Below are 42,737 nucleotides of genomic sequence, written 5' to 3' on the forward strand. Positions count from 1 at the left end.
GTGCTCGCGGCCACCGCGAGCACGATCAGGCACATATAAGGGCAGCGAGCGTTTCCCACGAGAAGAGCCGGTCGTGACCGCCCGATGTGCGGGTACGGCTAGCGGACGACGATGAAGTCCGATGCCCGGCGGGGGGCGCGGTCGCGGGGTGGGGCCGCGGGGTGGCCGATGGCGACGGCCCCCATCGGGTCCCAGTCGGCGGGCAGGTCGAGGACCTCGCGGACGACGTCGCGGCAGAACATGGTGGAGGAGACCCACGCGGAGCCCAGCCCCTCCACCGCGAGCTGGACGAGGAGGTTCTGCACCCCCGCGCCGGCCGCGACCACGAACATCTCCCGCTCGGCGGTGTTGCGCCGGTCGTCGCGGTAGGTGTGCGAGCCGTCCATGACCAGGCAGGGCACCGCCAGGTACGGGGCCGCGCGCAGCACGTCGCCCCGCCTGACCCGCCTGGCGATCGACTCCGCAGAGAAGCCGTCGCCGCGCAGGTCGGCGATCCAGGCCTCGCGCATGGCGTCGAGCAGCTTCTCCCGGGCCCCCGCCGACTCCAGCAGGACGAACCGCCACGGGGTCGTGTGGTGCGGGGCGGGCGCGGCGATCGCGGCGTCGACGGCCCTGCGGACCTTGGCGCCGTCCACGGGTTCCGCGGAGAACTCCCGGATGGTTCTGCGGGCGAAGACCACGTCGCGCGAGCCGTACCGGAACATGTCGTCGGCGGACGGGCGGACCAGCTCGCGGATGCCCGGCCCGTCGTCCTCGGTGGTGTACTCGGGCAGGCCCCTGATCACCGCCACCGGGGTCTGCGCGACCTTCCCCTTGACCAGGTCTCCGGCCGCGGCGAACTCGTCGGCGACGGCGGTCAGGGTGACCTCTAGCGCGTTGCCGTAGTCGTCGGACATGCCCCGGTAGTCGAGAGAGGGAGTCACCCCGGCGACGCCGACGGCCATGTCGGTCTGGCCGTTGCGCCACGGGCGGCCGAAGGTGTCGGAGATGATCACACCGACCGACACGCCGAGCAGTTCCGCGACGCGCGCCCTGATGGCCGAGGCGGAGGCGTCCGGGTCGACGGGCAGCAGGACCACCGTGTCCGGCCGGGTGTTGGAGGCGTCGACCCCGGCGGCGGCCATGACGAACCCGTGCCTCGTCTCGGCGATCACGGTCTCACCCCTGCGGGCGACCACCCGCCTCGTCTCCGCGCCGACCGCCTCGGCACGGGGCATACCGTGCAGGACCCGGCCTTCGGCCTTGCTTGAGATCTTGGAGGTGACCACGAGGATGTCGCCGTCACGCAGGTCGGGCAGAGCCGTGGCGATCAGCTCCCCGACGTCGTCGCCCTCGTGGACCTCGGGTATGCCGGGAACGGCGAAGATCTCCACCCTGACGTCGGCGGGATTCCGCTGCCCACGCCTGATCCGGCTCATCGCGAGCCCTCCTCGCGAGTGGCGGAGGACGCGAGCCGGGTGGCCATGTCCAGGGCCGCGCGGGCGATGGCGGCGGCGGCCTCGACGTCGTGCATGATCAGCGGGCGGGCCTCGACGTCGACGCCGGCGAGGGCCACTCCGGCGTCCTCCTCCGCGACCAGCCAGCCGTTCACCAGCGGCGACCCGTACAGCTCCAGGACCGCCTGCGCGGTGGTCTGCACGCCGATCGCGGTCAGGCAGGCGTCGGCCATGCCGCGGACCGGGGCGCCGCCGACGATGGGGGAGACGCCGATGACCGTCTTGCTCTCCAGGGCCTCTCGGATGCCCTTGATCTGCAGGATCGTGCCGATGCTGACGACCGGGTTGGACGGCGGGAGGATGACGACGTCGGCGGCGGCGATGGCCTCCAGCACGCCGGGGGCGGGGGAGGCCTGGTCGGCGCCGACCAGGATGATCTGCTCGGCGGGAACCGAGGCGCGCAGCCGCACCCACCACTCCTGGAAGTGGATGGCGCGGCGGCCCTGCTCGTCGGTGATGACCACGTGGGTCTCGGTCCGGTCGTCGCTCATCGGGATCAGGCGCACGCCCGGCTGCCAGCGCTGGCACAGTGCCTCGGTGACCGCCGACAGCGGGTATCCGGCGTCGAGCATCTGGGTGCGCACGATGTGGGTGGCGAAGTCGCGGTCGCCGAGGCCGAACCACTGCGGCTCGACGCCGTAGGCGGCCAGTTCCTCCTTGACGACGTGCGACTCCTGCCGTCGTCCCCAGCCCTGTTCCTCGTCGATGCCGCCGCCCAGGGTGTACATCACGGTATCGAGGTCGGGGCAGACCCGCAGGCCGTAGAGACTGATGTCGTCACCGGTGTTGCCGATGACGGTGATCTCGGAGTCGGGGGCGGCGGTGAGAAGACCCCGCAGGAAGCGGGCACCACCGATTCCGCCGGCGAGGGACACGATGCGCATGCCGTCCAGTGTTCCACTAGGTCGTTACGGATGTCGGCGGGGTGCCGGAGAGGGGGGACGCAGTCTTTTCATGATCGTTATGAGGGCTGTCCGTGCTGGCAGAATCGCCTAACCTGATGCCCGAATTATGGACATATAAGGTGCAATGGAGCACTTACGAGGTTGGTGGGCTTCCTGGGACTACCAACAGCAAAGTCAGCCATGTGCAAAACTGGCCCGGGTTTACCTAAAGACCCTATGGGGGTAGTTGTGATCAATGTCGAGGCGGGCCGGCTCCGGGAACCGGCGGCGTGGCTCATGGTAGCCGTCGCGTCCGCGAGCGTTCTCGTCGGCATCGAACGCCTGCTGTTCGGTGGATCGTCCTTCGCCGTGCGCGCGACGGGCTACCTGGGTCAGCTCACCTCGCCGACAACCGCCGCGCTGCTCGTCGGCGCCGTGCTGCTGGCCACCCACCTCGGTCCGGTGATCGAGCGGTTGAAGCCGATGGCCCTCGTGGCGGCCGGCGTGCTCGGGCTCTCCGTGCTCTTCGGCGCGGTCAGCCTGCTCACCGCGCTGTTCGGCGGTGCGACGGACCTCCAGGAGAAGATCGAAATCCTCCTCGTCCACCTGCCCGCCCTCGCGCTGACCGCGGTCGCACTGCTCTACGTGCTGCCGAAGGCGGTCCCCGCCGGTTCGCGCGCCGGGGCCCTCCGCGCCGAGGGCGGCTTCGGCCGCCCCGCCGAGCGCCCCCGGGAGCAGGGGTACGCCTACCCCCAGCAGCCCGTTCCCGCGCAGGGGCCGGTTCCCTTCCAGGACCACCCGCAGGGGCAGGGCGGGTACCCCCAGGGCCAGATGGCGCAGCAGGGTGTCCACCACCCGCAGGATCAGGCTCCGCTGGGCGGCCACGGTTACCCGCAGGAGGCGCCGCCCGCCCAGGTCCCGCAGCCCCCGCAGAACCTCCCCGCGCTTCCGCCCGCGCCCGCGCACGTCTCCGAGGGGTACGGGCAGCAGGCGGCCTCCTACGCGCCGTCCGCGCCGCAGGCGGGCGACGGGCACCCCCAGCCTCCCTACCCGTCGCTCGTCGAGAGCCAGCCGTACGCTCCCCCGTCCGGCGCCTACCCGCAGCCCCCCCAGCAGCCGGAGCCGCAGGGGCAGGGGTACGCGCAGTCCGTGCCGCAGCCGCCGCAGTCGCCACAGCCCGTCTCCCAGCCCGTCGCGCAGACCGGGGGCTACACCCCGAGCCCGTACGTCGCGGCCGACGTCCAGCCCCCGGCCCCGGCCAAGCCGTACGAGCCGCCGGCCGCCGCCTATGACCCGCCGGCCGCCGCCTATGACCCGCCGGCCGCCGCCTATGACCCGCCGGTCTACGCCGCTCCGGTGGATCAGCAGCCCCAGACGGAACCCCGGCTGCCGAGCTATCCGCAGTTCCCCGACTCCGCGGCGTACGGGCAGCCCGAGCCGCAGGGCTTCGGCCAGCAGCCGGACTCTCCGGCGTACGGTCAGGAGTCGCAGCCGGTGAGTTCCGGGCGGCACTCCAGCCCGAGGCTGCCGAGCTATCCGCAGTTCCCCGACTCCCCGGCGTACGGGCAGCCGGAACCGCAGGGCTTCGGCCAGCAGGCCGACTCCTCGGCGTACGGCCTCCGCTCGGAGCAGCGGCAGCCGGACTACGGGCAGACCGGTCCTCCCGGGTACGGGCAGCCCGAGCCGCAGGGCTTCGGCCAGCAGCCGGACTCTCCGGCGTACGGTCAGGAGTCGCAGCCCGCGGGCTCCGGCTGGCGCTCGGAGTCGCAGGCGCCGGGCTACCCGCAGTCCGAGCCGCAGGGCTTCGGGCAGCAGGACTCGCAGCCGTCCGGCTACGGTCACCAGCCCGAGCAGCAGGCCCCCGCGCCCTACCCGCCGGTCGACGGCCGCCAGGGCCAGGCGTTCGACGGCCAGGCGCAGTCCTTCCCGCAGCCTCCGGAGAACTACGGCCAGCCGTTCAGCGGTTACTCGGGCGCGGAGTTCGCCCGGCCGGCCGAGCCGGGCCCGCAGTATTCCGCGCCCGACCCGGTGGACCTCAGGTCACAGCAGATGGCCCAGGCGTACCAGCAGGCGGAGAGCTACCAGCAGCAGGCCCAGGGCACCGAGCCGCAGCTTCGCGTCCCCGAGTACGGCTCCTCCGGCTACGACGGCCCGTTCGGGCATCCGCAGCAGGCGTCCCAGGCCCCTCAGGTTCCGCAGAACCCCCCGGCCCCGCAGGCCCCGTACCAGCCTCAGGGCGGCGGTCACCAGTGGGACCCGCGCTCGGAGGCGACGCTCAGGTTCGACCCGAGCACCTACTCCGGAGACCCGCTGAGCGACCCCGCGCTCGCCGTCAGGACGTGGGACTCGCAGCCGATAGACCCCACCGCGATCTACAAGCCCGAACAACGCCCAGGTCAGGGCATGGATTAGGAAAGCCCGGCTAGAGAGAGGGTGGGCCCCGGTCAGGATCAGAACATGTCCTGGTACGGTTCCGACCGCCGAGAGCACTGAGCCCCTGGCGATCGCGGCGATCACCTGGTGCAATTGCCGTCGTGGCAGGCACACGACCCACAACCGGGGAGAGCAGGTCTTTCCCCGGATACCAGCATGCCGCTTGACGCCACACCGGGCACGCGCGTGTAATTACACACGTGTTGTTACGCCTTTCTCTGGGTGGGTAAGGGGGAGGCGTTCATAGGGGGGCTCCATTTGCGGGCGTGCGGCAGGGAGGTGTGCAGTGGCCGACCTGGTCATCGCACAGGAGAGCATCGCTGAAGAGCAGCTTGGCTGGCAGGAGCGCGCCTTGTGCGCGCAGACCGACCCGGAGGCGTTCTTCCCGGAGAAGGGAGGCTCCACCCGCGAGGCCAAGAAGGTTTGCCGCTCCTGCGAGGTGCGTGCCGAGTGTCTTGAGTACGCGCTGGAACACGACGAGCGGTTTGGAATCTGGGGTGGACTGTCGGAGCGGGAGCGACGGCGGATCAAGCGTGAGGCGGTCTGAGCCGTCCGGGAAGCGGACGGCTGGAAGGCTTGGGCACGCCGAGGTCCGGACGGTCTGGAAATCCAACCACTGAAGAAACGCCGAAGAAGTTCGAGTGGTCTGACAGGAAGCATGTGACGCCCCTCGGGGCGCTTGATGAATATGTCCATGGGGTCACGTGACCGTCGGTCACGTGACCCTTTTCTCATGCGCGCGCCCAGGTGTACGACATAGTCAGACATAGGGTGCCGTATCGTTGTCGCGCCGATCACCAACACCTCCTGAACACGGGACGTATGTCCATCACCGACTCCCAGCGCCCCCATCGCCCCCACCACACGGTCACCGCGATCGTCGTCTCCCACGACGGCTCCCGCTGGCTGGGGGAGACCCTGGAAGCCCTGCTCCGGCAGACCCGTCCCGTGGACCGGGTCGTCGGGGTCGACAACGGCAGCAGGGACGGCAGCGCCGCGCTGCTGACCGGAGCCCTCGGCTCCAGAGCTGTGCTCACCCTGCCGCGCTCGACCGGTTTCGGCGAGGCCGTCGCCGAGGTACTCGACAGGCTCGGCCCCGGCGGGGGGCAGGAGTGGATCTGGCTGCTGCACGACGACTGCGCGCCGGACGTCGATGCCCTGCGGATCCTGCTGGAGGCCGCCGAGGCGGATTCCAAGACGGCGGTGCTCGGCCCCAAGCTCCGGGACTGGCTGGACCGGCGGATCCTGCTGGAGGTCGGCGTCACCGTCGACCGCACCGGCCGCAGGAACACCGGGCTGGAGGCCCGTGAGTTCGACCAGGGGCAGTACGACGGGATCAGGGACGTGCTCTCGGTCTCGACCGCGGGCATGCTGATCCGCAGGGATGTCTGGGACGAGGTCGGCGGTCTCGATCCGGCCCTGCCGCTCTTCCGTGACGACCTCGACCTGTGCTGGCGGGTCAGGGCCGTCGGATACCGCGTGCAGAACGTCACCCGGGCGGTCGCCTGGCACGCCGAGGCCGCCGCCAGGCGGCGTCGCCGGATCACCGCCAGCGGTGACCACCCCCGCCGCCTGGACCGGCGTAACGCCCTCTTCGTCGTCATGGCGAATCTGCCGCTGAGACCGCTGCTGTGGGCGCTGGTACGCAACGCGTTCGGCTCCATCTTCCGTACGGTGCTGTTCCTGGTGGCCAAGCAGCCCGCCAACGCGCTGGACGAGTTCCTCGCGTTCGGCTCGGTGTTCGGCCATCCCATTCGGATGATCAAGGCTCGGCGGGTGCGGGCCAAGGGGCGTAGGCAGGGGTACGCGGCGATCAGCCGCTTGCTCACCCCACCCGGTGCAGGCTACCGGCGGCTCGTCGACCGGGCCCAGAACTACCTGGCCGGGGGCGGGTTCGTGGAATCCGAGGGGCGCCACCACGCGATGACCGCCTCGCCGCATCCGCAGCAGGAGGACGGCGAGGAACTGCTCACCGACGCCGGCGTGATGCAGCGTGTCTTCGGCAACCCGGGTGTCCTGCTCTTCCTGGCGCTCGCCCTGGTCACGCTGATCGCCGAGCGTGCCCTGACCGGCGGCGCCAGGCTGGGCGGCGGCGCGCTCGTCCCGGTGATCGGCGGGGCCTCCGACCTGTGGGATCTCTACCGTGAGAGCCACCACCAGACGGGCCTGGGCACCGACGCGTGGGCTCCGCCGTACGTGGCGGTGCTGGCCGTGCTCTCCACGGTGCTGTTCGGCAAGACGTGGCTCGCGGTCTCGCTGCTGCTGCTCGGCTGCGTGCCGCTGGCGGGGATCTCCGCGTACGCGGCCACCCGGTCGATGATCCCGGGCCGCTGGACCCGGGTCTGGCTGGCCTCCTCCTACGCCCTCCTGCCGGTGGCCACCGGCGCGGTCGCCGCGGGCCGGCTCGGCACCGCGGTGGTCTTCGTGCTGCTTCCCGTCTACGCGGCGCTCGCCACCACGGTGCTCGCCGGGGAGCGGCGCCGTGCCCGCCGCGCCGCCTGGGGCCTGGGGCTCCTGCTGGCCGTCGGCACCGCCTTCGCCCCGCTGGTCTACCCGCTGACCGCTATCCTCGGCGCGCTGGCGGCGCTGGCCTTCCCGCGCCGGGGCGTCGCCGTCTCGATGCTCGTGGCGTTCGCCGTGCCCGTGGTCCTGCTGTTCCCCTGGCTGGCCCAGCTGGTCGCGGATCCCAAGCGGCTGCTGCTGGAGGCCGGGCTGCACCAGCCCGCGCTGGTCGACCCCGGACTGCCCGCGCAGTCGTTGCTGCTGCTCAGCCCGGGCGGGCCCGGCATGCCGCCACTCTGGGTGACCGGTGGTCTCATCGCCGCCTGCCTGCTCGCGCTGCTGATGCGCCGCAACCGGATGGTCATCGCGGTCGGCTGGGGCGTCGCCCTCTTCGGTGTGCTGGTGGCCATCCTGGTCAGCAGGACCTCCGTCACCTCGATCAACGGCGATGTCGAGGCCCCCGCGTGGCCTGGTGTGCCGCTGGCCTTCGCGGCCACCGGCATGCTCGTGGTGGCCGCGCTCACCGCCGACCGGGTCGTGGAGTTCCGGGCGGCCGGCGGGCTGCGCAGGCTCGCCGCGTTCGGGGTCGTGCTGGTCGCGTTCTCCACGCCGCTGCTCGCCGCGGGCATGTGGATCGTCGAGGGCGTGAACGGCCCGATCCGCGGAACCGTACGCGACGTCATGCCCGCCCTCGCGGCGGTCAACTCCGCCGGTGGCGAGCGGACCCTGCTGCTGCGCACCTCGCCGAACGGTCTGCTCTTCACGGTGCTGCGCGGGCGTACCCCGGTGATCGGCGAGGCCGACATCCCCGTGCCCGAGGGTCCCAGGGAGCGGGTCCGCGTCGCCACGGCCGGGCTGGTGTCCGGCAGGGGCGGCGACGACGCCCGGGTGCTGGCGGCGCACGGTGTCCGGTTCGTCGTGGTGACCGCGCCCGTCGACGCGGCGATCAGCGCCGCCCTCGACTCGCAGCCCTCGCTGGCGAGGATGAGCCTGTCCCGCTCGGTCGGCGTGTGGCGGCTGACCCAGCCGATCGCCGTTCCCGTCACCCCGCCCGGCGACCCCTGGCACAGCCGCTGGCTGTGGATTCAGGCCGCGCTGGTGCTGGTCGTCCTGGTGCTGGCCGCGCCCGGCTCGCGTACCGAGTCCGACCAGCCCGCCGCCCCACAGGACCTGCCCGAGTCCCGTAGAGAGCTGGCCCCCCGGTGAAATCCCTGATCGAGAACCGGTTCAGTCTGCTGGTGCTGGTCTTGGTGGCCCTGCTCGCCCTGTACGGGGTGGCCTCCGCCACCCAGCCGCAGGCGGTCGCCACCCCCGCGCCACAGGTTCAGAAGGTTCCCGTCGCTTCGGTGACGACGGTCTGCCCATCGCCCGGCGACACCTCCGTCGCCGTGGTGGCGCCGCCGGGCAGCCGGGCGCAGGGGGTCGCGGCACTGGTCACCGGCGACAAGACCCTCGCCACCCTCGACACTCCCGGCCGTCTCTGGCATGAGAAGGTCCCCGCCTCGTCGCCGCCCCTTGTCATCACGGCCACCGGGAGCATGGCGGCGGGCCTGGAGGTGGCGCAGACCCGCAAGGAGAAGTCGGGCAGGCAGCGAGGGCTGGCCGGGGTGCGCTGCACCGAGCCGGTGGCGAGCACCTGGCTGGTCGGCCCGGGACCGGCCGCGGCCGAGGTCACGCTCTACCTGACCAACGCCGACCTCGCCCCGGCCATCGCGGAGATCATGGTCTATTCGGGCGAGGGTCCCGTGGTCGCCGACAGCGGTGGTGTGTTCACCCTGAAACCCGGCGAGAACCGTTCGATCAAGGTCGGGGATCTCGCGCCCACGGCGCTCGTCCTGGCGATCCAGGTGCGCACCAGCTCCGGGCGGGTCACCGCCGCGGCCAGAGCGATCATGAACGGCGGGCGCGGCGTCGACTGGTTGCCCGTCTCCGCGGCCCCCGCCACCCGCGTCGTCGTGCCGGGCATCCCCGGCGGCGGCGGGAAACGCGAGCTGCTCGTCGCCTCCGACGCCGAGGTCGACACGCTGGTCGAGGTCAGGGCGCTCACCCCCGACGGGACGTACGCGCTCAAGGGCCGCGAGCTCGTCGAGGTGCCCGCCGGTTCCGTCGCCACCCTCGACCTGTCCACCGGGATCGGCGGCCAGCCGTCCGCGCTGGTGCTCACCTCGGAGACCCCGATCGTCGCGGGACTCGTCGCCACCGGCACCGGGGCGAAGGTCGACGTGGCCTTCACCGCCGGGGCGGACCCCGTCGACCTGGGAGGCGTCGTCGCCGACAACCGTACGGGAGGCAAGGTGACCTCCCGGCTGCTGCTGACCGCGCCGGACACCGCGGGCAAGGTGAGCGTGCAGGTGGTTCCGCGCAAGGGCGATCCGGGTGAGCCGTTCCAGGTGGACATCTCCGCCTCGCGTACCAAGCAGGTCAAACTGCCCAAGGTGGACGGAGCCTTCGCGGTGGTCGTGCAGCCGATGCCCGGCTCGGGGCCGGTCTACGGCGGGCGCGTCATGGACGAGCGGCTCAAGGGCGGGTTGGCGCTGACCGTGCAGCCACTGGCCGCGGCCCGGATGTGGGCGCTGATCCCGCCGATCGCGGAGTCCGCCGCGACGGTCCTGCCCTGAGAGGCGGTTTGGACGGGTCAGTCGTGGTCGTCGAAGCCGGGGTCGATCGATTCTGGAGAGAGCCCGAGCAGGCCCGCGACCTGCTCGACCACCGCCTCGTGCACCATCGCGCCGAGGTGGTCACGATCGCGGGACCGGCTCTCCAGGGGGCGACGGTAAATGATCACAACGGCCGGGCGGTTCCCGTCGGCGGGCTTGGCCCGCCCGAACGGGATCGGGTCGCCGGTCAGCAGCCCGGGGCCGTCGCCCAGCTCGCTGATCGGCGGGACCTCCTCGACCGCGAACTCCACGGCCGCCAGCTGCTTGGCCCACCGGGGCTTGAGCCGGTCGACGGCGTCCAGGACGAGATCGTCGAACCGCTCACTGCGGGACTTGGCGATCGGCACGTGCGAGGGCGCGAGCGGACCGCGCAGGCCGCGGCCGTGCCTGTCGCGCCTGCGGGGAGAACGAGGTCTGCCGGGTGCCGGGCTCACGGCCCCAGCTTAGACGTGACCCGAGCGGGGGCGGGAGTGCCGGTGACGGAAGGTGTCGTATCGAGTGCGTGGGGCGGGAGTGCCGATGACGGAGGGCGGTGTGCCGAATGTGGGACCGGGGAGGCCGTGTGGCGGGAGCGCGGAGGAGGGGCGTAAGCCATACAGGCGGGTGGAAGCCGGGACACGTGTCCGAATTGTGGCGACACGCTCGTTAAGAGCGCTCAGATAGTGGCGCCCCGGACGCTTACCGGATACGGTCCCACCGTGAGCCCCGTCCGCCGCTGTTCCCGTACCGCGTGCAGTCAGCCTGCCGTTTTCACGCTCACGTACGTCTACGCCGATTCGACCGCTGTTCTCGGGCCCTTGGCGACGTACGCCGAGCCGCACTGTTACGACCTGTGTGCCGAGCACGCCGAGCGGCTCACCGCCCCCCGCGGTTGGGAGGTGGTCCGCCTGCCGACCGACGGCGCCACACCGAGTACGGACGACCTGGAGGCCCTCGCCAACGCGGTCCGCGAGGCCGCGAGACCTGCCCCCAGCGGCGGCACCGAGCCGGTCGGCCAGGGCGTCGAGGTCGGGCGCCGGGGTCATCTGCGGGTGCTCCGCTCCGCTCAGCCCCAGCGCGACCGCTGACCCTACTAGGCTGGGGAGCAAGAGCTGCTCGGATATGAGTGTGCGCCGTTATGCTCTGGCATGCTTGGGAGAGTGGTACGGCCGGTTGGCCGTGGCCTCGCCGTAGCCGGCGAGGGTTTTGGTCTCCTGAAGCGTTGAGCGTGCTCACGGTCAGGTCGCCCAGGGTTGCGGGGAGACTTTAAACGCTCGTGGAGCCGGTGTAAGACCGGGCCGCAAGGTCAGGCGGTCGGCGGTGAAGCGAGAACTCCCGCGAGGGAGAACGTTCGCGTCGTAAGGCGCGGACTGCCCGACAATGCGCTGACCAGCGCTAACTGGAAGGCAACGGCAGCGGACACGACGCAGAGGGCGGAGCTGGAGTGGGCGACCTTGTCAAGATCTTCAAAGCGTACGACGTTCGTGGCGTCGTGCCGGACGAACTCGACGAGGAGACCGCCGAGGCGGTCGGCGCGGCCTTCGTGGAAGTGACCGGGGCCGCGACCGCCGTGGTGGCACACGACATGCGCGAGTCGTCGGCGCCTCTGGCGGCGGCCTTCACCAGGGGGGCCACCTCGCGGGGGGCCGACGTGATCCACGCCGGGCTGGGCTCCACGGACCTGCTCTACTACGCGAGTGGCAGCCTCGGCCTGCCCGGGGTGATGTTCACGGCCAGCCACAACCCGGCCCGCTACAACGGCATGAAGATGTGCAGGGCCGGCGCCGTGCCGATCGGCGGAGAGACCGGGCTCATCGAGATCCGTGACCGGGCCGCCGCGATCCTGGCGTCGGGCGGCCTCGGCGGCCAGGGGGGCGGGACGGTCTCCGAGCGGGACCTGCTGCGTGGCTACGCCGACCACCTGCGCGGCCTGGTCGACCTTTCCGGCATCCGGCCGCTGCGGGTCGTGGTCGACGCGGGGAACGGGATGGGCGGGCACACGGTCCCGACGGTCTTCGAGGGGCTGCCCATCGAGCTGACCGCCCTCTACTTCGAGCTCGACGGCACCTTCCCCAACCACGAGGCCAACCCCATCGAGCCGGACAACCTGCGCGACCTGCAGAAGGCGGTGCTCGATGTGGGCGCCGACATCGGACTGGCCTTCGACGGTGACGCCGACCGTTGCTGGGTGGTCGACGAGCGTGGCGAATCGGTCTCGCCGTCCACGATCACCGCACTGGTCGCCGCCCGCGAGCTGGTCAAGCACCCCGGCGCCGTGATCATCCACAACCTGATCACCTCCAGGGGCGTTCCGGAGATCGTCACCGAACTCGGCGGCCGGCCGGTCCGCACCCGCGTGGGTCACTCGTTCATCAAGGCCGAGATGGCCGAGACCGGCGCGGTCTTCGGCGGCGAGCACTCCGCCCACTACTACTTCAGGGACTTCTGGTTCGCCGACTCCGGCATGCTGGCCGCGCTGCACGTGCTGGCCGCGCTGGGCGAGCAGGCGAAGCCACTCTCGGAGATCCTGGCCGAATACACCCGCTACGCGGCCTCAGAGGAGATCAACAGTACGGTCGCCGACCAGGCCGCGGCGACGGAGCGGGTTCGCGAGACGTTCGCCGCCCGCGACGGCGTCACCTTCGACGAGCTGGACGGCCTGACCGTCTCCGGCCCAGGATGGTGGTTCAACCTCCGTCCGTCCAACACAGAGCCGCTGCTCAGGCTGAACGCCGAGGCGGCAGACGAGATTCAGATGGCAGCGATCAGGGACGAGGTCCTTGCTGTCGTGAGGAGCTGAACGAGTGAAGATCGACGACTGGTTGCTGGAGATCCTGGCCTGCCCCAACTGCAAGTCCCCGCTGCGAGCCGAGCCCGAGGTGGACGAGCTGTCCTGCACCTCCGCCTCCTGTGGCCTGGTCTACCCGGTCCGGGACGACATCCCGGTCCTGCTGGTCGACGAGGCCCGGAAGTCGTGAACTGGGAGCCCGATCGGCTCGACGACGGGAAACAGCTGGCCGACGGTGACCCGTCGGGCATGCTGCGGGCGGTGGCCGACTCGGCCGCGCAGGTCCGCACCTCCCACCGGGTCGCCATGGAGTCGGGTCTGTCCTCACTCGCCGAGGACGGCCGGCCCCGGGCGATCGTGGTCGCCGGTGTGGGCGGTTCCGGCATCGCCGGTGACGTCCTCAACGTGGTGTGCGGCCACGGTGCCCCGCTGCCGATCGTGACGGTCAGGTCCTACCGGCTGCCCGGCTGGATCGGCGCGACCGATCTGGTGATCGCGGTGTCGCGCTCCGGCAGAGCCGAGGAGACGCTCACGGTGGCCGCCGAGGCGGTCCGCCGCGGTTGCCGCCTGCTCGCCGTCGGCGCCCCCGAGTCGCCGCTCCACGCGATCGCCAGGCAGGCGGGAGCGCCGTTCGTGCCCGTCACGGACGGCGGCCGGCCGCGTGCCTCGCTGTGGGCGCTGTCGGTCCCGCTGGTCGCCGCCGCCGCCCGGCTCGGCCTGGTCGAGGCGGGCGAGCAGGTGTTCGAGGGGGTGGCCAAGCGCCTTGAGGACCTCGCGCACCGCTGCCGCCCGACGAGCGAATCGTTCATCAATCCCGGCAAGTCGCTCGCCATGGAGATCGCCGAGACCGTGCCGATGATCTGGGGGTCCTCCCCGGTGGCGGCCGTCGCGGCCCGTTGGTGGGCCTACCAGCTCAACATGAACGGTAAATATCCGGCGATGTGGGGAGAGCTCCCCGAGGTCGACCACAACCAGGTGGCCGCCCTCGACGGCCCGCTCGCCCACCGCGACATCTTCGCCGACGAGAGCGGCAGGTCGCTCCGGCTGTTCGTGCTGCGCGACGTGGAGGAGCACTCCCGGGTCGTACGGCACCGGGAGGCGTCGGTGCGTCTGGCGGAGGATCGCGGCGTTCCGGTCACGCAGATCGCCGCCGAGGGGGAGCACCCGCTGGAGCGGCTCGCCGCGCTGATCGCACTCGGAGACTTCGCGAGTACGTACCTCGCTCTCGGGTACGGGATCGACCCGACCACTGTGTCGGCGATCACAGAAGTCAGGGCGAGGATTTCACAATAGGATCCTGTCTCATCTCTTTACCAGAACAATGAGCTGAGCGGAGGCTGCCGTGAGCGCGGGCGGCGGTACCAAGGCAATCATCGCGGCGTTGGCCGCCAATCTGTCGATCGCGGTATTCAAATTCGTGGCGGCCTTCTTCACGGGGTCGTCATCCATGCTGGCCGAGGGGGTCCACTCGGTGGCCGACTCGGGCAATCAGGCGCTGCTGCTCCTCGGCGGCAAGCGCGCGCAGCGCGCGCGCACGCCCCAGCATCCCTTCGGATACGGCAGGGAGCGCTACTTCTACGCCTTCGTGGTGGCGGTCGTGCTGTTCACCATCGGCGCGGTGTTCTCGCTCTACGAGGGCTGGCACAAGATCTCCGCTCCGGAGGAGCTCAACTCCCCGATATGGGCCTTCGGCGTGCTGACCTTCGCGATCATCGCCGAGGCGTTCTCGTTCAGGACGGCGATCGTCGAGTCCAACGCGGTCCGGGGAGACCAGTCGTGGGTGCAGTTCATCCGCCGCTCCAAGTCGCCCGAGCTGCCGGTCATCGTGCTTGAGGACCTGGGCGCGCTGTGCGGCCTGATCTTCGCGCTCTTCGGCGTGACGATGGCCGTGGTGACCGGCAACCCCGTCTGGGACGGCATCGGCACCCTGATGATCGGTGTCCTGCTGGCCATCATCGCGGTCATCCTGGCGGTCGAGACCAAGTCGCTGCTGATCGGCGAGGGGGCGGGCCCCGAGGTCGAGACACGCATCGCGCAGGCCCTGGAGAGCACGCCCGAGGTGACCCGGGTCATCCACATGCGCACGCTCCACCTGGGCCCGGAGGAGATCCTGGTCGCCGCCAAGATCGCGGTGGAGCACGACGACACGGCCGCGGAGGTGGCCCGGGGCATCGACGAGGCCGAGCAGCGCGTCCGCACCGCCGTCCCCGAGGCCCGCGTCATCTACCTGGAGCCCGACCTGGACAGATCCAGGGTCAACGGCTCAGTCTGAATCCGGACGAGACGGCTGGGGGCGCTGGAGCAGCCGCAGCGCCTTCTCCTTCTCGAAGTCCAGGGCCCTGCGGGGTGCCTGGAGACGGCCGATCCGCAGGCCCAGGTCCCGTACGGCCTGGGCGACCGCGGGCTCGCTCAGCGTTCGCAGCGCGAAGGCCAGCTCGGCGGGGGATATGTCGAACCGTTTCTCCAGCTCGACGCTCTGGGCGACGGCGGAGAGCTCCTCGGGGCCGAACCGCCGGTGCGCGCCCTGGTTCCTGATCTCCGGGAGCAGGCCGAGTGCCTCGCGGTAGCGGAGCATCCGGGGGGACATACCGAGCCTCCTGGCGGCCTCGGTGATCCGCATCGCCGCCCCCTCTCCGCAGGTTTTCGGGAAAGCTTACATTCTTGTGTCAGGTTACCCGCTCAGAAGGTGCGCGAAGGCTCCCCGGCCGCCTAAACTCGCAACCGTCGACTTTTCCGGTGGAGTGGTGAGCCCGGCCCGAGAGCGAAGCGTGATCGCGAGACGAGCGCGATCGGCGAGGGTGTGAGGCAGACGCCGCCCATCAACCAGAGGGGTAACCACACATGGACTTCAAGGTCGCCGACCTTTCCCTTGCGGCCTTCGGGCGCAGGGAGATCCAGCTCGCCGAGCACGAGATGCCGGGTCTGATGGCCGTCCGCGAGGAGTACGCCAAGGCCCAGCCGCTGGCCGGGGCGAAGATCATGGGCTCGCTGCACATGACCATCCAGACCGCCGTGCTCATCGAGACCCTGGTCGCGCTCGGTGCGGAGGTTCGCTGGGTGAGCTGCAACATCTTCTCCACCCAGGACCACGCCGCCGCCGCCGTGGTCGTCGGCCCCGAGGGCACCCCCGAGGACCCCAAGGGCGTCCCGGTCTTCGCCTGGAAGGGCGAGACGCTGGAGGAGTACTGGTGGTGCACCGAGCAGGCCCTGGCGTGGCCCGGCGGTGACGGCCCCAACATGATCCTCGACGACGGCGGCGACGCCACCCTGCTCGTCCACAAGGGCGCCGAGTACGAGAAGGCCGGCGCCGTGCCCAGCACGGGAGAGGACGACCCGGAGGAGTGGGGCATCATCCTCGACCTGCTCCGCCGCACGGTCACCGACGAGGGCCGCTGGACCCAGGTCGCCTCGCGCATCAAGGGCGTCACCGAGGAGACCACCACCGGTGTGCACCGCCTGTACGAGATGTTCAAGGCCGGTACGCTGCTCTTCCCGGCGATCAACGTCAACGACTCGGTGACCAAGTCCAAGTTCGACAACAAGTACGGCTGCCGTCACTCGGTGCTCGACGGCCTCAACCGCGCCACCGACGTGCTGATCGGCGGCAAGGTGGCGGTCATCGCCGGCTACGGCGACGTCGGCAAGGGTTGCGCCGAGGCGCTCAAGGGCCAGGGGGCCCGGGTCATCATCACCGAGATCGACCCGATCTGCGCGCTTCAGGCCGCCATGGATGGCTTCCAGGTCACCACGCTGGACGAGGTCGTCGGCATCGCCGACATCTTCGTCACCACGACCGGCAACTTCAACATCATCACGGCCGACCACATGGCCCAGATGAAGCACAACGCGATCGTGTCCAACATCGGTCACTTCGACAACGAGATCGACATGGCCGGTTTGGCCAGGATTCCCGGTATCGAGAAGACCGAGGTCAAGCCGCAGGTCCACACCTGGCGCTTCCCCGACGGCAAGCAGATCATCGTGCTCGCCGAGGGCCGCCTGATGAACCTGGGCTGCGCCACCGGTCACCCCTCGTTCGTCATGTCCAACTCCTTCACCAACCAGGTGATCGCGCAGATCGAGCTGTTCACCAAGACCGACGACTACCCGATCGGCGTCTACGTGCTGCCCAAGCACCTGGACGAGAAGGTCGCCCGCCTCCACCTCGACGCCCTGGGAGTGAAGCTCACCAAGCTCACCAAGGCCCAGGCCGAGTACATCGGCGTGGACGTCGAGGGTCCCTACAAGCCCGAGCACTACCGTTACTGACACCTGCGGTTGAGTCTCATCGGCCCCCGCGGTTTCGCGGGGGCCTTCGGGCAATCTGGCGGGCGATCTGGGGAGAGACGTGGACAGCGCTCTGGTGGCCGCGGGTGAGCGGAGGATCGGGTGGGCGGCGCGGGCGATGCCGGTGCTCACCGCCCTCGGTGAGCGGTTCGCCGCCGAGCGGCCGCTGGAGGGGCTGCGGATCGCCGCGTGCCTGCACGTCACCGCCGAGACCGCCGTGCTCATGGGCACGCTCAGGGCGGGCGGGGCTGAGATCGCCCTGGCCGCGTCGAACCCCCTGTCCACCCAGGACGACGTCGCCGAGGCGCTCCGTGACTACGGCGTCGTCGTGCACGCGCGGGCGGGGGTCACCAGGGACGTCTACTACCAGCACATCCACCAGGCGCTCGACATCGTCCCCGACATCGTCCTGGACGACGGCTGCGACCTGGTCAACATCCTGCACACCGAGCGGACCGAGCTGCTGCGGACGGTGTCCGGGGGGTGCGAGGAGACCACCACCGGCATCATCCGGCTCCGCCAGATGGCCGCGGAGGGGGCCCTGAGGTTCCCCGTGGTGGCGGTCAACGACACGCGGACGAAGCGGATGTTCGACAACCGGTACGGCACCGGCCAGTCGACCATGGACGGCATCATGCGCGCCACGAACACGCTGCTCGCGGGTAAGACCGTGGTGGTCGCCGGTTTCGGCTACTGCGGCCGGGGCGTCGCCGAGCGGGCCAGGGGCCTGGGCGCGCGGGTGGTGGTGACCGAGATCGACCCGGTCAAGGCGCTGGACGCCCTGCTGCAGGGCTACGACGTACGGTCGATGGCGGCGGCCGCCCGCGCCGGGGACGTGTTCGTCACGGTCACCGGCAACCGCGACGTGATCAGGGGCGAGCACCTGGCGGAGATGAAGGACGGCGCGATCCTCGCCAATGCCGGACACTTCGACGTCGAGATCGACGTCCGCGCCCTGGACGGCCTGGCACAGGAGATCCACCGGGGGGTACGCCCCAACACCGACGAGTACGTTCTCGCGGACGGTCGCAGGATCCTGCTGCTCGCCGAGGGCCGCCTGGTGAACCTGACGGCCGCCGAGGGGCATCCCGCCGCGGTCATGGACATGTCCTTCTCCGCGCAGGCGCTCTCGGTGGCCTGGCTGGCCCGTGAGCGGGTGCGGCTGGAGCCGGGGGTCTACGACGTGCCGGGGGAGGTCGACGTGGAGGTGGCGCGGCTCAAGCTGGCCGCGGCCGGGATCGAGACGGACGAGCTCACCCCCGAGCAGGAGGAGTATCTCCACTCGTGGCGGCTCGGCTCGTAGTCACGCCCGCACCTCGGCCCGCGATCCACGCATCACCCTGAACGGGCGAGCGGGCCGCGCAGGGGAATCCCCCCGTCGGCGACTCCGCTCACCCTGGGCGTCCCGCGTCGGATGAACGACATCGGACACCGACCGATGGCGGTCGGCCAACGGAGTCGTTCGTGAAGGGGAGCGGTTCAGAGTTCGGCCTGCATCTCCCGCATCCTGCGGATCTCGGCACTCTGGGTGACCGAGACGTCGTTGGCCAGCTCCTCGATCCGCACGTGTGAGCCGGAGGTCAGGACCTGCTCGGACATCGTGATGGCGCCCTGGTGGTGCGCGGTCATGAGCTGGAGGAAGAGCCGGTCGAAATCCTTGCCCGAGGCGGCCTTGAGCGCCTCCATCTGCTCCGGCGTGGCCATGCCGGGCATGTCGCCGTGCCCGGCATGGTGTTCGGGAACCCGCTGACCCTGCTGCTGGAGCCAGGTGGTCATGAACTGGATCTCCGGCCCCTGCGCGTCCTTGATCCGGGAGGCCAGGCCCTTCAGCTTGGTGTGCTCGGACCGGGTCGGGGCCAGGGCGGACATGTCGAGGGCCTGACGGTGGTGAACGATCATGTCCTGGACGTACTTCACGTCGGCCGCGTTGGCGGTGGGCAGGGGCACGAGCGTGGCGGCCTCGCTCGGGTCGACGGTCCTGGCGACCTCACCCGGCCTGCCCGGGGCGATCACCGGCGCCGAGGCCTGGGCCTGGGGGGCCGCGGACGGTTCCGGCTCCGAGGTGCACGCGCTGAGAGACAGTGCGGCGATCACGGCGATGAGCGCGACGCGCACCCGGCCTCCTTGGTGAATGTCCATTGACGTCCTTCCACGGCCGGAAAGCCGGGGATCTCAGCTTCCGGCCTGCCGGTTGGATCTGTCGATCCGCAGGCCGGGAACGCCCGAAGCCCGCACGCGAACACGGCACACCCTGTCCCGTCTGGAACGCCATGTCCAACGTGGCTGCCACGGAACGCCCCAACCCTAACCGGTCGGGCCGATATGACGAGAGGGGGCCCCGCACCGAAGATGCGGGGTATTTCGGGCTGTATGTCCAATGCCGCAAGACCGTAACCCCTCCCGGGGCGGTCCGTAAAGGCCGCATGTCGAAAACAGTTGCTGACACTGTGACGGCTTGCCTGACCGACCGTGCAGGATGAACGATTTAGACATTTATGCACGCTTTATCAGTGCATGTAGCTAGGAGGTTCACGAGTGTCCACCCCCTCTGGGAAGGGCCTGACCGGCCGTTTCCTGTTCGTGGCCGGGGTCGCCGTCGCCACGGTGCTGGCCGCGGTACCCGCGCAGGCCGCCGACATCCCGGCGCCCGGCGAGATCGCCAAGAGCGCGAACATCGAGCACGTCACCAACGTGCCCAAGCCCGCCAACCTGACGGACATCAACACCGACATGGCGTTCCAGGGCGACTACGCCTTCGTCGGTAACTACAGCGGCTTCTCGATCTACGACATCAAGAAGCCGAACAAGACCTCGCTGGTCAGCTCGGTGGTCTGCCCCGGCGGCCAGATGGACATGGCCATCGAGGGCGACCTGCTCTTCGCCGCGGTCGACTCCTCGCGCAACAACGACTCCTGCAACAGCGTCGGCCAGAGCGCCGCGATCAAGGAGTCGTGGGAGGGCGTCCGGATCTTCGACGTCAGCGACAAGAAGAACCCCAAGTACGTCAAGTCGGTCGAGACCAACTGTGGCTCGCACACCCTGACCCTCGTCCCCGGCAAGGGCAGGGACAAGAAGAACGTCTACGTCTACGTCTCCTCCTACAGCCCGAGCGCGTCGTTCCCGGACTGCCAGCCGCCGCACGACAAGATCTCGATCATCAAGGTGCCGCTGAAGAACCCGACGGCCGCCGAGGTCGTCGCCACGCCGGTTCTGTTCCCGGACGGTGGTAACCCCGGCGAGAGCCTGCCGTACCCCTACCGCACCTCGGCGACGAGTGGCTGCCACGACATCACCGCCTACCCGGAGAAGGACATCGCGGCCGGCGCCTGCATGGGCGAGGGCATCCTGATGGACATCTCCAACCCGGTCGACCCGAAGGTCACCGCCACGGTCCGGGACGACGAGAACTTCGCGTTCTGGCACTCGGCGACCTTCAACAACGAGGGCACCAAGGTCGTCTTCACCGACGAGCTCGGCGGCGGCAGCGCGGCCACCTGCAACGAGGCGATCGGCCCGAACCGCGGCGCCAACGCCTACTACGACATCGAGGGCGGCCAGTTCGCCTTCAAGAGTTACTTCAAGATTTCCCGCCACCAGGACGACACCGAGAACTGTGTCGCGCACAACGGCTCGCTGATCCCGGTCAAGGGCAAGGACATCATGGTCCAGGCCTGGTACCAGGGTGGCATCTCGGTCGTGGACTTCACCGACTCGGCCAACGCCAAGGAGATCGCCTTCTTCGAGCGCGGCCCCGACAGCGCCCACAGGCTCAGCGGTGGCTTCTGGTCCGCGTACTACTACAACGGCCACATCTACGGCAGCGACTTCAACCTTGGTCTTGACGTTCTGAAGATCAATGACAAGCTCACGGACAAGGCCGACAAGGTCAAGTTCAAGGACCTGAACCCGCAGACCCAGGGTTCCTACCAGCCCGACAACAAGGGTCACTGACCTCTGATGTGATGGCCACCGGGCACCCGACGGGCGCCCGGTGGCCATCACCCGTGACGGGGCGGAGCGCCGGGGCGAATCGAGAAAAGGAGGTAGAGGGTAAACTTTTTCAGGGCCTCAGTAAAGAGGTTGAATCATATTTTATTGTGACAAAGTCATGCCTTGTCGACCCGGGTGTCAGTACGGACAATTTGCTAATTTATGCATGCCTTATGTCCGTTCCAAGGAGGCACCCGAGTGTTCGCTCCACGAAGGACCGTCAGGGCGTTGGTCGTGGCGGCGACGGCCGTCGCGATGCTGGTGACCACGGTCTCCGCGCAGGCCGCCGACATTCCCCCGCCCGGCGAGGTCGTCACCAGTCCCAACGTGACGCACGTGGCCACCCTGCCCAAGCTTCCCGGCCTTGAGACCACCGTCAACAGCGACATCGCCTTCCAGGGCGACTACGCCTACGTCGGCAACTACGGCGGTTTCTCGATCTACGACATCAGGAACCCGAAGCGGGCCAAGCTGGTCAGCGGCGTGCTGTGCCCCGGTTCCCAGATGGACGTCTCCGTCTACGGCGACCTGTTGTTCGGCGCGGTCGACAACTCCCGCAGCGACGACTCCTGTAACAGCGTCGGTCAGGGCGCCGACATCAAGGAGTCGTGGGAAGGGGTTCGAATCTTCGACATCAGCGACAAGAAGAACCCCAAGTACATCAAGGCGGTGGAAACCGCCTGTGGCTCGCACACCCTGACGCTGGTTCCCGGCAAGGGCAGGGACAAGAAGAACGTCTACCTGTACGTCTCCTCCTACGCCCCGAGCGACTCGTTCCCCGACTGCCTGCCGCCGCACGACAAGATCTCGATCATCAAGGTGCCGCTGCGCAAGCCGACCGACGCGGCCGTGGTCAACACGCCGGTCGTCTTCCCCGACGGCGGCAACGAGACGCAGCCCGGCCTGCTGCGCCCGACCAGTGGCTGCCACGACATCACCGTCTACGCGGAGAAGGACATCGCGGCCGGAGCCTGCATGGGGGACGGCGTCCTGTTCGACATCTCCAACCGGGAGAACCCGGTGGTCACCGCGCGGACCACCGACCCGAACTTCGCGTTCTGGCACTCGGCGACGTTCAACAACAGGGGCACCAAGGTCATCTTCACCGACGAGCTCGGCGGCGGTGGCGCGGCCACCTGCAACGAGGCGGTCGGCCCGAACCGCGGCGCCGACGCCATCTACGACATCGTCCGCGGCAAGCTGGTCTTCAGGAGCTACTTCAAGATCGGCCGCTACCAGGCCGACACCGAGAACTGTGTCGCGCACAACGGCTCGCTGATCCCGGTCAAGGGCAGGGACATCCTGGTCCAGGCCTGGTACCAGGGCGGCGTCTCCTTCGTGGACTTCACCGACTCGGCCCGCCCGCAGGAGTTCGGCTTCTTCGAGCGCGGCCCCGAGCCAAACGGCGGGGGCGGCGGCATCTGGTCGGCGTACTACTACAACGGCTATGTCTACGCCAGCGACTTCTACCGGGGCCTGGAGGTCATCAAGATCGACGACCGCCGTACCGACCCGGCCAGGAACGTGCGCCTGGACCGGCTGAACGTGCAGACCCAGGCCTCCTACCAGGGCGGTCACTGAGCGCCCTGAAATGAGAGCGGTGCCGGGTCCGCAGGTCCGGTGAGAGGAGGGATGGCGGGTCTCCCGCCATCCCTCTTCGCCTGCCGGGCACCCGTGGCGCCGTGTTCTCGCGATTCGCCCGCAGACGGCTCGTTGGGGAAGGCGCGGCGAAGGCGATGTCTCGCCGCCCGTACGGCGTGCCTGTCCGGGGAGGTCAGGCCGGAGGGACGAAACCGCCCGGCGTGGGGCCGGGTGCCTGCTCGACGGGCCGGACCGCGGGCGGCGGGGGCGCCGGATACGGCGGCCCGGCCGGGGGAGGGAGCGGGATCCGCGGCTGTGGCGGCCGGTAGGCGGGCCGGCCGTAGGGCTCGGGGGCGGCCTCGGGAGGGGCGTACGGCCGGCCTCCGCTTCCCGGAGGCGCATAAGGCCGGGGCGACGGTGCGGTCAGGTAGGGCTGGGGCGAGGCGTGGCCGGGCCACTGCTGGGCGGGCCGGTGCGTGCCGGTCTGCTGCGCCAGGCGCGCCTGCTCGCGGCGCCGGCGTTCGGCCAGGACGGCGGTCAGGTAGGCGAACGGCGGCACGCCGGGCGGGGCCGGCGGGGACACGAAGGCCGACATCTCGGTGGCGATGCGCACCCCCATCCCGTGCTGCACGGCGGGGGCCAGATCGTGCCAGCGCATGAGGTACTGCCTCGCGGTGGCCGCGACCTGCTCGGGCAGCCGCGACAGCTCCAGCGTCGCCGCCCAGGAGGCGAGCTGCGGCGGCATGTCCAGCGGAGGCCCGTACTGCCGCGGAGCGCGCTCGGAGATCACGATGGTGCCGGAGAAGATGTCGCCGAGCCGCTTGCCCTTCTCCGAGATCAGCGAGCTGATCAGCGCGGGGGCGCCGCTGAGCATCCAGAACTCCAGGACCCCGGCCAGCCCGCGGAACAGGGCCTGCCGGAACCGCTCGGGACCGCCGTCGTCGCTGACGACCCGGAGTCCGAGGGCGAGCTTGCCCAGGCTGCGCCCGCGGGTGAGCGTCTCGAACACCACCGGGTATCCCACGATCACGAGCACGGTGAGCACGAGGTAGACCATCGTCGTCAGAGCCGGGTCGCTCAGCAGGCCCAGGCTGCCGACCAGCAGGGAGATCCCCAGCAGCATCAGGACCTGGACCGCCATGTCGATCAGCAGCGCCGCGGCCCTGCTCGGGAGCTGGGCGACACGGACCTCGACGATCACGGCCTCGCCGGTTACGACATCGGACACAATCAGCACCCTACCCGTGACTGGATAGGCTGCCCGCGTGGACATCGACGCCTTCGTCACCGCGCACCGGCCCGCCTGGGACCGCCTTGAGGATCTGGTCCGGCGGCGTGGCTCGCTGGACGGCGCGGAGGTCGACGAGCTCGTCGACCTCTACCAGCGGGTGGCCACGCACCTGTCCCTGGTCCGCTCGGCCTCGGCGGACCCGATCCTGGTGGGCCGCCTGTCGGCGCTCGTCGCCCGGGCCCGCTCGGCGGTGACCGGGGCGCACACCCCGGCCTGGCGGGAGTTCATCCGCTTCTTCACCGTCTCCTTCCCGGTGGTCGCCTACCGGGCCCGCTGGTGGTGGATGGCCACCACCGCCGCGTTCCTGCTGGTCTCCACGGTCGTCGCCGTCTGGGTGGCGAAAAACCCCGGCGTCCAGGCGGCGATCGCCACCCCGGAACAGATCACCCAGCTCGTCGAGCACGACTTCGCCGACTACTACTCGGAGAACCCGGCGACCTCCTTCGCCGGCCAGGTCTGGGTGAACAACGCCTGGGTCTCGATGCAGGTCATCATCATGTCCATCCTGCTCGGCCTGCCGATCCCGTACGTGCTGTGGGAGAACGCGGTCAACGTGGCCGTCTCCGCGGGGTTGATGGCCTCGCGCGGCAAGCTCGACATCTTCTTCGGCCTGATCACCCCGCACGGCCTGCTGGAGCTGACCGCGGTGTTCCTCGCCGCCGCCGTCGGCATGCGCCTCGGCTGGACGGTCGTGGACCCCGGTCCGCGCAGGCGCGTCGAGGCCCTGGCCGAGCAGGGCAGGGCCGTGATGAGCGTGGCACTCGGCCTGGTCGTGGTGCTGCTGATCTCCGGGCTGATCGAGGGGCTGGTCACCCCCTCGGGGCTGCCCACCTGGGCGCGGATCGGCATCGGGGTGGTCGCGGAGGCGGCCTTCCTGGCCTACGTGATCTTCTTTGGCCGCCGGGCCGTGGCCGCCGGCGAGACCGGCGACGTGGAGCGCGCCCCCGACCTCGCCCCGAGCGCCGGCTGAGCGCCCCGCCGGACGTTCCGGGCCCGCCCGGCCTCGCCGGGCCGGTGACGTGACGGTCCCCGGGCCGACGCGCCTGGCCGGAGGCCGTCAGATCCCCCGGACATCGTCGGCGGCGTCAGGGCGTCCGGGCGACCATCAGAGCCGCCCGGACGCCTTCAGCGCCAGGTAGGCGTCGGCCAGGGCGGGGGCGAGCTGCTCGGGGGCGGCGTCCACCACCTCCACGCCCTGGCGGCGCAGCAGGGCGGTGATCCGCCGCCGCCCCGCGCTCAGGTGCTCGGCCGCCGCCGCGCCGTAGACCAGCTCGGAGGTGCCGCGCCCGGCGGCCATCTCGGCCACCTGCGGGTCGGAGACGGCGGCCAGGAGCACCAGATGCCGGGCGGAGAGCTGGGGGAGCACCGGCAGCAGGCCCTCCTCCAGCGCCGCCGGGTTGAGGTCGGTCAGCACGACGACCAGGCAGCGCCGCCTGGCTCGTGACATGATCGCCGCGACCATCCCGGCCGAGTCGGCCTCGACCAGCTCGGCCTCGATCGGAGCCATGGTGTTGACCAGCGAGGACAGCAGCTCCGTACGGCTGGTGCCGGACACCCAGGCGCGCACCGCGCGGTCGTGGGCCAGGAAGTCGACCCGGTCGCCCGCGCGGGAGGCCAGCGCGGCCAGGAGCAGCGCCGCGTCCATCGACCAGTCGAGGCGGGGCCAGCCGGGCACCACCCGCGACCTGCCCTGCTGACCGCTCCTCGGTGCCTCGCCGGCCAGCGGGATCGGGGCGGTGCCCACCCGCCCGGCCGAGGTACGGCCGGTGTCGAGCACGATCAGCACCCGCCGGTCGCGCTCCGGCCGCCAGGTGCGGACCACGACGTCGTTGCGGCGCGCGGTGGCCCGCCAGTCGATCGAGCGGACGTCGTCGCCGACCACGTACTCCCGCAGCGAGTCGAACTCGGTGCCCTGCCCCCTGACCATCGACGGATGCTGGCCCTCCAGCTCCCTGAGCCTGGACAGCTTGGCGGGCAGGTGCTTACGGCTGAGGAAGGGCGGTAGCACCCGGACCGACCAGGGCACCCGGTGCGAGCCCTGGCGGCCCGCGATGCCCAGCGGCCCCAGCGCCCGCACCGTCACCGTGACCGCCTCGCGGTCACCCCTGCGGGTGGGGGTGAGCGTCGTGACCAGCCGGCGGCGCTCGCCGGCCGGCACGTCCAGCGGCAGGTGCCGGGGGGTGGCCCCGGCGGACGGGGGCCAGGCGTCCCTGAGCACGCCGCGCACCCTGCGGGGACCGGGGTTCTCCACGATCAGCTCGACCGTGACCGACTCACCGAGTCGTACCAGCCGCTCGCCCGAGCGGATGAAGCGCAGCGGGCGCACGCTTCCGGCCAGCAGCAGGTCGATCACGACCAGCACCGCGATCAGCAGTGCCACCCCGGCCACGGCAGGCCCCCCACGGGGGGCAAACAGCACGACCAGGGTGCCCAGCAGGGCCAGTAGCGCGGCACGTCCTGTCAGCGCCATGGGTCAGCGGGGTACGGGGACGGAGGCGAGGACGGCGTCGATGAGGCCGTCGGCGGTCGCGCCCTCCAGCTCGGCCTCGGGGCGTAGCTGGATCCGGTGCCGCAGCGCGGGCCTGGCCAGTGCCTTGACGTCGTCGGGCGTCACGTAGGCGCGGCCCGACAGCCATGCCCAGGCCCGCGCCCCGGCCAGCAGCGCGGTCGCGCCACGTGGCGAGACGCCGAGCTGGAGCGAGGGCGACTGGCGGGTGGCCCTGGCGATGTCCACGATGTAGCCGAGCACCTCGGGGCCCACGTGCACCTGGCTGACCGCCGCGCGTCCCGCGGCGAGGTCGGCGACGGTGGCCACGGTCCTGATGTGCGACAGGTCGCGCGGGTCGAAGCCGAGCGCGTGCCGCTCCAGCACCGCGATCTCCTGGTCGCGGGGCGGCAGCGGGACGGTCAGCTTGAGCAGGAACCGGTCGAGCTGCGCCTCGGGCAGCTGGTAGGTGCCCTCGTACTCGATGGGGTTCTGGGTGGCGGCCACGATGAACGGGTCCGGCAGCCCGCGCGCCGCCCCCTCCACGCTGATCTGGCGCTCCTCCATCGCCTCCAGCAGCGCGGCCTGCGTCTTCGGAGGGGTTCTGTTGATCTCGTCGGCGAGCAGCAGGTTGGTGAAGACCGGACCCTCGCGGAACTCGAACTCCGAGGTCTTCGCGTCGTAGATCAGCGAACCGGTGATGTCGCCCGGCATGAGGTCGGGGGTGAACTGCACGCGCTTGAAATCGAGCGAGAGCGCCGCCGCCAGGGTACGCACCAGCAGGGTCTTGGCGACGCCCGGCACGCCTTCGAGCAGCACGTGGCCCCGGCAGAGCAGCGCGATCACCAGCCCGGTGACCACGGCGTCCTGGCCGACGACCGCCTTGGCGACCTCGGCGCGCAGGGCTCCCAGCGCCTCCCTGGCGCCGTCCGCGCTCTGCGCGGCGGGTGCGCCGGGCGCGGTCCTGACGACGGAGGTCGCCTCGGCGAGATCGCCGTTCCCCGGTGGTGTGGTCACGACTTTCCGACCTGCCTTTCCACGATGTCCATGTATTCGGCCAGGGCTACCAGCCCTGCCTCGTCGAGTGGCGGAGGTCCGTACAGGGCGGCGCCCACATGTGGCGCCGGCTGGCCGGTCCGCTCGGCGATCGCGTTCACCAGCGCGTCGGCTCCCGCCCTTGAGGGCAGCCCGAGACGGGGGGTCACCCGGTCGATGAAGCCGGCGCGCAGGGCCGCGGCGGCCCGATCGCGGGCACGCCTCGCACGATAGAGCCTGGCACGTCCCTCGACGGTCTCGGCCGCCCTGACGACGACGGGCAGCCGCTCGGCCACCACGGGACCGAGCCTGCGGCCCCGCCAGAGCGCCAGCAGCAGCACCGCGACGAGCACCTGCACCACGGCCCACCTGACCCCTTCGGGGACCAGGTCGTAGAAACCCGCCTGGCCCCCCGCCGGCGGGGCGGTCTCGGGGGCCGTCAGCCAGATCAGGGTGGGCCGGCCGCCGGCGAGGTTCATCGCCAGCGCGGCGTTGCCGTCCTCGGCGAGCCGCAGGTTGGTCATGAACTGCCCGTCGCCCGTGACGGTGACCTTCCGGTCCCCGGTGGGGTGGAAGACCAGGGTGGGCCGCCCGTCGGCGGGGTAGCAGCCGGTCGCCCCGGCGGGCAGGGCGAACGCCGTGCCGCCGAGGTAGGCGCTGCCCGCCCTCGTCGCGGCCGGCAGCGCGCAGCGGGGCTCGCGGGAGCGCGCCCGCACCTCCCGCACCGGGCTCACCCCCGGCGCGAGCCGCTCCAGATGTGACCGTACGCCCACCAGCAGCAGGTCCGACGGTGTCGCGGCGAGCCGATCCGCCTCCGCCTCGTCGAGCGGGGAGATGTCGCTCACCAGCAGGGTGCTACCCGCGGAACCGGCCTGTCTGGCCTGGGACTCGGCCTCGGCGACCGAGGTGACCCGCGCGACCCGCACCCCCCGTGCCTGTAGCAGCCGGGCCAGGCCCTTGCCGCCGGACAGCGAGGTGTCGGCGGGGTCGAGAGGCCTTCCCGCCTGGCCGGAGCCGCCGAGCAGCACGCCGGTGACGGCGACGGCGACCACGAGGATCGCCACCAGGAGGGCGCCCCTGCCGCCGCGCCAGAGGCCGCGGGCGGTCGGTGAGGTGGAGGTCGACCCGGCTCGCTCGGGCGCGGCCAGGCTCATGGCGTCTCCATCCGTACGGGCGGCGCCGGGCGGGCGGCGCGCAGGTGCTCGTCGAGAGCGCACATGACCCGGTAGGCCTCGGGCGTGCCGGGCACCTCGCCGTAGGTCACGTCGTCGAACACCCGGGCCGCCGCGGCCAGTTCGGCGGCGAGCGCGGGTAGCGCGCGCCCGGCCTCGGCCGCCAGCTCCCCGGCGGTGCGGCCGGGCGTGGAGTCGACGATCACGCGGTCCTCCAGGTCGCGGGCGACGGCCCGGAGCCGCTCGCGGACCGCCTCGGCCCACCGCGCCTCCGCGGCCAGCCGCTCGGCGGCCTCGCGGTGCTCGGCGGCGGTGAGGCGGCGGTCACCGAAGAGACCCTCCGTGCGCGCGAAGGTGCCCCTGGCGGTCCTGCGGGCGACCAGGAACACCGCGACGATGATCCCGATCACGATCACGATGAGGACGGCCCGCGCCGCCAGGCTGCCGACGACGCCCGCGGACTCCTGGTCGAGCAGGTCGCCGAGGAACTGGTTCACCCCTCGCCAGAGGCGGTCGACCAGGGACTCCTTGGCGTACTCGGCTCCGAGCAGCTCCTGGATCGCCCGGCGTCGAGCCTCCTCGCGCTCGATGTCGATCGGGGACGTCAGGAACGGGAACGTCAGGAGTGGGACCACGGAGCTCCCTGATCGGGGAACCCATGCCGCGCGGGGCCGGCGGGCGTGACGGAGGGATCCCACAGGTCGTCGGCCGAGGCGTGCACCCAGCCCTGCCGTCGCTGCTCGATCGCCGCGGTCTGGAGCACCAGGTCGAACGCCTCGGTGCGCATCCGCCGGTCGGCGTAGAGCAGGCCGTTGACCGCGGCCTGGAAGGGATAGGTGATCATCGCGCCGACGGTGGCGCCCACGGCGATGAGGACCGCCGTGGCGATCTGCGCCCCGAGGGAACCTCCGCCCAGGAGGCCCAGGAGGCTCCCGCCCAGGGTGAACGGGAAGGAGAGCAACGTGCCGACCAGACCGGCGAGGATCTGGGTGAGCAGCAGGATGCCGAGTGTCCGCCAGAAGCCGCCGGAGACCAGGTTCCAGGACCTGCGCAGGGACTCGACGACGCCGAGCCGCTCCAGCACCGCGGCCGCGGGGGCGAGCGCCAGCCGGGTGGTGATGAACATGGCATATGCCACGAAGGCCAGCAGCGCCAGCAAGCCCGCGATGACCACCACGGAGAGTCCGGCACCGGCCGCGTCAAGCGCGGCGAACAGTCCGACGATCAGGAGCAGCGGGACGAGTATGGCCACCGTGCTGACGATCACCAGCCCGAACAGCGTGGGCACCCGGCTCCGGGTCAGCGTCCAGGCCTCGCCCGCCGTCATCTTGCCGCCGAAGACGGCGCGGCCCAGGATGCGCGTCAGCACGCCGGTCAGCAGCGTCACCGCCACGAGCTGCACCGCGTAGGAGAGCAGGGTGCCGCCGTACTCGGCGAGGAAGCTCCCCTCCGGGAGGTTCGCCGGCGCGGTCTGGTCCGTCAGGTTCTCCAGGGTCGCCGCGCTGGAGCCCAGCAGGAGCGCCTCCCCGATCGCCAAGGGGATCGCGCTCAGCGCCGCGGCGATCGCGGACAGGCCCAGGACGCTCTTGGGGTTGGAGCGGATCAGCTTGATCGCGCCGTCCAGGATGTCGCCCAGGCCGAGCGGGCGCAGCGGGATGATCCCGGGGCGCATCGCGGGGGGCTCCTGGCGCACGCCGTAGGGCGGCGGGCCGTAGGGCGGCGAGCCATGGGGCGGCGGGCCGTAGGGGCCCTGCTGGTGCGGTGCCTGGCCGTGCGGCGGCCCGGAAGGCGGCGGGCCCGCTGGGGAGCCGGGGGCCGAGCCGGGTGCGGTCCACGGCGATCCCGGGGCATCGCCGTACGGCGGAGGTTGGTTGGACGCCCAGCCCGGGGGCGTACCGGGAGCGGAGCCGTGACCGTCTGACATATCCCAATCCTGGCATGTGGTCACACCGTTCGTGGTGATCGGGCGATCACGCGGACGTTTCATCTCCCCGGAGAGCGGCGGAGATGCCAGAGGGATGGCCGAGACACCGTCGTTTACCGCAGACTGGGAGCGTGGTCATCGCCGCCCGGCGTTCGCAGTCGCCGGGACCGGTGGTGACCGTGCGGGGGCACCATTGCGCGCTTCACGTTGTGTGCGCCTAAAGTTCGTCATTTGGAAGGCTGGTCGTCGGCCGGTGTCATCTACTTGACGGGCAAGGGTAATCTTCGACGACCGAGCGGTTTATCCCAATAACTCCCGAACTGCGTAAACCGAATGAGGGGCCATGAAAGGACGCGTGCTGGTCGTCGACGACGACGCCGCTCTCGCCGAGATGCTCGGTATCGTGCTGCGCGGGGAGGGTTTCGAACCTTCCTTCGTCTCCGATGGTGACAAGGCGCTTGACGCGTTCCGCGACACTCGGCCGGATCTTGTACTGCTCGACCTGATGCTGCCCGGCGCCGACGGGATCGACGTCTGCCGCCGGATCCGGGCCGAGTCCGGGGTGCCGATCGTCATGCTGACGGCCAAGAGCGACACCATCGACGTGGTGCTCGGCCTGGAGTCCGGGGCCGACGACTACATCGTCAAGCCCTTCAAGCCCAAGGAGCTCGTCGCCAGGGTGCGAGCCAGGCTGCGCCGCACCGACGAGCCGACGCCGGAGATCCTGCAGATCGGCGACATCACCATCGACGTCGCCGGGCACTCGGTCAAGCGGGAGGAGGAGACCATAAACCTCACCCCGCTGGAGTTCGACCTGCTGGTCGCCCTCGCCCGCAAGCCGCGCCAGGTCTTCACCCGCGAGGTCCTGCTCGAACAGGTCTGGGGCTACCGCCACGCGGCCGACACCCGCCTGGTCAACGTGCACGTCCAGCGACTGCGAGCGAAGATCGAGAAGGACCCGGAGCATCCCGAGATCGTCGTGACGGTCCGGGGGGTCGGTTACAAGGCCGGCCCGGCCTAGCCGAGACTCCCCCCGGAGCCCGAGATGCCTCCCGCACCGAAGAAACGCCGCCGCACCCCGCGCCAGCTGCTGCGGGGTGTCCGGCGTCGTACCCGGCGGGCGGCCGGGAGGGTGCGCCGTGTCTTCTGGCGCTCGCTCCAGCTGCGCGTGGTCACCAGCACGATGGTCATCTCCATCGTGGTCGTCGCCGTGCTCGGCGTCTTCCTCATGCAGCAGATCGTCAGGACCACCCTGGAGACCAGGGAGAGCGCGGCGAAGAGCGAGGCCCAGGCCGACAGGAACGCGGTGCTCGGCTATCTCAACCAGCCGGCCGAGGCCGCCAAGCAGCCCGTCGAGTCGGGCCAGGCGCTCCAGCCAGGGGGAAGCGGCCCGCTCAGCCAGGCCACCGAGGCGCTCGCGCGGCGGGCCGGGTCCGCCAGCCGTTACTCGGTGATCATCCGTAACGAGGGGCTGCCGGGGGAGTTCTACGGCACCACGAACATCGATCCCGTCAGCATCCCGGCCAGGCAGCGCGACGAGCTGTTCAAGAAGGAGGCGGGCGAGGACAGCACCTGGTACACCCCGCTGTACTACAAGGGGCAGCCGGACCAGCCGGTGCCCGGGATGATCATCGGCACCCGCCTCGACACCTGGGGGACCAGGCTCGACTCGTCGTACGAGATCTACCACCTCGTCCCGCTGGACAAGGAGGAGAAGACGCTCGCCTCCGTCCAGCAGATGATCATCCTTGTCGGCGCCGGCCTCGTGCTGCTGCTGGCCGCGATCTCCTCCCTGGTCACCCGCCAGGTCGTCACGCCGGTGCGGCTGGCCAGGCAGGCCGCCGAGCGGCTGGCCGCGGGGCGGCTGGACGAGCGTCTGAAGGTCCGCGGCGAGGACGACCTGGCCCGCCTGGCCACCTCCTTCAACGAGATGGCCGCCAACCTGGCACTGAAGATCCACCAGCTGGAGGAGCTCTCCCAGGTCCAGCGGCAGTTCGTCTCGGACGTCTCGCACGAGCTGCGCACCCCGCTGACCACCGTGCGGATGGCCGCGGACCTGCTCTACGACGCCCGCGAGGACTTCGACCCGATGGCGGCCAGGTCGGCCGAGCTGATGCAGAACCAGCTCAACCGGTTCGAGGCGATGCTCGCCGACCTCCTGGAGATCAGCCGCTACGACGCGGGCGCGGCCGACCTCGACGTCGACTCGGTGGACGTCAGGGACGTGGTGCTGCGCGCCGTCGCCGACTCCGAGGCGCTGGCCGAGCGCCACTCCACCCGCTTCGACCTGCGCCTGCCCGGCGAGCCCTGCATGGCGGAGATGGACAGCCGCAGGGTCGAGCGCATCCTGCGCAACCTGCTGTTCAACGCGATAGAGCACGGCGAGGGCCGGGACATCGTCGTCTCGGTCGCCGCCGACAGGGACGCGGTGGCGGTGGCGGTACGCGACCACGGGGTGGGGCTGAAACCCGGCGAGGAGAACCTGGTCTTCGACCGGTTCTGGCGGGCCGACCCGTCCAGGGCGCGCACGATCGGCGGTACGGGACTGGGCCTGGCGATCTCCAGGGAGGACGCCATCCTGCACGGCGGCTGGCTGCAGGCCTGGGGCTCGCACGGGGAGGGGTCGCAGTTCCGGCTCTCGCTGCCCAGGGTGGCGGGGGCGGTCCTTCGGGGCTCGCCGCTGCCGCTGGTACCGCCGGAGGTGGAGATGCGCCGCACGTGGCGGGGGCACATGACGCCGGTGCTGTCGCCGGCGGTGGCCGACGGGGGACGCGATGCGGACTGAGAACGCGCGGAAGGCGGGGACGGCGATCCTGGCCGTCACCCTGGTCTGCGGGGCGTCGGCCTGCTCGGTCATCCCCACCGGCGGCAAGTCCGTCGTCGCCGTCGACAACGAGCGCAAGGGCAACCCGCTGGACAACCCGTACGCGCGGGTCATCGCCATGCCTCCGAAGGCCGCGTGGTCGCCGGAGGAGGTCGTCACCGGCTTCCGCGCCGCGATGGCGAGCCCCGACGACCCCGACTTCAAGGTCGCCCGCCAATATCTCACCGGTGACTTCGCGGACAAGTGGAACCCGCACAGCGGCGTCACGGTCTACCGGCAGGGCGACTACGAGAAGTTCGCGCCGCTCCGGGAGGAGGACAAGCATGCCCAGGTCACGCTCAAGGGCACTAAAACCGCCGTCATCGATCAGGACGGCCGTTACCGTCCGAGCGGCGGCCCCCTGAACCAGCCCTTCACACTCGCCAAGGAAGCGGGCGGGGAGTGGCGCATCAGCGCGGCCCCCGACGGGCTCCTGCTCTCCGAGGCCGACGTCGCCCGCGGCTACCTCCCCGTGGATCTCTATTTCCTCGACTCCCACTGGAAGGGGTTGGTGGTCGATCAGGTGCGGGTACCGATCGACCCGGCCGCCAACTTCGCCAAGACGACCGTGGAGCGGCTGCTTCGGGGACCGAGCAGCTCCCTCAAGGGCTCGGTGCGCTCCGCCCTCGCCGACACCGGGCTCATCGACGTCACCACCGAGAACAACCGGGTCGTCGTCGACCTCACCAGGCGGGTGGACCCCGACCTGATCGACCCGATGTCGGCCCAGCTCGCCGCGACGCTCACCGCGCTCACCAAGGGCGGCTGGGGGTTCGAGGTCAAGGTCAACGGCGAGTCGTACTACGCCGACACGCCGCTGCAGATCGACGCCCAGGAGCAGTCGCACTTCGACCCGTGGACGACCCCCGACACCGTCACCTCGTTCTATCTCGCCGACGGCGCCCTGTGGCTGCTGGACAAGGAGAACGTCGGGCGGCCGGTGCCGGGCAGGGCCGGCCAGAAGAAGAGCGGGCTCACCCGCCCGGCGATCAGCGGCCAGCCGGTGCAGCAGGTGGCGGCGCTCGCCCAGGACGGCAAGAACGTCTCCGTCGCGCCGCTCGCCGCGGGCGGCGAGTGGCGGGTGTGGGCCACCGGCGAATCCCTCATCCAGCCGTCGTGGGACCGCTACAACACGCTCTGGACCGTCGACCGGCCCAACGACCACACCTCGATCGTGACCAGGCACGACGGTGACAACAAGCACCGCTACCGGGTGTCGGCCCCCGACCTGGAGACGGTCTACGTCAAGTCGCTGAAGGTCGCGCGGGACGGCGTGCACGTCGCGGTGGTGGTCAAGGACGGGCTGGGTGAGCAGGTCCACGTCGGCACCGTCATCGGTGAGCGGGAGAACACGCGCATCGCCAACCTCCAGATCGTGGTGGACAGCGAGGGCAAGCGGACGATCGAGGACATAGCCTGGAAGGACGGCAAGACCCTCTACGCGCTCACCGGCAAGTCGGAACTGCTGGAGGCGTCGGTCACCGCCGAGCCGAAGCCCCTGGCCTTCGACTCGCGGATAGGGATAGAGAGCATCACCGCGCTGGACAGCATCCTGCTGGCCGGGGCCAAGGACGACCAGGGCAACCGGCAGGTCCTCTACTGGACCTCCACCAAGTGGGAGCCGCTGGTCAAGAACGAGACCGGTTCGACGGACTTCACCGAGAACGGTCCGTTCTCGCCGGCCTTCCCCCTGGGCTGAGCCGCCTTGACCACGGGCCGGCCACGGGCCGCCTCGGGCCTCCCGCGACGGGGGTGGTGTCCCGGCCGGTGCCCTGGGCTGGGCTTTTTGTCGGTGCGATATGACACCTTGGGCTGGTGACGACCGCCATGCTCGACCTGATCCTGCCGCCCCGCTGCGCCGGATGCGACGCGCCGGGCTCCCTCGTCTGTCCCCGCTGCGCGGCGGAGCTGCACGGAACGCCCGCGCGCCGGATGCCCGACCCCGTCCCGCCGGGCCTGCCGGAGTGCTGGTCGGCGGCCGAATACACCCCTGCCGTACGGCGGGCGGTCATCGCCTACAAGGAGCGCGGCCGCACGGCCCTCGCCCCTCCCCTGGCCGGGGCCCTCGCCCTGGCCGTCGCCACGGCGGCCGGCGAGCGGCCGGTGCTGCTCGTGCCGGTGCCCAGCGCCCGAGCGGCCCACCGGCGCCGCGGGCACGATCCGGTGGCCAGGCTCGCGGAGCTGGCGGCCGGTTGCCTCCGCCAGGCCGGCTGGCCCGCGACCGTGGCGAGGGTGCTCGCCCAGCGGCGGCGTGTCGCCGACCAGGCGGGGCTGAGTTCGCTCCAGCGGGCCGCGAATCTGTCCGCGGCCTTCTCTGTCACGGTCGGCCGCAACGCGCCTGTGCCGCGCTCCTGGGGTGGCACAGAGGCGATTGTGCTGGTCGACGACATCGTCACCACCGGAGCGACGCTCGCGGAGGCGGCGAGGGCGATGCGCGAGGTCGGCGTGACGCCGTCCTTCGCCGCCACGGTCGCCGCGACACGCCGGAGAGTCCGAACCGGCGAACGTGACGGAGGGTAAAGAGCGGTTCGCCGTCCCATCTCACTCCAGCGCCACACCTCACTGTCTCGATCGTGCCCTCTGGGCTGCTCAGCGGTGGCGAGCGGCCCTCGCCTCCGGCACCGCCCACCCGTGGGGGCAGGGTCCCTGATGATCGGCCGCCAGGCTGTGAAGCACACAAAGTGATCCTTGACCCGATCGCCAAGCTGACATTCGGCCGGGATGCGGATAGCGTCTGAGCCATGGCACCCGCTCGGGTCCGTGGTTGCGCCGGACCGACCTCCGACAGGAGGCCGGCACGGCTAGCCGATGCCAGCCGCAGGCCAAACGGTCCACGTAAGACGACTTTTCGTCGATCGATCACGGTGCGGCTTAGAGGTAAGTCCTGCCTTCCCGGGGAGCCAGATGTTCCTCGCCAGAAGAGAAGGGCATGTAGTGGCAAAGAGCTGCGAAACCCTCAGCAGGCGGATGTGGGGACGAAGACCAGGTCGGCCGAGCGGGTGCCGCAGTACCACCGTCGAGATTCGAAGGGGGGCCGTGCATGGAGATCATCGTCAAGGGTCGGCACACCGGAGTGAGTGACCGATTCCGTGACCACGTGAACACCAAGCTGGCCAGGATCGAGCGTTTGGACCACAAGCTCATTCGCGTTGACGTGGAGGTGTCCAAGGAACGTAATCCCCGTATCGTCGATCAGCGAGAGCGCGTCGAGCTCACCATTCATTCACGTGGTCCAGCGGTCCGGGCGGAGGCCTCGGCCGACGACCGTTTCGCCGCCCTTGACATCGCACTCGGCAAGCTCGAAGGACGGCTGCGGCGCCTCGCCGACCGGAGAAAGATCCACCACGGCAACCACTGCCCCCCCTCGGTCGCCGAGCTGACGGCCACCGCGCTCGCGGAGACGTTCGAGAGCGCCCCGGAGCGGTCGCTCACCGAGCAGGCCGAGGCCGACCTTTCCGAGGACAAGACCATCATCCCGATCCAGATGGACGGAGACGGGCCGTTGATGGTCAGGGAGAAGTTCCACAGGGCCGATCCCATCACGATCGACCAGGCACTTCTCGAGATGGAATTGGTGGGGCACGACTTCTACCTATTCCGTGACAAGGAGAGCGGGCAGCCGAGCGTCGTATACCTGCGTCAGGGGTACAACTACGGCGTGCTGCGGCTCGTCGAGCCCTGACGGACGCGCTCGAAGATCCTCTCCGACCAACCGAGGACCATGAAACCCGTGTAATCATGGCGGTCCACCGGCTCTGGCCCCCCGAGGAGGAGGCGTGACGGAACCCGACGACGCAACCAGCTCGACCGGACGCGGCGAACCGATCCGCGTGCTGATCGTTGACGATCACGCGCTGATCCGCCGCAGTCTGGAGATGGCGCTGGCCGCGGAGACGGACATCGAGGTTGTCGGCGAGGCGAGCGACGGGCAAGAGGCGGTCGAGCTCGCCGACCGCCTCACTCCGGATGTCATGCTCATGGACGTCCGGATGCCACGGAGAAGCGGTATCGAGGCCACTCGTGAGATCAAGGCCTCGGTGCCGAGCACGCGGATCATCATGTTGACCGTGAGTGACGAGGAAGAAGATCTTTTCGAGGCGATCAAGGCGGGTGCCACCGGCTACCTGCTGAAGAACGTCCAGCTCGACGAGGTGCCGGAGGCCGTACGCGGTGTCCACGAAGGACAGTCGCTGATCAATCCGGCGATGGCCGCCAAACTCATCAGTGAGTTCGCCAGTATGAGCCGCAAGGAGGCCGAGCGGCCCCCACAACTCCCCGTCCCGCGCCTGACCGATCGGGAGATGGAGGTGCTCCGCCTGGTCGCGAAGGGGATGAACAACCGCGAGATCGCCAAGCAGCTGTTCATCTCCGAGAACACAGTGAAGAACCACGTCAGGAACATCCTGGACAAGCTTCAGCTCCACTCCCGGATGGAGGCGGTGGTCTACGCGGTCCGCGAGCGGATGCTTGAGATCACCTGACCCACCCCCGGTGCGGTGACCGCGGGACGGTCACCGCACCCGTGCCGCCGTACGGGCGCGACGGCCGGGGCCTTGCGGCGCCCGGGCGGCCCGGCGGCTCAGCGGTCGGCCCGGTGCGCCCGTGCTCAGCGCACCCGGCTCAGGGCGTCCTGAAGGGGGCCGGCCAGCAGGGGATCCACCCGCTCGACCCGGACGGCATCGCAGCCGACCCAGCTCGCCGCCTCCCAGAGTGCCCCGGCCAGCGAGGTCGCGCCCCTGCCGGGGGTGACGCCGGGTTCAAGGCTCACCTGGCGGGCCACCAGGGTGGAACCCTCGCGGGCGGGGTCGACACGCCCGATCAGCCGGCCTCCGGCCAGGACCGGCATCGTGAAGTAGCCGTGGACGCGCTTCTCCTTGGGAACGTACGCCTCAAGGCGGTGGTTGAAACCGAACACGCGGGCGGTGCGCGCGCGATCCCAGACGAGGGAGTCGAACGGGGAGAGCGGGGTCGTACGGTGCCGGCCCCTCGGCTCGGTCTCCAGCGCGGTGGGATCGGCCCAGGCGTCGGCGGCGCGCTCGGGCCATTCGGGGACGCGGACGGGGACCAGCCCGGCGGACCCGTCGCGCAGGCACCTGTCGAGCAGCAGCGCCTCGGGCGCCTTCAGACGCAGGAAGTCGACGAGGTCGGCGCGGGTGGCCACGCCGAGCGCGCGCCCGGCGATGCCGGCGAGCCGGGTGACGCACTCGGTGTCGGACGGCTCCTCGGCCAGCAGGTGCCCGGGGACCGTGCGCTCGGCCAGGTCGTAGACGCGGCGCCAGCCCACCCTGCGCGTGCAGACGACCTCGCCGGTGTCGAGCAGCCACTCAATGGCGATCTTGGAGTCGGACCAGTCCCACCACGGGCCGCCCTTCTTGGCTCCGCCGATGTCGGCGGTGGTGATCGGGCCGCTCTCGCGGACCCGTTGCAGCACCTTGTCGACACTGTCGGGCACCTCGTGCCAGCGGAACTTCCTGGCCCGGAAATACCTCCGCCTGAAGGCGTACAGCGGCCAGTCGCCGATCGGCAGGACGCAGGCGGCATGACACCAGTACTCGAAGGCCCTGGCGGGCTCGTCCCAGTAGGCCCGCTCGACCTCCCGCCTGCCGACGGCGCCGAGGCGGGCGTACGCGACCAGTTCGTGGGAGCGGGCCAGCACGGAGATCGTGTCGAGCTGGACGGCACCCAGGCGGCGCAGGGCCGCGGAGGCGCCGCCGCGCCGGGACTCCGCGCCGAGGAACCCCTGAGCGCGGAGGATGATACGACGGGCCTCGTCCGAAGAGAGGGAGAGCTTCATTGACCGCCCCGGGAGAAGACAACACGGTGTGCGGCTGAGGCTAGCGCCTGACACCGACGAAAATGCTATGCCGGTGTCAGAACGTCGCCGGACGGGGTGGATTCGGGTCGGGTGAGGGCGAACCGCACCCGGCGTCAGCCGAGGACGCCCCGGGCGCTCTGGTCGCGCGTCGTGCGGGGCCCGTCCACGACGACGTCCTGGAAGACCCGGAAGACCGGCACCAGGATGACCCCGATGACGCAGACCGTCGTGCCCGCCCACAGGAGAAACCAGTCGGGACCCATGCAGAGGCCGGTTCCGGCGATGGCGAAACCCAACATGATCACGGTCACCGTCAGCCAGGATGACGCCCTGCCCCAGTGGTTCTGCCTCGCCGTCACGGCCTCTACCTCCGGGGGGCGGTGTCGTGTCCCCACGATCACCTGATGCGGACATGACAAAAGACGACATACCCTTTGAAGTTGGCCGTACTCTCTCAAAGAAGCGGGCAAGGAACTCCACAGGCCGCAAGAGCGTCTTTCAGGGTGGCTGTGTCTGGTGGCGGAACCGCCTACGATGGCAGCGGAGAACCATGTCTCGTCCTCAGCCGGGCCGGTCCGGCCGCGGAAGACCTGCGAGGAGCTTTACCTAAAGTGCCAGCCTTTCTCGATAAGATTCTTCGCGCCGGCGAAGGCAAGCTTCTGCGTAAGCTCAAGCGGATCGCCGACCAGGTCAACTCCATTGAAGACGACTTCACGAGCCTGACCGATGCCGAGCTTCGCGCGCTGACCGCCGACTACAAGCAGCGCTACATCGACGGTGAGTCTCTCGACGACCTGCTTCCCGAGGCCTTCGCCACCGTTCGCGAGGCGTCCCGGCGGGTGCTGGGCAAGCGCCACTTCGACGTGCAGATCATGGGCGGGGCCAACCTGCACATGGGCAACATCTCGGAGATGCGCACCGGTGAGGGCAAGACCCTCACCTGTACGCTGCCCACCTACCTCAACGCCATCTCGGGCAAGGGCGTCCACGTCATCACGGTCAACGACTACCTGGCCAAGCGCGACGGCGACGAGATGGGCCGCATCCACCGCTTCCTCGGTCTCGAGGTCGGCGTGATCCTGGCCAACATGCCCTCCGACGAGCGCCGCAAGCAGTACAACGCCGACATCACGTACGGCACGAACAACGAGTTCGGCTTCGACTACCTGCGCGACAACATGGCGTGGTCGCTGGAGGAGTGCGTCCAGCGCGGTCACCACTTCGCCGTCGTCGACGAGGTCGACTCGATCCTCATCGACGAGGCCAGGACGCCGCTGATCATCTCAGGGCCCGGCGAGCAGTCCGGCAAGTGGTACTCCGAGTTCGCCAAGATCGTTCCCCGGCTCCGCAGGGGCACCGAGGGCAAGGACGGCGAGGAGAACACCGGCGACTACGCCGTCGACGAGAAGAAGCGCACGGTCGGCATCTTCGAGTCCGGCGTGGAGAAGGTCGAGGACTGGCTCGGCATCGAGAACCTCTACAAGCCCGAGCACACCCACCTGGTCGGCTTCCTCAACAACGCGCTGAAGGCCAAGGAGCTCTACAAGAAGGACAAGGACTACATCGTCGTCGACGGTGAGGTCCTGATCGTCGACGAGTTCACCGGTCGCGTCCTGCACGGCCGCCGCTACAACGAGGGCATGCACCAGGCCATCGAGGCGAAGGAAGGCGTCAAGATCAAGGACGAGAACCAGACTCTCGCCACGATCACGCTGCAGAACTACTTCCGCCTCTACGAGACGCTCTCCGGCATGACCGGTACCGCGGCGACCGAGGCCAACGAGTTCCACCAGACCTACAAGCTCGGCGTCGTCCCGATCCCGACGAACCGGCCGATGATCCGTAAGGACCAGGCCGACGTGGTCTACAAGACCGAGGACGCCAAGTTCCTGGCCGGCGTTGAGGACATCAAGGAGCGCTACGAGCGGGGCCAGCCGGTCCTGGTCGGCACCACGAGCGTCGCCAAGTCCGAGCGCCTGGCCAAGGAGCTCAAGCGCAAGGGCGTCAAGCACGAGGTCCTCAACGCGAAGAACCACGCCCGTGAGGCCGCGATCATCGCCGAGGCGGGCCGCAAGCACGCCGTCACCGTGGCCACCAACATGGCCGGTCGAGGCACCGACATCATGCTCGGCGGCAACCCCGACTTCCGTGCCGACCTGGAGCTGCGCAGCCGCGGCCTCGACCCGGTCGAGACCCCGGAGGAGTACGAGAAGGCCTGGGGCGAGGCGCTGGAGAAGGCCAAGGAGGCCGTGAAGGCCGAGCACGACGAGGTCACCGAACTCGGCGGCCTCTACGTCCTGGGCACCGAGCGGCACGAGTCGCGGCGCATCGACAACCAGCTCCGCGGCCGTTCCGGCCGTCAGGGAGACCCGGGCGAGTCGCGCTTCTACCTCTCGCTTGAGGACGACCTCATGCGCCTGTTCAACTCGGCCAGGGTCGAGATGATCATGACGCGCCTCAACATCCCGGACGACGTACCGATCGAGTCGGGCATCGTCTCGAAGGCCATCGCCTCCGCGCAGCACCAGGTCGAGCAGCAGAACTTCGAGATCCGCAAGAACGTTCTGAAGTACGACGAGGTCATGAACCGGCAGCGCAAGGTGATCTACGCCGAGCGCCACCGGGTGCTGGAGGGCGCGGACCTGCACGAGCAGATCCGCGGCTTCGTCAACGACGTGATCGACGAGTACATCGCGGGTGCCACCGCCGAGGGCTTCGCCGAGGAGTGGGACCTCGACAAGCTGTGGAAGGCGCTCGGTCAGCTCTACCCGATCAGCATCACCGCCGACGAGCTCGTCGAGGAGGCCGGGGGCCGCGAGGAGCTCACCGCCCAGTTCCTCAACGAGCGGGTGAAGGCCGACGCGATGGCCGCCTACGACCGTCGCGAGGAGGAGATCAACGCGCAGGCCATGAACCCGGAGGGCATGCGGGTGCTGGAGCGCCGCGTCATCCTGTCGGTTCTCGACCGCAAGTGGCGCGAGCACCTGTACGAGATGGACTACCTCCAGGAGGGCATCGGCCTGCGCGCGATGGCCCAGCGCGACCCGCTGATCGAATACCAGCGCGAGGGCTTCGAGATGTTCACCCAGATGCTTGAGGGCATCAAGGAGGAGTCGGTCGGCTATCTGTTCAACCTTGAGGTCGAGGTGCAGAGCAACCCGATCGTCGAGGAGGCCGAGCCATCCGAGGACGCGGCGGTCGCGGAGACCCGCTCGATCATCGCCCGTGGCCTGCGTGGCCCGCAGCGCCCCGCCGAGCTGGAGTACACGGCTCCGGGGGAGAGCGGTGAGGTGGAGCACACCCGGATCAGCACCAAGGCCGAGCGTGACGCGTACGGCAACGTCGAGCGCAACGCGCCGTGCCCCTGCGGTTCCGGCAAGAAGTACAAGCGCTGCCACGGCGACCCCAAGAACGTCGAGGCCTGATCGCTGACCGGAGGGCCCGCACCATGGTGCGGGGCCCCCCGCGGGTGGGGGTGGGGTGTCGGGAACCGTGGAGTGCCCCCCCCACCCCCGTCGGCCCCACCCTGGGGCGCCTGAGCGCGGGGGGGGGGAT

34 protein-coding genes are annotated in these 42,737 nt (G+C 70.3%); 21 read left to right on the forward strand and 13 right to left on the reverse strand.

All coding sequences use genetic code 11. The features are described from left to right. Positions 1-98 precede the first annotated feature (98 nt). Entirely contained in the window at positions 99-1,418 is a 1,320-nt protein-coding gene (locus ABZU75_RS24940) for a coenzyme F420-0:L-glutamate ligase (RefSeq protein ID WP_355558662.1), read from the reverse strand. Next, complete coding sequence (gene cofD, locus ABZU75_RS24945; protein ID WP_350920780.1) at positions 1,415-2,380, reverse strand: 2-phospho-L-lactate transferase; 966 nt, start codon at positions 2,378-2,380, stop codon at positions 1,415-1,417. Before cofD ends, ABZU75_RS24940 begins: the two co-directional genes overlap by 4 nt. Positions 2,381-2,617: 237 nt before the next feature. Here cofD and ABZU75_RS24950 point away from each other — a divergent pair, with 237 nt between their 5' ends. The 4 genes from ABZU75_RS24950 (at position 2,618) to ABZU75_RS24965 (ending at position 9,933) form a co-directional block, all read left to right on the forward strand. Then, positions 2,618-4,792: a hypothetical protein gene (locus ABZU75_RS24950; protein ID WP_355558665.1), complete on the forward strand. Its 2,175-nt coding sequence runs from the start codon at positions 2,618-2,620 to the stop codon at positions 4,790-4,792. 307 nt (positions 4,793-5,099) lie between these two features. After that, positions 5,100-5,360 (forward strand): WhiB family transcriptional regulator, encoded by a 261-nt coding sequence (locus tag ABZU75_RS24955; protein WP_037969494.1) that lies wholly within the window; start codon positions 5,100-5,102, stop codon positions 5,358-5,360. 275 nt (positions 5,361-5,635) lie between these two features. After that, on the forward strand, positions 5,636-8,521 hold the full coding sequence (locus ABZU75_RS24960) for a glycosyltransferase family 2 protein (protein WP_355558669.1): 2,886 nt from the start codon (positions 5,636-5,638) through the stop codon (positions 8,519-8,521). Then, complete coding sequence (locus tag ABZU75_RS24965; protein ID WP_355558672.1) at positions 8,518-9,933, forward strand: DUF5719 family protein; 1,416 nt, start codon at positions 8,518-8,520, stop codon at positions 9,931-9,933. The genes ABZU75_RS24960 and ABZU75_RS24965 overlap by 4 nt, the downstream gene beginning before the upstream one ends. A gap of 17 nt (positions 9,934-9,950) precedes the next feature. Here the strand turns inward: ABZU75_RS24965 and ABZU75_RS24970 are convergent, their stop codons facing one another. Then, positions 9,951-10,406: a metallopeptidase family protein gene (locus ABZU75_RS24970; protein WP_355558675.1), complete on the reverse strand. Its 456-nt coding sequence runs from the start codon at positions 10,404-10,406 to the stop codon at positions 9,951-9,953. Between the two features lie 264 nt (positions 10,407-10,670). On the opposite strand from ABZU75_RS24970, the gene ABZU75_RS24975 reads away from it, so the two are divergent. The 5 genes from ABZU75_RS24975 (at position 10,671) to ABZU75_RS24995 (ending at position 15,011) form a co-directional block, all read left to right on the forward strand. After that, positions 10,671-11,039, forward strand: coding sequence for a DUF3499 domain-containing protein (locus ABZU75_RS24975; RefSeq protein ID WP_030907363.1), 369 nt, complete (start codon positions 10,671-10,673; stop codon positions 11,037-11,039). A gap of 356 nt (positions 11,040-11,395) precedes the next feature. Further along, positions 11,396-12,751 carry a phosphomannomutase/phosphoglucomutase gene (locus ABZU75_RS24980; protein ID WP_355558678.1) on the forward strand — a complete coding sequence of 452 codons (1,356 nt, stop codon included), beginning with the start codon at positions 11,396-11,398 and terminating at the stop codon, positions 12,749-12,751. A gap of 4 nt (positions 12,752-12,755) precedes the next feature. Continuing rightward, positions 12,756-12,929 carry a Trm112 family protein gene (locus ABZU75_RS24985; RefSeq protein ID WP_012888128.1) on the forward strand — a complete coding sequence of 58 codons (174 nt, stop codon included), beginning with the start codon at positions 12,756-12,758 and terminating at the stop codon, positions 12,927-12,929. Then, positions 12,926-14,032 (forward strand): SIS domain-containing protein, encoded by a 1,107-nt coding sequence (locus ABZU75_RS24990; RefSeq protein ID WP_355558681.1) that lies wholly within the window; start codon positions 12,926-12,928, stop codon positions 14,030-14,032. Before ABZU75_RS24985 ends, ABZU75_RS24990 begins: the two co-directional genes overlap by 4 nt. Positions 14,033-14,081: 49 nt before the next feature. After that, a complete protein-coding gene (locus ABZU75_RS24995) occupies positions 14,082-15,011 on the forward strand; it encodes a cation diffusion facilitator family transporter (protein WP_355558684.1) in 930 nt (309 codons plus the stop codon). Here ABZU75_RS24995 and ABZU75_RS25000 read toward each other — a convergent pair. Further along, the gene (locus ABZU75_RS25000; RefSeq protein ID WP_355558687.1) at positions 15,003-15,359 is read right to left on the reverse strand and encodes a MerR family transcriptional regulator; all 357 of its coding nucleotides are present in this window, start codon (positions 15,357-15,359) and stop codon (positions 15,003-15,005) included. The genes ABZU75_RS24995 and ABZU75_RS25000 overlap by 9 nt on opposite strands. 221 nt (positions 15,360-15,580) lie before the next feature. Between ABZU75_RS25000 and ahcY the strand changes: the two genes are divergently transcribed. After that, positions 15,581-17,008, forward strand: coding sequence for an adenosylhomocysteinase (ahcY, locus tag ABZU75_RS25005; protein ID WP_355558690.1), 1,428 nt, complete (start codon positions 15,581-15,583; stop codon positions 17,006-17,008). A gap of 79 nt (positions 17,009-17,087) precedes the next feature. Then, positions 17,088-18,329: an adenosylhomocysteinase gene (locus ABZU75_RS25010; RefSeq protein ID WP_355558693.1), complete on the forward strand. Its 1,242-nt coding sequence runs from the start codon at positions 17,088-17,090 to the stop codon at positions 18,327-18,329. 176 nt (positions 18,330-18,505) lie between these two features. Here ABZU75_RS25010 and ABZU75_RS25015 read toward each other — a convergent pair whose 3' ends face one another. Continuing rightward, positions 18,506-19,141 (reverse strand): DUF305 domain-containing protein, encoded by a 636-nt coding sequence (locus tag ABZU75_RS25015; protein WP_355558695.1) that lies wholly within the window; start codon positions 19,139-19,141, stop codon positions 18,506-18,508. Positions 19,142-19,561: 420 nt separating this feature from the next. Here ABZU75_RS25015 and ABZU75_RS25020 point away from each other — a divergent pair, with 420 nt between their 5' ends. Continuing rightward, positions 19,562-20,977 carry a hypothetical protein gene (locus ABZU75_RS25020; protein ID WP_355558698.1) on the forward strand — a complete coding sequence of 472 codons (1,416 nt, stop codon included), beginning with the start codon at positions 19,562-19,564 and terminating at the stop codon, positions 20,975-20,977. Positions 20,978-21,271: 294 nt separating this feature from the next. Next, on the forward strand, positions 21,272-22,597 hold the full coding sequence (locus ABZU75_RS25025; RefSeq protein ID WP_355558742.1) for a hypothetical protein: 1,326 nt from the start codon (positions 21,272-21,274) through the stop codon (positions 22,595-22,597). A 193-nt stretch (positions 22,598-22,790) separates the two neighbouring features. Here ABZU75_RS25025 and ABZU75_RS25030 read toward each other — a convergent pair whose 3' ends face one another. Beyond that, positions 22,791-23,825 carry an RDD family protein gene (locus ABZU75_RS25030; protein WP_355558701.1) on the reverse strand — a complete coding sequence of 345 codons (1,035 nt, stop codon included), beginning with the start codon at positions 23,823-23,825 and terminating at the stop codon, positions 22,791-22,793. A gap of 37 nt (positions 23,826-23,862) precedes the next feature. Between ABZU75_RS25030 and ABZU75_RS25035 the strand changes: the two genes are divergently transcribed. Further along, entirely contained in the window at positions 23,863-24,858 is a 996-nt protein-coding gene (locus ABZU75_RS25035) for a stage II sporulation protein M (RefSeq protein WP_355558704.1), read from the forward strand. A 135-nt stretch (positions 24,859-24,993) separates the two neighbouring features. On the opposite strand, the gene ABZU75_RS25040 is transcribed toward ABZU75_RS25035, so the two are convergent. The 5 genes from ABZU75_RS25040 to ABZU75_RS25060 form a co-directional block, all read right to left on the reverse strand. After that, positions 24,994-26,358 (reverse strand): DUF58 domain-containing protein, encoded by a 1,365-nt coding sequence (locus ABZU75_RS25040; RefSeq protein WP_355558707.1) that lies wholly within the window; start codon positions 26,356-26,358, stop codon positions 24,994-24,996. Between the two features lie 3 nt (positions 26,359-26,361). Beyond that, positions 26,362-27,285 (reverse strand): MoxR family ATPase, encoded by a 924-nt coding sequence (locus ABZU75_RS25045; RefSeq protein WP_355558745.1) that lies wholly within the window; start codon positions 27,283-27,285, stop codon positions 26,362-26,364. A gap of 101 nt (positions 27,286-27,386) precedes the next feature. Continuing rightward, positions 27,387-28,562: a DUF4350 domain-containing protein gene (locus tag ABZU75_RS25050; RefSeq protein WP_355558710.1), complete on the reverse strand. Its 1,176-nt coding sequence runs from the start codon at positions 28,560-28,562 to the stop codon at positions 27,387-27,389. Further along, positions 28,559-29,215 carry a DUF4129 domain-containing protein gene (locus ABZU75_RS25055; RefSeq protein WP_355558714.1) on the reverse strand — a complete coding sequence of 219 codons (657 nt, stop codon included), beginning with the start codon at positions 29,213-29,215 and terminating at the stop codon, positions 28,559-28,561. The genes ABZU75_RS25050 and ABZU75_RS25055 overlap by 4 nt, the downstream gene beginning before the upstream one ends. Continuing rightward, positions 29,200-30,504, reverse strand: a complete 1,305-nt coding sequence (locus ABZU75_RS25060; RefSeq protein ID WP_355558717.1) for a hypothetical protein — start codon at positions 30,502-30,504, stop codon at positions 29,200-29,202. The genes ABZU75_RS25055 and ABZU75_RS25060 overlap by 16 nt, the downstream gene beginning before the upstream one ends. A gap of 343 nt (positions 30,505-30,847) precedes the next feature. Here ABZU75_RS25060 and mtrA point away from each other — a divergent pair, with 343 nt between their 5' ends. From mtrA to ABZU75_RS25090, 6 genes are all read left to right on the forward strand, one after another. After that, positions 30,848-31,525, forward strand: a complete 678-nt coding sequence (gene mtrA, locus ABZU75_RS25065) for an MtrAB system response regulator MtrA (RefSeq protein WP_030907316.1) — start codon at positions 30,848-30,850, stop codon at positions 31,523-31,525. A gap of 24 nt (positions 31,526-31,549) precedes the next feature. Then, positions 31,550-33,289, forward strand: a complete 1,740-nt coding sequence (gene mtrB, locus ABZU75_RS25070; protein ID WP_355558722.1) for an MtrAB system histidine kinase MtrB — start codon at positions 31,550-31,552, stop codon at positions 33,287-33,289. After that, positions 33,279-35,066 carry an LpqB family beta-propeller domain-containing protein gene (locus ABZU75_RS25075; protein WP_355558725.1) on the forward strand — a complete coding sequence of 596 codons (1,788 nt, stop codon included), beginning with the start codon at positions 33,279-33,281 and terminating at the stop codon, positions 35,064-35,066. The genes mtrB and ABZU75_RS25075 overlap by 11 nt, the downstream gene beginning before the upstream one ends. Before the next feature lie 116 nt (positions 35,067-35,182). Beyond that, positions 35,183-35,887 (forward strand): phosphoribosyltransferase family protein, encoded by a 705-nt coding sequence (locus ABZU75_RS25080; RefSeq protein WP_355558728.1) that lies wholly within the window; start codon positions 35,183-35,185, stop codon positions 35,885-35,887. 520 nt (positions 35,888-36,407) lie between these two features. Beyond that, a complete protein-coding gene (raiA, locus tag ABZU75_RS25085) occupies positions 36,408-37,049 on the forward strand; it encodes a ribosome-associated translation inhibitor RaiA (RefSeq protein ID WP_355558731.1) in 642 nt (213 codons plus the stop codon). 94 nt (positions 37,050-37,143) lie between these two features. Further along, positions 37,144-37,848, forward strand: a complete 705-nt coding sequence (locus ABZU75_RS25090; protein WP_030907303.1) for a response regulator transcription factor — start codon at positions 37,144-37,146, stop codon at positions 37,846-37,848. 125 nt (positions 37,849-37,973) lie between these two features. Here the strand turns inward: ABZU75_RS25090 and ABZU75_RS25095 are convergent, their stop codons facing one another. Continuing rightward, complete coding sequence (locus ABZU75_RS25095) at positions 37,974-39,161, reverse strand: crosslink repair DNA glycosylase YcaQ family protein (RefSeq protein ID WP_355558734.1); 1,188 nt, start codon at positions 39,159-39,161, stop codon at positions 37,974-37,976. Positions 39,162-39,295: 134 nt separating this feature from the next. After that, complete coding sequence (locus ABZU75_RS25100) at positions 39,296-39,541, reverse strand: HGxxPAAW family protein (RefSeq protein ID WP_355558737.1); 246 nt, start codon at positions 39,539-39,541, stop codon at positions 39,296-39,298. A 252-nt stretch (positions 39,542-39,793) separates the two neighbouring features. Here ABZU75_RS25100 and secA point away from each other — a divergent pair, with 252 nt between their 5' ends. Beyond that, positions 39,794-42,607, forward strand: a complete 2,814-nt coding sequence (gene secA, locus ABZU75_RS25105) for a preprotein translocase subunit SecA (RefSeq protein ID WP_355558739.1) — start codon at positions 39,794-39,796, stop codon at positions 42,605-42,607. Positions 42,608-42,737 lie beyond the last annotated feature (130 nt).

Source organism: Streptosporangium sp. NPDC005286 (genome assembly GCF_040607515.1).
Taxonomy (GTDB): Bacteria; Actinomycetota; Actinomycetes; order Streptosporangiales; family Streptosporangiaceae; genus Streptosporangium.

Coding starts and splice junctions, on each gene's coding strand:
- ABZU75_RS24940 (WP_355558662.1), bottom strand. CDS start 1,418: ATGAGCCGGATCAGGCGTGGGCAGCGGAATCCCGCCGACGTCAGGGTG.
- cofD (WP_350920780.1), bottom strand. CDS start 2,380: ATGCGCATCGTGTCCCTCGCCGGCGGAATCGGTGGTGCCCGCTTCCTG.
- ABZU75_RS24950 (WP_355558665.1), top strand. CDS start 2,618: ATGGGGGTAGTTGTGATCAATGTCGAGGCGGGCCGGCTCCGGGAACCG.
- ABZU75_RS24960 (WP_355558669.1), top strand. CDS start 5,636: ATGTCCATCACCGACTCCCAGCGCCCCCATCGCCCCCACCACACGGTC.
- ABZU75_RS25000 (WP_355558687.1), bottom strand. CDS start 15,359: ATGCGGATCACCGAGGCCGCCAGGAGGCTCGGTATGTCCCCCCGGATG.
- ahcY (WP_355558690.1), top strand. CDS start 15,581: ATGGACTTCAAGGTCGCCGACCTTTCCCTTGCGGCCTTCGGGCGCAGG.
- ABZU75_RS25025 (WP_355558742.1), top strand. CDS start 21,272: ATGCTGGTGACCACGGTCTCCGCGCAGGCCGCCGACATTCCCCCGCCC.
- ABZU75_RS25040 (WP_355558707.1), bottom strand. CDS start 26,358: ATGGCGCTGACAGGACGTGCCGCGCTACTGGCCCTGCTGGGCACCCTG.
- ABZU75_RS25050 (WP_355558710.1), bottom strand. CDS start 28,562: ATGAGCCTGGCCGCGCCCGAGCGAGCCGGGTCGACCTCCACCTCACCG.
- ABZU75_RS25060 (WP_355558717.1), bottom strand. CDS start 30,504: ATGTCAGACGGTCACGGCTCCGCTCCCGGTACGCCCCCGGGCTGGGCG.
- mtrA (WP_030907316.1), top strand. CDS start 30,848: ATGAAAGGACGCGTGCTGGTCGTCGACGACGACGCCGCTCTCGCCGAG.
- mtrB (WP_355558722.1), top strand. CDS start 31,550: ATGCCTCCCGCACCGAAGAAACGCCGCCGCACCCCGCGCCAGCTGCTG.
- ABZU75_RS25075 (WP_355558725.1), top strand. CDS start 33,279: ATGCGGACTGAGAACGCGCGGAAGGCGGGGACGGCGATCCTGGCCGTC.
- raiA (WP_355558731.1), top strand. CDS start 36,408: ATGGAGATCATCGTCAAGGGTCGGCACACCGGAGTGAGTGACCGATTC.
- ABZU75_RS25095 (WP_355558734.1), bottom strand. CDS start 39,161: ATGAAGCTCTCCCTCTCTTCGGACGAGGCCCGTCGTATCATCCTCCGC.